The following is a 57671-nucleotide window of genomic DNA, read 5'->3' on the forward strand; positions in this document are numbered from 1 at the left end:
CCCTTGAATTAATGCACTCAAACTGCATTTACACAGAATTATTTACAGGCTCCGATTATGGGGATTTGGTATTAATCGAAATGTCTAAACGAATTAGATATTGCTTAAGACCTGATGATATTGCGGCTCGCCTTGGTGGAGATGAGTTCGTTGTACTCCTCGAACATTTGAACACAGAAACCGCTTTAATTATAGTTTCGGACATTGCTAACAAAATTTGTCTGTCATTAAGTCAACCAGTCAAAGCAAACGATATTACTATTCAAATTTCTACGAGTATTGGTGTATCACTTTTTGGTAAGAATACTGATACTTTGCAAGAGCAATTTAAGCAAGCAGACATTGCGGTATACAAGGCGAAAGCAGAAGGTCGTAATAGAGTAGTATTTTTTAATAATGAAAGTTGAGTTTGTAAAAAAGGCCGCAATTGCGGCCTTTTTCCTTTGTATGTTCTAACCCAAACTACCCCAATAACACTAAGCACCACACCACAAACACTATTGATAGAGCAAAAAACACCGCCGCGCTACCAATATCTTTAGCACGCTTTGCAAGCGCATGATGCTCTGTCGAAGTATGATCTACCGCCGCTTCAATCGCTGAATTCAACAACTCCACAATCATGACCAATATCACGCTGGCAATCATCAAGGCTTTTTCAATGGAAGTTTTGCCCAAATAAAAGGCTAACGGAATTAACACAATCGCTAAAAACACCTCTTGCCGAAATGCATCCTCATGCTTAAAAGCTGCTTTAAAACCCTCGACTGAATAACCAAACGCGTTAATTAAGCGACGTAGACCAGTTTTGCCTTTAAAGGGACTTTCCATACTAGATTTCATGTTTTCTAGACTTTCTTTATTAAATAATCGCGCAATATTAGCATGCTTACTCCCAGCATTTAAAGCCTTGCGTTATCATAGTGTTTTATTCAGTACATAAGGCATTAAAAATGGCACGCACAGTCAATTGTATTAAATTAGGCAAAGAAGCAGACGGCATGGACTTTCCTCCATACCCAGGCGAACTTGGCAAACGCATTTATTTAAACGTGAGTAAAGAAGCATGGGCAGCATGGCTAAAACAACAAACCATGTTAGTGAATGAAAATCGCCTAAGCTTGGCAGATCCATCTGCCCGTAAATATTTGACCGAACAAACTGAAAAGTACTTTTTTGGTGATGGTGCAGATATGGCAACGGGATATGTGCCGCCAACAAAGTAATTTATAGATTATTAGTAATATATGAACAATAATATCAACTCTATATTCCGAATTCATGCACTTCTCACGAAGATACCTTCCGTAGCCCAAAATACTCAAGTACTAGAAGTATGGGCGCAACTGTTTGAGTTAACTGAATCCGACTCTAACAAAAAAGCTGCTGTAGTTGCGGAAAGATTAGGCTGGCTTTTAAAAGAAGTCGATCTTGCAAAGTCAGAACTCAAAAACACTGGACATCCTGCAAGTCTTTACGAAAGTGTATTAATTCACTTAGAACATGCTTTTTCACCAATGCTGCTTCCTAGTATTTGGAGCAGCGTACAGCAGTATCTTGATGCTCAAACTATCCAAACTCTAGCTATTTACAGTCAAGTTGTTCCAAACGAAGAAGAGTTAATCAAAGAGTATGACTTGAATGAACTCTATGCGCGCATTTCTGAACTAGAGGAGTTCTTAAAAAACTCTGAGTTACCTATCAGGCTTCAAACTCTTATTGAGCGACATATAAATCTGATTAGACAAGCTTTAGCTGAATATCCTATAGCCGGGGCAAAGGCATTAATTGAGGCTAGACGAAGCGCAGTTGGTGAACTACTTGAATTAAAACACCAATTCAATGACGTGCCAAAAAAATCGGTCGAACTAAACAAACTATCTGAGCTTTGGGAAAACGTTAATGCTGTTGCAGACAATGCCTTGAAAGGGTATGGACTTATTGAGATAGGGCAAAAAGTTATAGATCTATTGTCTAAATAAAACCTTACTAATTAAGCGCATTTCGTCGCATTATAGCAAAGTAAAAAAGCCCGCAATGCGGGCTTTTTAACACACTGATACTTAACTACTTATTTCTTAAAAGTCTTCACACCTTCCGCAGTTGCTAACAACAACACATTGGCTGGACGCGCGGCAAACAAGCCATTGGTCACTACGCCAACGATTTGGTTGATTTTAGTTTCCATCTCGACTGGATCTGCAATTGTTAGATTATGTACATCTAAAATCATGTTTCCGTTGTCTGTTGTGAAATCACGCAATTTTGGTTGACCGCCCAATTTAACTAGCTCACGCGCCACATAGCTTTTTGCCATCGGCAGCACTTCTACTGGAAGTGGAAATTTGCCTAAAGTTGGTACGTATTTAGTTTCATCGCAGATACAAATGAAAGTTTTTGCTACAGCTGCCACGATTTTTTCACGTGTTAATGCACCGCCGCCGCCTTTTAGCATGTGTAGGTGCTCGGTAATTTCATCGGCGCCATCCACATAAATATCTAAACTTTTAACATTATTTAAGTCGAACACTTCAATGCCGTGGGCACGTAAACGCTCAGCTGTTGCTTCACTGCTTGCCACTGCGCCATCAATTTTATGTTTTACTTTTGCTAGCTCTTCAATAAAGAAGTTTGCGGTTGAGCCTGTACCCACGCCAATGATGCCTTCTTTTACATATTCAACCGCAGCTTTTGCGACTTGTTGTTTTAATTCGTCTTGGGTGTATGCCATTTTTCGTAAATCCCTAATAAATTCTTTATAATGTAAGCCAATTCAACATAATACACCGCAAGGGTGTTTTTAAAAATACGCAATGACGACCAATAATCAGCAAAATTTAGACTACAGACAAAAAATAGAAAACTCTCACGTTTACGATGTGGCTAAAAAAACGCCTTTACAGTTACAGGCCAATTTATCTGCGCGCATAGATAATCGCGTGTTGCTTAAACGTGAAGATATGCAGCCAGTATTTTCATTCAAAATTCGCGGCGCTTACAACAAAATGGCGAGCTTGCCTGCCGATGTGCTAAAACGCGGCGTAATTGCGGCCAGCGCGGGCAACCATGCACAAGGTGTGGCGATGAGTGCGAAAAAGCTGGGCTGCCGCGCGGTAATTGTGATGCCAACCACAACACCAGCTATTAAGGTAAATGCCGTTCGCAGCTATGGCGCTGAAATTGTATTATTTGGCGACAGTTATTCTGATTCATATGTTAAAGCACTTGAGTTAGAAAAAACTGAACACCTCACATTTGTGCACCCTTACGATGACCCAGATGTGATTGCAGGGCAAGGTACGATTGCGCTAGAAATTTTAGAGAAACATCCACAACCGATAGAGGCCATCTTCTGTTGCGTGGGTGGCGGCGGTTTGCTGGCGGGAGTTGCAGCCTATGTGAAAGCATTGCGCCCTGAAATCAAAGTGATAGGTGTGGAAGCAAAAGATGCTGAAGCGATGACTGAATCACTTAAAAAAGGTGAACGCGTCATGTTAGAGCAAGTCGGCTTATTTGCCGATGGCGCCGCCGTAAAACAAGTAGGCGAGCATACGTTTAAGCTTTGCCAGCAGTATGTAGACGAAATGATAGTCGTCGATAACGACGCGATTTGCGCTGCAATTAAAGATGTATTTGAAGATACACGCAGTATTCTAGAACCAGCGGGCGCATTAGCGGTAGCTGGGCTAAAAGCTTATGCAAAACGCGAGAACCTGCACGGTAAAACATTAATCGGTATTGCCTCTGGTGCTAATATGAATTTTGACAGGCTTCGCTTTGTAGCTGAGCGTGCAGAAATCGGCGAAAAGCGCGAGGCTGTATTAGCAGTCACCATTCCAGAAACACCTGGTGCTTTTAAGGCATTCTGTAAATTGCTGGGAAATCGTAATATTACCGAGTTTAATTACCGTTATGCCGATGCTAAAGCTGCACATATCTTTGTTGGTGTGGCGATTGCCGACCCGGCAGAATCTGCCCAACTTGTTGCAGATTTGCAAGCACAAGGCTTACCAGCGCTAGATCTCACGGATAATGAAGTAGCCAAATTACACTTGCGCCATTTGGTTGGTGGGCACGCGCCACAAGCTGAAAATGAGGTGGTGTTTAGATTTGAGTTTCCTGAAAAACCTGGCGCACTTATGAAGTTTTTAGAGACAATGGGGCATGACTGGAACATAAGTTTATTCCATTACCGTAATCACGGTGCAGACTTTGGTCGTGTACTGGTTGGTATGCAAGTACCCCCTTCAGATATTAGTGAATTCAATACGTTTTTGAATAATTTAGGTTATCCCCATTGGGATGAAACGCAAAATCCAGCTTACAAATTATTTTTAGGCTAGGTTAAGTAAAGTTCAGTTTAAATGGTTGTATACAGCCGCAATGGTGGTTATATACAACCATAAATTTTTGAGTCATACCGTAAGCAATTGTTTCTAAGTATATAAATTTCAAGCGCGTTTCTTGCTTGATATCAAAAGGCAGATATTAGTATCCATTTTTAAACTTACATGCATGTTAAGTGAACCTAAAGCCATTTAACATGCCCAAATAGCAGAATAAATAGTTTTCTCAGGAGAAATAAACAATGAAATTAACACACGTAGTAATTGCGGCAGCTGTTAGCCTAAGTTTTGGAGCCAACGTCAACGCTGCGGACCGCGGTAAAGCTTATGTTTCGAATCAAGATGGTGGCGTTTCCGTGATTGATTTGAACACGTTGACCTCAACAACTACCATTGACGTAAAAGGTGAAGGTCCGCGAGGTATAGCCGTGAGTGATGACGGAAAACTGCTGGTAGTTGCCACGCGTGAGAATGGTAGCGTTTCTTTGATTGACACAGCTACTAATAAAGTCCTAAGCCAAATTAAAGTTGGCCAGAATCCCGAGTTTGTTCGAGTAAGAGGTAACCTCGCGTTTGTATCATATGAGCCTAGTGCAAAAGGTGGCCCCCCACCAAAACCAGGTTCTGCAGAAGCAATTGCAGCTGCGAAAGAAGACGATGATGACGACAAAGAACCAGCACGCATCGGTATTATTGATTTGAAATTAGGCAAAAAAATCCGTGAAATTACAGGTGGACCAGAAACAGAAGGTGTTGAGTTTAGTAAAGATGGCAAACAATTAGTCATTACTAATGAAGCAGACAACACGGTTACTGTGCATAGCATGAAGAGTGGCAAATTGCTCAAAACCATTAAAACGCATGAATACGGAGATAGGCCACGTGGCGTTAAAGTGTCACCAGATGGTAAAACCTACTTAGTCACGCTTGAATACGGCAATAAGTTTATGGTGATGGATAAAAAATTTAAAGTGTTAAGAACGGTAGAGACTGGTGCCACACCTTATGGCATTTCATACGACCGTAAAGGCGAACGCATTTTTGTAGCAGCGAATAAAGCCAAAACACTAGAGGTTTATGATGCTAAAACATATGCAAAAATTAAAGATATTCCTACTGGAAATCGTTGCTGGCACTTTACATTCACCCCAGATGACAAAGAGATTTTGCTTGCGTGTGGTAAATCAGACGAAGTGCTTGTCATTGACGCTGAAAAACTTGAAGTGACACAAAAAATTGAAGATAAGAAAATGCCTTGGGGCGTAGTAACTTACCCTAAAAGCATGGGTAGCTTAGATACCGCAATTAAATAACGTTAATTGTTTCATTTTTAAAGCCCCGATTTTCGGGGCTTTTTTATTTGAGCTGATTATTAATAAATTCCCATTCTTTAGGGTCAACTGGCGTAATTGATAGGCGATTACCACGCTGCAAAATCCGCATATTAGTTAACTCTGGAAACTCGCGTAATTCTTTTAAGCTTAGCAAGCGTGTTTTACGCACTAGTTTTACATCTACATTAAGCCAGCGTGGATTTTCAGGCGTGGCTTTTTCGTCGTAATATTTATGGCCTTTAATAAACTGTAAGCGATCTGGATACGCTAGCTTGCTCACTTCTGCAATGCCTGCAATACCTGGCACATCGCAATTAGAATGATAGAAAAATACCCCATCGCCCACCTTCATTTGGTCGCGCATGAAATTACGTGCTTGATAGTTACGAATACCGTACCAATCTACCGATTGATTTGGAAAACCAGCTAAATCATCAATCGATACATCAGAAGGTTCAGATTTCATTAACCAATAACGCATATTTTTACCTTAATAAATTCTAAATTTAGCGATATGATAATCGATAACTAAATTCATTTATAAAATTAAACAGAGATAATCGATGGCAAAAATACAAGATAAAAATGTACTTGGTACAGCATTACAAGTTTGTGGTTTGAATCCCCTGACAGGATTTACCAGATCAGGCTGTTGCGAAACGGGTTTGGATGATAGCGGCAGTCATACAGTATGCGCACAAATGACCGATGAGTTTTTAGCGTTCTCATTCTCTCAGGGCAATGATTTAAGCACGCCCCGCCCAGAATATGGCTTTGAAGGATTAAAAGCGGGCGACCGTTGGTGCGTATGCGCCGCACGCTGGTTAGAAGCATCAGAAGCTGGTTTTGCACCGCCAGTCATCTTAGAAGCATGTCATATACGATGCCTAGAAATTGTAAGTTTGGCGGATTTGAAGTATCACGAACTGCGATAAATAATGAGGAGTTCTCCACGGATTAGCCTAAGCCAGCATCCTGAACCAAAAAGGCTCAAGTGGTAACGGCCTAGAGCGCATTAGGTACACCCACCAAGAGGCTCTTAAAAGAACACTCAACTTAAGGCGCGCACACAACACTCGAATGACCAAAACCGATGCTATAAACTAGTTCAAGGAATTATTAGCTTAAACCGCACCGCAGAGAACAAACTTTAAAACTGGGATTTTTATTTTTTGAAACTTATAATCTAATGACTAAGTATTAAATCGACTGAAGTAATTTTACTATTGTTAAGTAGTAATTTTATGACATCTGGAATATTTATTTTGTAGCGCAGACTTTATCAATTTGATCTTGCATATTCGTGATTCTGCGTTTGAAATCGCCTACATCCACAGTGCCACTTTTACTACTGAGCAACTCATGTGCTAAATTGAGCGCTGCCATCATCGCAATTCGTTCTACACCAATTATTTTACCGCTATCGCGTATATCACGCATTTTTTTATCTAAAAAATTAACCGCGTTAATCAGACCTGGACGTTCTTCATCGGTACACGATACCGTGAAATCACGCCCCATGATATTAACATCAATGCCTTTTATATCGCTCATTTTACTTACTCATACCTGCGTTAAGGCAGGCGCTCCATCAAAGCTTCAATGCGTTCACTGGCTTGCGCCATATTTGCTTTTAACAAGGTTGCATCATTTTGTGTTGCATTTAAATCTAGGCGCAACTGCGCGTTTTCACTGCGTAAATCACTACACAATGAAATTAAGCCTGATAATTTTTCTTCTAACGCTTTTAAGTCCGCATCCATATGACCACTATAATTGAAAAAAATCATTATAGTCAATAGTTAACGAGTAATTTTCAAAGTATTACAGCATGTGTAAATAATTGTTAATGAATTTTTTTAGCGTCAGCGAAGAAATTAGCGATATAATTCGCACTTGTTGTTAGGTGCCAAGTTTGTTTTCTACAAACAAGGTGAAACTGGGAAATAGGTGCATTACCGCTTAATCGCGTTAATTATTCCTATGCTGCCCCCGCAACGGTAAGTAAGTTTTTGATTCATTCAAATGATTGTGCAGTATGCCACTGAGTTAGCCCTTAGAAAAAGGTCAGACTTGGGAAGGCGCAAATCAGTTGGTTAAAAGAACTAATTTTTAGTTTTTAACACCAGCGCTTATAAGCCCGGAGACCGGCCTAAAAACACCGCCTTATGTTAAGGCACGCTAGGCAATACCGCGGGGTGACGGTAAACAAAGGCTGCGCTATTTGTGTCGTTATTTCGTCCGCGCTCTCTTTTTTATGACCCTCCTCAGTATTCCCTAGTTTTTAAAATCTGCATGCGGGGCCGCATGTAATTTAGGGAAAAATAATGAAAAAATCTACCATTGCCAGCCTTGTTGCGCTAGCATTCTCACCTTCTGCTTTTGCAGCGGAAACTGCTATTCAAACTGAAGATGTAATTGTGACTGCTAGTCGCGTTGCACAACCTCGCGAAAGCGTAATTGCGGACGTTACGGTGATTAACCGCGAAGAAATCGAACGTGCTGGGCAATCTACTTTTATTGAGCTTCTACAAACTCAACCTGGGGTCGAGATAGCTTCTAGCGGCGGAGCAGGAAAAATATCTAGTGTATTCTTACGTGGCACTAGTGCTACTCAGGTAATTGTACTAATAGATGGTATTCGTGTAGGTGCTGCTACCACAGGACAAACCACATTTGAAAATATTCCCCTTGCACAAATAGAAAAAATCGAAATTTTACGTGGCCCAGCTTCTAGCTTATATGGTCAAGATGCAATTGGTGGTGTGATACAAATATTCACCAAAAAAGGTGAGGGTAAGCCACACTTTTATGCGGCTGTAGGTTATGGCAGCTATGACACAAAAACAGCTGAAGCTGGGGTTAATGGCAAATTAAATGACACACGATTTGCGTTAAATTTATCTAGCTCCGATAGCGATGGTTTTTCTGCAAAGCATATTAAAACAGGTGCTCAGGCTGATGATGATGGATACCGTAACTTAGCTGTTTCAGGCTCACTCTCGCATCAAATTGCCGAGGGCCATGAAATTGGCGTGCAACTCTTAAGCAGCGAAGGCCACAGTGCTTACGATAGCAGCAATACATTTAAGAACACTATAGATTTATCTCAGTTAAGTTATAGTTTATTTAGTAAAAATCAATTCACCTCAAATTGGAAATCTACTCTTAGACTTGGTGAAGGCATTGATGGCCAAGACAACCAATTTAGCCCGACATCTCACGGGGCATTTAAAACCAAACAACGTCAATATTCTTGGCAAAATGATATTGGACTACCCTTAGGTACTTTAACTTTGTTATACGACCGATTAGAGCAACGTATTATTTCTGCTACCAACCCTTACAAAAAAACAGATCGTGATACCGATGGCTTTTTAGTAGGTTATTTGGCCGACATTGGCGACCATTCTGTGCAAGCGACTTTACGTAGCGACCATAGTTCACAATATGGCACCAATAACACTGGTGGTATTGGCTATGGCTACAAAATAAACCCTAATTGGCGCACAACGGCTAGCTATGGCAAGGCGTTTAAAGCACCAACGTTTAACGATTTATACTTTGCTTTTAGTGGGGGCTTTCCATTTAACAACCCTAATCTAAAAGCTGAAAAGTCTGAAAACTTTGAAGCAAGTTTGCGTTATGAAGATAACCAACGTGACGCTTCTGTGACCTTATTCCAAAATAAAATAAATAACTTCATTGCGCTAGCTCCATCTTTTTTACCCATTAACGTCGATGCTAAGATTCAAGGTATCACCTTGGCGGGCGCTCAACGCTGGGATAGCTGGGAGTTAAAAGGCAGCGCAGATATTCAATCACCGCATGATGAAACTAACGATACAACATTAGCACGTCGTGCTAACCGCCATGGCAGTCTTAATCTTAACTACCAATGGAATGATTGGAGATTTGGCTCAGAGTTGGTTGCTTCATCATTACGTTATAACGATGCAGCGAATCAATTCAAGCTCGGCGGGTACGCTGTGTTAAATTTAATCGCTAACTACAAAATCAATAGTGATTTGAGTCTACAAGGTCGATTAAATAACGCACTAGATAAAAACTATGCCCTAACTTCTAGTGCTTCTATATTTGGGGTAAACGACCCAGCATACAACACACCAGGTGCAAACTTGTTCGTAAGCGTGCGCTGGGAACCTTCAGCCAAATAAATAGTATTCGTCATATCAGCAACAGCTATATGACGAAACTAAGTCATACCCCAAGCTTTGGTGAGACATAAACCACAAAAAAGTTTACAATTCAGCCATTCAATTTATAAGTTGTAGGAGCAAGTAATGCAGAAAAAAATCAATCAATCACTGGCAATAGCGCTAGGTCTACTTTTCGCTATAGCACTCACTCGCACCAATCACTTTGGGAGTAATGTCGATCTACCAGATGCAACTTTAGCCGTGTTATTTTTAGGTGGCTTATTAATTGCGCGCAAAGCTTGGTTAGCTTTAGCAATCGCTGTCGCTTTCGGTATGGACTTTTATGCATTAGGTTTTAAGGGCGTTTCCGATTACTGCATGTCACTAGGCTACTGGGGTTTGATTCCTACTTACGCCGCAGTATGGGGCGCGGGACGTTGGTTAGCTAAACGTGAACAACCATTTGCAGCATTACCTTATGCGACTGTTGCTTGGGCTGCTGCAAGCGTGGCTTTTGCGCTATCGAATGCATTTTGGTATAGCTTTTCAGACAAAGTAGATACACTAACCGTAGTTGAATTTACGCAACGTATAGCAAAATACTACACGCCTTATGTAGGATTTGCATTGATGTATTTAGGCGCGGCTTGGCTAGTAATGAAAGCTTTACCGAAACTGAATTTAGGTACAAACACAACTTCTGCATAAACATTGCAATACCAATCAAACCGCGTTAGAACCTAATTCTAGCGCGGTTTTTTTATGAAAATTAGTCATGACAACACCTGAAAATAAGCTTGATTTAGCAAAAGAACGTCATTTAGCGCGCATGCAGCGTAAAAAGGCCGTAGTAGATGCCAGTATTGATGCGGCACAAACTTCTCGCGGCTTGCTATTGATTAATACGGGGAATGGCAAAGGTAAATCTACCGCTGCCTTTGGTTTGTTGGCTCGCTCACTTGGGCATGGCATGAAGGCTGTGGTGATTCAATTTATTAAAGGTCGCTCTGACACTGGCGAAGAAGCCTTTTTTCGCAATGCAGCCAACCTGACTTGGCATGTAATGGGCGATGGCTTTACTTGGGAAACGCAAGATGCAGAGCGCGATAAGCAATCAGCACGCGCCGCTTGGCAGATGGTATGTGATTATTTGCAAGATGAGACGATAGATTTAATTATTTTAGATGAGTTTACTTATGCACTTAAATATCAATGGTTAACTATTGAAGAAGTCACCGAGGCTTTAGAGTCACGTCCTCTCATGCAACATGTTGTCATCACAGGCCGCGCCGCACCTGATGCTTTAATTGCTATTGCGGATACGGTAAGTGAGATTAACTTAGTTAAACATGCGTTTAAGGATGGCGTGCAGGCCATGCCTGGCATTGAGTGGTAATAAGCATGCAAATTTCGCACCACAGGCACTCCGATTTTCTAAGCACTAAAAAGTGCCTGAAAAGTCGTATGTCACAATACTGCGTTACTCAACAAATTTTTTCGCTTACATATATATTATATGCCGCTCTCAAAAATTTGTTTCGCGCCTTGTCTTGTTTATCGCACCAAATCTTGCAGCTTCAGCTGCTTAGATTGGTGGAGATGCCATTAACGGGTAGAACTTTATATGCTTATTAAATATTGATGAATCAAATAAGCTGCCCTGCCATTTTAGTTTCCGCGCCCGCTTCTGGGCAAGGCAAAACTTTATCTACCGCAGCCCTAGCGCGCGCTTGGAAAAAACGTGGTTTAAACGTGCGTGCTTTTAAATGCGGGCCTGACTTTCTCGACCCTATGGTGTTAGAAACCGCAACGGGGCAGCCTGTCTATAACTTAGATCTCGGCATGTGTGGCGAGCAAGATGGTTTGGCACGCTTATATCAAACAGCACAAACTGCTGATGTGATTATTGTTGAAGGCGTCATGGGTTTGTTCGATGGCACACCATCATCCGCAGACCTCGCTATGCGCTACAATCTGCCTGTCATGCTCACCATCGACGCCAGCGGTATGGCACAAACCTTTGGCGCGTTAGCTTCTGGTTTACTGGGCTTTCAAACCGCATTAATTCCAGCTGGCGTACTCGCAAATAAAGTGGGTAGCACTGGGCATGCAGATATGCTAAAAGACAGTTTGCCAAGCCACTTAAATTGGTTAGGCGCATTGCCGCAAGATGAAGCCTATGCCTTGCCTGAACGGCATTTGGGCTTATTTAGAGCGCAGGAAATTGTAGATTTAGAAGCCAGAATAGAAGCGGCCGCCATTGCCTTAGCCGCCAGCAGCGCATTAGCCTTGCCGCCGAAGGTGACTTTTATTGCACCTAAAACAATTACTTCAGCTATAACACCTAAACTATTAGCAGGAAAAACCATTGCCATCGCGCACGATGCCGCCTTTTGTTTTATTTATCCAGCGAATATCGATTGCTTGCAGGAAATGGGCGCCACCATAACATTCTTTTCGCCCCTGCATGACAAAGCTTTACCAGAAGCTAATGCTTATTGGTTGCCAGGCGGTTATCCAGAGTTGCATTTAAAAGAAATTAGCGAAAATACAGCCATGCGTGATTCCCTATTGGCGGCGTTTAATGCTGACAAACCGATATTAGCTGAATGCGGCGGCATGATGGCGTTATCTGAATCCATTAACGGTGGACCTACTTATGGCTTACTGGCTGGCAACAGTCATATTGAAACTCGCTTGCAAGGCTTAGGCACGCAACATACTGAGTTGCTAGAAGATCTAGGCAGCATTGGGGCGCATACATTCCATTATGGCAAGTTCGAAACAAAGCTCATGCCTATAACTCAGGCAAATAGCCGATATGGTGCGGGAGAAAATATTTATCAGCATGGCAGCCTTACAGCGACTTTTTTACATTTTTACTTTTCATCTAACCCAGCACTTACGGCGCGATTGTTTTCTTATGCAAGACCATAAGTTTTCAGAGGTTGAAATTGCCGCTGTATATCGTGCCATTGCTGAGCGCCGTGATATGCGGCACTTTCTACCTACGCCTGTCGCGCCTGAAATACTCACTAAAATTCTGCACGCTGCGCACCATGCCCCCAGTGTTGGTCTAATGCAGCCTTGGCGCTTCATTAGAATCACTGATGCGAACATGCGCAAAGCCATTCATCAACTGGTGGATAAAGAGCGTATTAGAACCTCCCAAGCCATTGGAGAATATGAAAATACAGCGCGCATGGCTGAGTTTTTGCGCTTAAAAGTAGAAGGTATTTTAGAATGTGGTGAATTACTAGTAGTGTCACTGTGTGATAAACGCGATGGTCACGTATTTGGCCGCAGAACCTTGCCAGAAATGGACATTGCTTCAGTGAGTTGTGCCATACAAAACATGTGGCTGGCCGCCCGTGCTGAAGGCCTAGGGATGGGTTGGGTGTCTATTTTTGACCCTATTGAATTGGGCACATTGCTCAATATGCCTACGGATGCCAAACCCATAGCCGTGCTGTGTTTAGGTCATGTGAATAGTTTTTACAAAGAACCCATGCTGGTAGAAACTGGCTGGGCAACCGCTAAACCGCTTGATGATATGGTGATGGAAAACACTTGGGATTCATCAAAATAAACGTAAAAACAAATTTTTTACTAAACACATAACAAACTGTCATTCCGTGCTTGACACGGAATCTAGTGACTTAAAGACTCTGGATACCGACTCTCGTCGGTATGACAATTTAAGAATTTTTAGCCTTAGAGCTTTATTTTACACAACATGCATCTAACCATTAAAAAGTACATTTAGCGCCTTATGAGATACCCTAAACGCATCGTTTGCTTAACGACAGAACCTACCGAAGTGCTTTATTTGCTCGGGGAGCAAGATCGTATTGTCGGCATTTCTGGCTACACCACGCACCCTGCAATTGCCAGAAAAGAAAAACCGAAAGTGTCGGCTTTCACTAGCGCTAAGATAGATAAAATCTTAGATCTAAAGCCTGACTTAGTGATTGGCTTCTCAAATTTGCAGGCAGACATTGCCGCATCGCTTATCCGTGCGGGTGTTGAAGTGCATATTTTTAACCAACGCAGCGTTGCGCAAGTGTTGAATATGATTGCCGTGACTGGCGCGTTGGTCGGCGCAACGGAAAAGGCGGCTGAGCTTATTGCCACCTTAGATAAAGTCTTAGATGAAGCGCGACAAACTGCCAGCAAATTTACGATTAAACCAAAAGTTTATTTTGAAGAGTGGGATGAGCCCATGATGTGCAGCATCCGCTGGGCGATGGAGTTGATTGAACTTGCGGGCGGCATCGATTGCTTTCCTGAACTATCACATTTTCACAGTGCCAAAGACCGTATAGTCAACCCGCAACAAGTGGCAGAACGCCAACCTGACATTATCATCGGCTCATGGTGCGGCAAAAAATTCCAAACTGAACAAGTGAAAACACGTGAAGGTTGGGCTTATTTGCCTGCTGTAAAAAATGGCTTTGTGCGCGAAATAAAATCTGCGGATATTTTGCAACCTGGACCATCCTTGATTACGCATGGTTTGAAACAGATTCAAGCCATTATTCATGAGTGGCAAGCATTTCATGGCAACACAGTTTAAATTACGAGGAGTCAGACTATGTCAGTACATTTAATTTTAGGTGGCGCACGCTCCGGCAAAAGTGCCTATGCAGAAAAGCTGGCGCAAACAAGCGGCCTTGCCGTGACCTACATCGCCACCGCACAAATCTACGATGATGAATTTAAAGCCCGTGTGCAGCATCACAAAAACCGTCGTCCAGCAGAATGGGCATTGGTAGAAGAGCCGCACTACCTCGCACAAACATTACGCAATTTAGACGCGCCAAATCAATGCATTATTGTTGATTGTTTAACGCTATGGTTAGCGCAATGGATTTGTGCAGATTGCAATCCACCCGAAGATTCAAGCTGGCAAGCCGAGCGTGCAGCCTTGCTAACTACTCTGCCCACCTTGCAGGGCACGATTATTTTAGTTAGTAATGAAGTCGGCATGGGCATTGTGCCGCTAGGGGAAATCAACCGACAATTTCAAGATGAACAAGGTCGATTGAATCAAGCAGTGGCAAGTGTTGCAGACGCAGTGACATTTGTGGCGGCAGGATTGCCTTTAAAACTGAAATAATTTTAAGTTTAAACAACTGCTGTTTTATAGGTTACTTAACTTATCCCAATCCAAATGCTGCTCCAAACAATCGGCAAGCCTCTCCAACCCTGTCTCGCGCACTTGCTCATAATCAAATTGTGCGTTTAGTTCTTTTAATCCCGCCCAAGTTAACCATGCTGCGCAAGATTCTGCATGGTCAAACAAACCATGCAGGTATGTGCCAGCGATTTGATTATCTTGTGAAATTGCTCCTTCTGGCTGTCCATTCAATATTAGCGCAGGCTGATTAAGCGCTATGCCAGTGCTAACGCCCATATGAATTTCATAGCCTGTAACCTTGGCATCGGCAAAGCTTAATTCACCGCTGACTAGTACTAGGCGCTTTTCTTGCGTGAGCGTGGTTTCCATCTCCAACCAGCCAAAACCTATACTGCTACCGGCTAAACCTTCTATGGCATTTGGGTCGTGCATTTGCGTGCCTAACATCTGAAAGCCACCACAAATTCCGAGCACTTTACCGCCATAGCGTAAATGCTTAGTGAGCGCTTGCTCCCAACCATTGGCGCGTAGATGCTCAAGATCGCCACGCACATTTTTACTGCCAGGCAATATGATTAAATCCGCCGCTGGAATGATTTCATTTATTTTAACGAATTGAAAATCGACTTGTGGATGTAAGCGTAGCGCATCAAAATCGGTGTGATTGGAAATATGCGGCAGAATTGGCACAATAATTCGCAACTTGTTTTCTGCACTTTCACCTTGCGACGACGCTGTATTTGGCACGGCATCTTCGGCTTCAATATGTAAATCATGCAGATACGGAATCACGCCAATAATTGGTTTACCAGTTTCCGCCTCCAGCCAATCTAGCCCAGATTGCAACAACGCAATATCGCCTCTAAAACGATTAATGACAAAACCAACCACGCGCGCACGTTCGCTCTCCGAAAGCAGTGCCAGTGTGCCAACGATATGCGCAAACACGCCGCCCCTATCGATATCGGCAATTAAAATCACAGGGCAATCTACCGCTTCGGCAAAGCCCATATTGGCAATATCGCCTTCACGCAGATTAATTTCCGCAGGGCTGCCAGCGCCTTCTACTACGATCACATCATATTGCAAAACTAAGCGCGCGTAAGAGTCCAGCACCGCGCGCATAGCAGTCGGTTTGTAGGCGTGGTAGCCCGTGGCTTCTAGATTGCACACGACTTTGCCTTGAATCACCACTTGGCAACCTGTGTCAGAATTTGGTTTAAGTAACACAGGGTTCATATCGGTATGCGGGCTTAAGCCGCACGCCTGCGCTTGTACCGCTTGTGCGCGACCAATTTCGCCGCCGTCGCTAGTCACCGCAGAATTGAGTGCCATATTCTGTGGCTTAAACGGCGCGACTTTAACGCCCTTGCGATACAATACGCGACACAGCCCTGCCACCAGCGTACTTTTGCCAGCATCCGAGGTAGTGCCTTGAACCATTAATGTTTTCATTCTCTAATTATCTCATAATGCCTGTAGTTGCTATACCAATGGTAGCTATGCCAATGGTGGCTGTAGTAGCCGTGGTGTTAGATTTTATTTTCGGCGAACCGCATCGATATCATCCGTTGGTAGGTTTTGGCTTTTTAGCGAGTCAAATAGAAGCTTCGCTTAATGTACCCATGAAACAAAATTTAGCTACCCAGCGTTTTGTTGGTGCACTCGCATTAGCATTTTTACTCGCTACATTTACTTTATTGGCATACTGGCTATGCCAACTTTCAGCCTCTGGTCATGCTGTCAGCAGCTTTATAGCAAACACATTGTTACTTTACTTTGCCATTGGTCACAAAAGTTTACATCAGCATGCGCGCGCAGTAAGCACTGCACTTAATAGTGGTGACGAAGACTTAGCGAAAACCGCGGCATCCTATATGGTGAGCCGCGACTCTTCAGCCATTGAACCGATTCCAGCCACTATTGAATCTGTATTAGAAAATGGTAATGACGGCATATTTGGTGCGTTATTTTGGTTTTTTATTGCGGGTGGCGCTGGTGCGCTTTTGTTTAGATTAGCCAATACCCTGGATGCCATGTGGGGCTATAAAACACCACGTTTTTACTATTTTGGCTGGGCCGCCGCGCGTTTTGACGATGTTTTAAATTACATTCCAGCGCGATTAACCGCCATCACTTACGCGCTGTTAGGCAACACAAAAATAGCTTTAACTTGCTGGAAAACCCAAGCCCCGACTTGGGATAGCCCAAACGCAGGTCCAGTCATGTCGGCTGGCGCTGGCGCACTAAATGTAAAACTAGGCGGTGCAGCGCGTTACTTTGGCGAGTGGCATGATCGCCCTGTATTAGGCGCTGGCAACCCTCCAGTATTAAATGACATAGAACGCGCCTTGGCACTCATTCGGCATGGCGTTATTATGTGGTTGGTCATATTCTTAATCATCTCATTATTGATAGCGAGTCTTGCACATGCTTGAACATGGTGGAAATTTAGCGGCAGCGGCCAAGCGATTTAACATTCCGCTTGAACATTGGTTGGATTTATCAACAGGTATTAATCCTGATGGCTATCCGATAACTGAGATACCCGCCGCAGTTTGGCAAAAGCTACCACTAGAAGATGATGGTTTAATTGAAGCAGCTTGCGAATATTATGGCTGTCAACTTGCATTACCCACCGCAGGCTCACAAGCCGCTTTGCAATTATTGCCGCAATTACGAGCCGCTTCTAAAGTGGCTATGCCAAAATTCATGTATCAAGAGCATGCTAACGCTTGGCAAGCCAATGGACATGAAGTCATTAAGTTTGATTTTTTCCCTGATGAAAATATTATTCAGCAGGCGGACGTGCTATTGCTATGCAACCCCAATAACCCAACTGCCACCAGATTCTCAGTGGCTGAATTACTGAGCTGGCATGCCACGCTTGCTGCACGCGGCGGCTGGTTGGTTGTAGATGAAGCATTTATGGATGTTACGCCTGAACACGGCATTGCCAAACATTCCCACTTAAAAGGGCTGTTAGTGTTGCGCTCTCTTGGCAAGTTTTTTGGCTTAGCGGGGGCTAGGGTTGGCTTCTTATTGGCAGAAGAGCAAATGCTCAGGCAAATGCAAGAGTTCATAGGCCCGTGGTCAATCACAGGGCCAAGCCGCTTGATTGCTAAACAAGCTTTATTGGATAAAGCATGGCAAGAAAAGATGCGTGTTAAGCTAACTGGAGATAGCCAGAAACTCGCAGTACTACTGACAAAATATAAATTAACACCTATGTCTGGCACGGCATTATTTCAATTTGTGCCAACTAAAGATGCACTTGCTTTGCAACAACATCTCGCACAGCAAGGCATTTGGATACGGCTTTTTTCTGATGCACCAGGGCTTTCAGCACGAGCTGCGTTGAGGTTTGGTTTGCCGCCAACAGATGGTTGGGCAAGGCTGGAATCTGCGCTCAAACTTTGGCAGAATTAGTTATTTTCTAAATTGAGCAACAACTAAAGATTCATTAAAAGCACTTTAGGCACTTCGCCATTAAACTCCAATTGCGTCACACTTGCATGATCGATAGTGAGTCGGAATAAGCGTTTTAGTGGCATTTGCAACACCTCCGCAATTAGCGCACGAATGAACCCTCCATGCGTCACCACTAAAATATTTTTGCCTTGTGAGTGACTACTCACATCCTCAATAAAGCTTTTAGCGCGGGCATGTAACTCTGAGAATGTTTCGCCGTTTGGCGGTGCTAAATTAGCATAATCATCTGCCCACACATCAAATTTATCACGTGGAATTTTATCCCAAGGACTCATTTCCCAATCGCCAAAATGCAATTCTTTTAAGCGTGCATCGAGTTTAATATTTTCACTGGTATGCCCAAAAAACTCATCCGCACATAAGGCTTGCGCAAGTTCGTGGCAACGCTTTAATGGGCTGGCGTAAATTGCATCAAACTCAAAAGCGGCTAGTTTCTTTTGCAATGCGATACGCTCGTTCTCAAAATTAGCAGACACAGAAACATCGCTTTGCCCGTAGCAAATACTAGGAGCAATATCTAATGAGGTATGGCGAACGAGAGTCAGTTTCATCTGTAACTATGTTGGTAATTAAGGTTGAGTAATTATGGCGCGGGAAATAAAGTGGTACTAGCTAACACGCCAACATAAAAAGCAAGCTCTGTCAGTTGCTGCATAGCGCCTAAACAATCTCCAGTATAGCCTCCTATGCGAGATTTAATTTTTGCACTAAACCACAGCCAAACAATGGCCACTGGCACTAGCGCCATAAGAAATTTCATTTCTAAAAAGGCCAACGGCACTAAACCAAAAAAAGTAGCGATAGTCAGCTCGGTAATCGTCGGTTGCGTTCCAAGTGGCTTGGCTTTACCTTCGGCCTTGACGTAACTTTGTGTATACATTACTAGCACCGCACATAGCCGACTTAACGCGTGACCCGTAATTAATGTCGCAGGAATTAATGCTACCCATTGATAAGTAAGCGTTTGATACTTGGTCAGTAAAACTAAAAATAAACCGATGGCGCCATAACTACCTATGCGTGAATCTATCATAATAGCGAGCACTTGCTCTCGGCTCCAGCCACCACCTAAGCCATCTACTGCATCAGCCAATCCATCCTCATGAAACGCGCCAGTGAGTAAAATTGTAGATGCCATGCTTAACAATAGCGCGATTTCTAAAGGTAATAAAATATCACTTAGCCAAAAAACTAAAGCGCCTATAGCACCGACTAAAATGCCGATTAGTGGGAAGTATCGTGTGGCTTTATTTAAGTCAGCATTATCAAAAGTACTAAAACGTACAGGCACTCGCGTGAAAAACATCACGGCAGTTAAAAAATAGTGCCATTGTTTTTGTAATGTAGATATCATATTTTTTGCGAAACACTTGCCGACTCAAACGAAGCCATTTGATTTAAAAAGTTAACCGAAGCCAGCACCAAAGGATAAGCCAATGCAGCGCCCGTACCTTCACCTAAGCGTAAATCGATATTGAGTAACGGCTTAACTTTTAGATAGTCCAACATTTTTTTATGGCCAGATTCATCAGAGCAATGCGTAAACACACAGTAATGCAAAATGTCAGGCTGTAATTTAGCCGCTACCAGCAAAGCCGCCGTGGTAATAAAACCATCAATTAATAAAGTGCATTGCTTAGCCGCAGCCTGCAACATAGCTCCAACCATCATCGCAATTTCAAAACCGCCGAAAGTCGCCAACACCTTCATGGCATCACTACTACTTAAATGATGATGCGCAATCGCTTGCGCTAGAATATTTGTTTTATGTGCCAAACCCGCATCATCCAGACCCGTACCGCGACCCACGCATTGCTCAATAGGCAAACCGCACAGTACGCTCATCAAACAACTTGCAGATGAAGTGTTACCAATACCCATTTCGCCAAAGCCAAATACATTGCAACCTTCAGCCACTTTAGCATCCACTATCTCTGCGGCACGAGTAAGCGCTTGCTCACATTGCGTTAGCGTCATGGCAGACTCAATCAAAAAGTTACGTGTACCCATTGCCACTTTTGCATGAATCAAATCTAAGTTTGCGGCAAACTCATAGTTCACTCCGCTATCCACCACACTCAAATGCATATTGTTTTGCGATGTAAATACATTAATCGCCGCGCCACCTTGCAAAAAATTCAGCACCATTTGCGCAGTAACAGCTTGCGGATAAGGGCTTACGCCAGCTTCAACAATGCCATGATCGCCCGCAAAAACCAGCATAGTGGCTTGACTAAGCTGTGGCGTAAGCGTTTGCTGAATCAATCCAATCTGCAACGCGACAGTTTCCAGCATGCCTAAAGCCCCCAAAGGCTTAGTTTTATGGTTAATTCTATGTTCTAGCTGACTTCTGAGCGCCTGATTAGGCTGGGTGATATTGAATTTCATGTGAGATATATCAAGTTTCTTAGTGAATATTTTCTATACTATGATTTTACATGACTACATAGCCTTAAACTTGAATCAGAATTATGCTTTTAAAGATTAAGTTAAAAAATGTTTGAATTATCTTTTCCAACTCTTTGGAAGTTTGCTATAATGCGCGACTTGCAAACATTTACATGTAAGCAAATGCGTTAAGAAGTAAGGCCGGGTAGCTCAGTTGGTAGAGCAGCGGATTGAAAATCCGCGTGTCACAGGTTCGATTCCCGTCCCGGCCACCAAAAATTAAGCTCACAAATATGTGGGCTTTTTCTTTTCTTGCTCACCTAGCCAATTCGTAACTTAAGAGCTTCGCCATTTAAACTGTTTGCTTATTCCGAAGACGCAAACGAATTTGCTTTTCAGTTTCGATGATGGTGAACAGCGAAGCACCAATACTTACCACCAGCACACCATCCCAAAAAGGGATAGACTCGGTGGCAAAAATTTCTTGTAGCGGCGGTAGGTAGGTAATGGCCATTTGCGCTACAGCAACAATCATGACGGTCAACCAAACCACTTTAGTGCCACGCACTGCTTTCCATGTCAGCGAAGTGCCATAGATATTGCGTATGAAAAAGAGGTGAAATATCTCCATCACCACCAGCGTGTTTAGCGCCAGTGTGCGTGCCAATTCCACGCTGTAGCCACGATCAACGGCGTATGAGAAAATACCATACACGCCGCATAAAAATAAAATGGCCACCAGCCCAATATGCCAGACTAGTTCCCCGCTGAGTAGCGGCTCGTCTCGTGAACGTGGAGGTCGTCGCATGGTGTTTTCTTCGGTAGGTTCGAAAGCTAGCGCAATGCCGAGCGTCATAGCGGTAATCAGGTTGATCCACAGAATCTGAATCGGTGTGACCGGTAAAGTTGCTCCTAGAAGCAGCGCCACAATGATACACATGGCTTCACCAGCGTTGGTAGGCAGAGTCCAGCTAATCACTTTTTTGATATTATCATACACAGTGCGGCCTTCGCGCACAGCGGCGACGATGGAGGTGAAGTTATCGTCTACCAGCACTAGATCCGCAGACTCCTTAGCAGCTTCACTACCCTTTCTACCCATGGCAATACCTGCATCAGCGCGCTTCAAAGCAGGAGCATCGTTTACACCATCACCTGTCATTGCGACTGTCATACCCTGCGATTGCAGAGCCATGACAAGTCGTAGTTTATGCTCAGGGCTGGTGCGAGCAAAAATATCGCATTCAAGAATGGCCGACTTGAGCGTAAAATCATCCATGCTGTCGAGGTCGACTCCCGTCAGCACCTTGTCGGGATTTTGCAACCCTATCTGCTTGCCGATGGCGACTGCTGTTTTGGCATGATCGCCGGTAATCATCTTCACGCGAATACCCGCGCCGTGGCATTCTGCCACCGCTGCAATCGCTTCGGAACGGGGCGGGTCGATCATCCCCACCATACCAAGCAACGTCAGTGTGTCTACTATCTCACCCTGTTGTAGCACGGTATGTTTGGGCTGCACAGACTGAGCCGCGAAAGCCAGCACGCGCTGTCCGAGCGCAGCGATGGACTCTGCTTTTTCATTCCAGTAAGCCGTGTCGAGCAATTCCGTTTCCCCATCCACGCCCCGTTGGTCTTTGCACATGGAAATAATCTGCTCTGGTGCGCCTTTGACAAACACGAAGGCATGGTGCTCGTGATCGTGGTTTAACGTAGCCATGAAGCGGTGCTTGGCATCAAAGGGAATGGCGTCGGTGCGTGTCCATGCCGCCTGCTCTTTGCGAGCATCCACCTTCATTTTTCCAGAGAACGCGAGAAGCGCGCCCTCCATCGGATCACCTTCCACCGCCCATACGTCCGCTTGCTCACGCAAGGCGGCATCATTGCACAGCGCAGCAGCGCGGGCGAGTTCCTCCAATACCGCATATGCAGAAGGTGGTACATCTGCATCTTTCAGTTTAAGTAAGCCTTTTGGCTCATAACCGATGCCATCCAGTGTAAACAGATGTTGATGCGTCAGCACCGAAGCCACCATCATCTCATTGCGCGTCAGCGTGCCTGTTTTATCGGTACAAATTACAGAAACGGAACCAAGCGTTTCAATGGCAGGAAGCCGCCGAACAATAGCGTTCTGTTTGGCCATTGCTTGCACGCCGATGGCGAGGGTAATGGTGAGTACGGCAGGTAAACCTTCTGGTATTGCCGCAACCGAAAGTCCAACGACCACCATAAATAGTTCGGTAAAAGCATGATGACCGACGAAATAGCCATGCGCCAGGAGCAGTCCTGCAATTAACAGGATAAAAATTGTTAACCATTTCGCAAACACACCCATTTGCTGTACGAGGGGGGTAGTCAGCGTCTCTACTTCTGAAAGAAGTCCACTAATGCGCCCGATTTCTGTATGGCTACCTGTCGCTACCACCACGCCTGTGCATTGGCCAGATGTAAGCAGCGTGCCTGAGAAAACCATACAGGAACGGTCTCCCAACGAGGCATTTTCGGCAACGGCCTGAATACTTTTTTCGACAGGTACAGATTCGCCTGTCAGTATTGCTTCATGCACAGATATGCTATGCGCAGTCATTAGGCGAAGGTCGGCAGGCACTTTATCACCAGCTTCCAATAAAACAATGTCACCCGGAACCAGACATTTGCCTTCGACGCTAATTCGCTCACCGCCGCGCATCACATTGGCATGAGGCGCAAGCATCTGACGAATAGATTCCATCGCTTTTTCCGCTTTACCTTCTTGAATAAAGCCAATGATGGCATTAGCCACAACCACAGCTAAAATCACAGCCGTATCAATCCAATGATCTAAAAATGCCGTAATAATGGCGGAACTAATTAACACATAGATGAGGATGTTATGAAAGTGCAGTGCAAAACGTATCAAAGCGTTTCGTTTAGGTGGCTCAGGCAAACAATTTGCGCCGTGTGTTTCAATTCGCGCCTTTGCCTCGTCTTCACTCAACCCAGAGGCCAAGGTATTCAGCACTTGAAGCACCTCCTCGACCGCTTGGCTGTGCCACATTGACAATGCTTTTTTAGCTTCAGCTTCTGGCATAGTTATTTCCTGTTGAGTATGTACTAAGTCATTTAAGGTTTCTATCAGCTTCAATCTAAAAAGCCTGAGGTATGTATAGATCATGAGGTTAGACATGTTGATTTAATATAGAGATACATAAAATACACTCAACATCTAATAATTCAGCAAAGTATATCCTTACCAGCAGCTTTGATTCTATGCATTATTACACCCACTATTTTGTTACACTTTAGTTAGTATTGATGTTAAATTTACAAGCAAGTTTGAAAGCTCTTTAATAATGAACTGCTTTAAAGCTTAACCTAACTTAGCTGGGGTATTGCAGCCCCAACAACTCGGTTGCGCCCAGCATGCTTAGCTTGGTATAGCGCAGCGTCGGCTCGAGGTAATACGGCATCAAACGCTTCACCAGCAATACGCTCACTGACCCCTGCACTAAACGTGATTAACACCCGTTCACTATTATGCATAAAAAAGTTTTTAGTTAACTCTCTTTGCACGCCAGTAATCACGTTAATAGCATCTTCTTGCTTAGAGCCTGGGAGTAAGATAACGAACTCCTCTCCGCCATATCGCGCTAACACATCTGTACTCCGTAATATGCCTTTTACCACTTTCGCTAAATGTGTTAATGCCTCATCGCCTGTGGAGTGACCCATAGTGTCGTTAATCTTTTTGAAGTGATCAATGTCTATCATTGCCAATGATATTGCCGTGCTGTGTCTATCTGCACGTTCAAACTCTCGTTCTATTGCTTCATTCATACCACGCCTGTTTAGAGCACCTGTTAAAAAGTCCTCATGGGCAACTTCGCTTATGTAATCTAGCTTTGATGTTAGCTCGTTGATTCTCATTTCAGCCTCTTCTACCTTTTTTTGTGTTTCTAGAAAGGCTGATTGTGAGTGCCGAGCGTCTGCATTCATGGAATGAATATCGCCTGCCAAACTTTTCATTATGTCATTAAGTTTTGTAATATCTTCAGTTTCAAAAATCTGCTTTTGATATTCAGCAATCTTTGTTTTGTAATTATCCGTACTCTCAGCAATGTCTGCCAACCCACTTATAAAAGCACTCATCATGCCTTTAAGTGTTTCTTTTGCCGCGATAAGCCCTGGCTTGAGGCTAGATTGCTTGAATATCAGTTCTTTTAGACTATATTCAGCGCTATACACACTGTCTAAATTAAGCGGTTTAGACATAATTTCGTGAACAATAGCAATTTGCCCATTTAGCCATTTATCTTCAAAAGTCAACTCACCCATACTGGAAATCAGTAGACGCATCATTCGCATTAACGCCTCCTGCATACGATGCTGTGAATCCGCTTGCATTTCCGCTCTCAGCAAGGTGGATTTTAAAGATTCGCTGACGTTACTCACATCTTCTAACGTAGTTGATTGCTGCGCACGTACTATTAGCCCTTCAATTCTGCTTAGCGCAGCTGGAGTATCAGCAAACTGTGGAAGTACAGCAAGTGAAATAGTTCTAATCAAAGCATCACGCCAGGCTAAAGCCATTTTAAGTTGAACTTCACCCACCATTGGCTGTACTGACTTTTCGTGGGCGACTTCGTTAAATGCATGGGCAGCAACTTCAGCACTCACTGGTTCAATACTTTCATTAGCGATCATGCCAGTCTGACCATCGCCCCATGAAGTCGCTAGCGCCTGAATTTTTTGCCCAAGCTGATTGGGGTCATGGGCGAAATTAATCAGGACGCGACTTAGCCCTTCTTTTTTTCGGCTCAGAGTAATACCGTTATGATTTAAATCTAACTGCTTTAGCAGATAACGTAAAAGCGTAGACCAATTCACGCTATCAACGTCGCTTATAGCTAGCAGGCTGCGTATTTGACTTTCTAAATTGGTAGAATCGCGTTTTTTGACTAAAGTGGAAATTTTCTCCGCTGCTACTAAATACTTTGGCTTATCTTTGCCTACATCATGCAAAACTTTATCTAGCGCCTTACTGAGAGCCGTGCCCTTGTCTTCCGCCTCTAAACCTGCAATCTCATTATAAACAAGACGATAGTTATCCGGAGTGGGCGGAGTCTGGTTTTTCGAAAGCTGCATTAGTGTTTGGCGAGCCAACTCTAAGGGCGTCATTTAGGTTCCATTCGGTTAAAAGCAATGCACTTCAGTCATACGCGCAAATATTAACTCAACATAGCAATTTTATATATTTAATTTGCCATAAAAACCCCATGCGATTCATAGAATTGCCAATTTAAGATTCATTGTGTGAATGATTTATACCGTAGTGATTGCAAACCTTTGTACTACATAGTTAGTGCGGTCATCCCTCAAAATTGTTATCATTTGTATTGATTAATTTAGGTGTAGTTTAATGAGCACATATAGTGAAATTCAAGCAAACGACTTATTCAATAGCATGGCGACTGAACCCATGTTATTAGTTGATGTGCGTAATGATGATGAAGTTGCGCGTGGCGTGATTGAAGGCGCCATACATATCCCACTATCATTGTTACCGCTAAAATATGAATCGCTGCCTAAGTCAGAAAACATCGTTTTTTATTGCCACAGCGGTATACGCTCGGCGCATGCCGCAGCTTTTGCTTCTAGCAAAGGTAGCAAAAATGTATTCAACCTAGCAGGGGGTGTATTAGCTTGGGCTAAGGCTGGTTATCCATTTGTAGCAAAAAATGAAGGGAATAAGAAATAATGGAATTCAATAAAGAAATAGATGCCACAGGCTTAAATTGCCCTTTGCCAATTTTGCGCTGCAAAAAAGGTCTAAGCGAAGTTCTGCCGTCCCAAGTATTAAAAGTTATTTCAACAGATCCTGGTTCGGTTAAAGACTTTAATGCATTCTGTGTTCAAACTGGCCACGAGCTTTTACAGCTTGATCAAGATGACAGCACCTTTACTTTTTATATCAAAAAACGCAGTGACTAATTGTTAACTAAAAAGGCGCTTTTCAGCGCCTTTTTTAGTACTTCACTAGCTTTATATTTAACCCAACTTTGCGAACTGACTTTGCAGTTTTTCTAAATTAGCACCAAATTCGGCAACCCGTGCCTTTTCTTGCTCGACTACAGCGGCTGGTGCACGTGCGACAAAGCTTTCGTTATTCAGCTTGCCATTAGCTTTGGCTATCTCACCTTCCAGCCTTGCAATTTCTTTGCCTAAACGCTCTTTTTCAACAGCAACGTCAATTTCAACTTTTAACATTAATTTAAAGTCATCTACCAACATCACAGGCGCATCGGCTTCTGGCAAGTCAGCTACAATCGCCACATCCTCTAACTTAGCTAATGCTTTTAAATACGGCGCATATAAAGCCAGTTTTTCAGCATCGCCAGTAGCAATTAAAGGCACACGAGCTGCAGGAGAAATGCTCATTTCGCCACGTAAGCTACGGCAAGCATCTACCATTTGTTTAAGTTTCGCTACCCACGCTTCTGAAACCTCATCTAACTTATCTTGCTGAGCTTCCGGATAGGCTTCTAGCATAATGCTTGCGCCATGCTTTTCAGTCATAGGCGCAATGGTTTGCCAAATTTCTTCCGTGATAAACGGCATGATTGGGTGCGCTAAACGTAGAATTGTTTCGAGCACACGTAATAGCGTGCGACGTGTTGCGACTTTTTCTGCTTCGTCGCCATGTTGAATTTGCACTTTCGCCAGCTCTAAATACCAGTCACAGTATTCATCCCACACAAACTCATAAATCGCTTTTGCGGCCAAGTCAAAACGGTAATCTTCAAAAGCCTTTTCAACCTCAGCTTCTGTGCGTTGCAAGATGCTCACAATCCAACGGTCAGCTTGGCTAAACTTACGTCCGCCCGCGTGGCAACTGGCTGAGTCAAAACCGTTAGCTTTATCGCTGCCATCTTCATTTTGTGTATTCATCAACACAAATCGTGTGGCATTCCACAACTTATTGCAGAAATTGCGATAACCATCACAACGTTGCAAATCAAACTTAATATCACGCCCTGGGCTGGCAAGCGCTGCAAAGGTAAAGCGCAAAGCATCAGTACCATAAGCAGCAATGCCTTCTGGGAATTCCTTGCGCGTGCGCTTCTCAATTTTTTCAGCATCTCTCGGGTTCATTAACCCCGTGGTGCGTTTTTTGATTAAATCATCTAAGCCAATGCCGTCAATCAAATCAATTGGGTCAAGCACGTTGCCCTTTGATTTAGACATTTTTTGGCCTTCAGCATCACGAATTAAACCGTGCACATACACATGCTTAAATGGAATTTTGCCAGTGATGTGCTTGGTCATGATGACCATACGCGCCACCCAGAAGAAAATAATATCAAAGCCAGTCACCAACACGCTTGAAGGCAAGTATTGTTGCAAAGCTTGGTTTTGTGCATCAATGGCTTCGTCGCCAGTCCAATCAAGTGTAGAGAATGGCCAAAGCGCTGATGAATACCAAGTATCTAGCACATCATTATCGCGTACCAAACCACCTATGTAGCCATCTTTGGCAGCTAAAGTTTTTGCTGAGGCTTCATCCGTTGCCACATAAACTTTACCATCTTCTGAGTACCAAGCAGGGATTTGATGACCCCACCATAATTGGCGCGAAATACACCAATCTTGAATGTTATTGAGCCATTGATTGTAAGTATTGACCCAGTTTTCAGGGTAAAACTTGATTTCGCCGCTAGCTACAACATCTAATGCTTTTTGTGTAATGCTTTTACCATCTTCTGTTGGTTTGCTCATCGCCACAAACCATTGGTCTGTAAGCATAGGCTCAATAATCACGCCAGTACGGTCTCCGCGCGGCACTTTAAGTTTGTGCTTATCGGTTTTAACTAAATAGCCATTTTCTTCTAAATCAGCCACTACTAATTTACGTGCAGCAATAGTCGTTAATCCGCGATATTTTTCTGGTGCATTTTCGTTCACCAAACCTGCCAATGACAAAATTTCTATCATCGGCAATTGATGGCGCTGACCCACCGCATAGTCATTAAAGTCATGTGCAGGCGTCACTTTAACCACGCCTGTACCAAATTCTTTATCTACATAATCATCGGCAATAATTGGGATTTCGCGGTCGCATAATGGTAATTTTACGTTTTTACCAATCAGGTGTGCATAGCGCTCGTCTTCAGGGTGCACCATCACCGCTACGTCGCCCAACATAGTTTCAGGACGTGTTGTTGCAACGGTTAAGTTGCCTGAACCATCAGCCAGCGGATAGTTGATGTGCCACATAAAGCCATCTTCTTCTTCCTGCACTACTTCTAAATCTGAAACGGCTGTGCCGAGCTTTACATCCCAATTCACCAAACGTTTGCCGCGATAAATCAGGCCTTCGTTATACAAACGCACAAAGGTTTCAGTGACGGTTTTATTCAAACCTTCATCCATGGTGAAGCGCTCACGCGACCAATCTGGCGAAGTGCCGAGGCGGCGCATTTGTTTAGTAATCGTGCCGCCTGAGTATTCTTTCCACTCCCACACTTTTTCTAGGAATTTTTCACGGCCTAAATCATGACGACTCACGCCCTGCGCGTCCAATTGACGCTCTACCACAATCTGCGTGGCGATACCTGCATGGTCAGTACCCGGTTGCCAAAGCGTGTTATCACCTTTCATACGGTGATAACGCGTTAACGCATCCATTAGGGTTTGATTAAAACCGTGACCCATGTGCAAGGTGCCAGTGACGTTTGGTGGGGGTAGTAAGATACAGAAATTATCTTTAACTTCAGGGTTTAAGCCTGCCGCGTAATAACCTTTGCTCTCCCAAAATTCATACCATTTGCTTTCGATGGTTTTAGGGTCAAAGGATTTCGCTAATTCTTGGTTGGGGGTTGGAATATTCATAGCCGATATTTTAACATAGGCAAGGGCTTATTGACTCCCCCACCATACCAACCGTGTGGCGTAATAGTTAGGAATAATTGCAGCTAAAACGACTTAAATATCATGCCAGCTTGATAAAAGCTAAAAGTAATATTGTAAATATCAGCAAATGTGCAATTGCCCACATTCTGTAACTTGCTGTTAGCTCATGCGGGGCTTGAGCTGAGATTAAAAACAAATGTTCATCATTAGGCTTAACTAAAGTAAAACTACCTGTATGTGCTTTCATGGCGTATTTGGCATGCGCCTGCTTGATAGCGTCCTGGCGCGCCAGCTCCCACTCATCCATGTCAATTTCGCCACTTCGGTTATAGTCGTAACGATTTAACAACTGTTGCGGACGTGTTTTTAAATCTGCCAGAATATTGCGTACTTCTTTGTTAATGACTTCACTATCAACTTGATCATGCCTCGTATCTAGCTGACCCAACACGTATAAACGCTTACCCGCAGGTAAAAACTCTTCTACATAGCGATGTTCATTTCTAACAAATGTACGCTTTTCAAAATAAATAATTTCTGCCCCTTTTGGATTGACCATACAAGTGCCAGATTCATCTTTTAATTGGAATAACGTATCGCTTTCCGAATACTCCAGAAGCCTATTATCAACTACTTTTTTTGAATAGGGATTTTCAACGCGATTGGCATATACCGAGGCTTGATACCATACGCAAGGAATACCATGATAAGGCGTTTTGAAAGGTTTTAGCGTTGTCGCAACACCATGCAACTCAATGTAACCTTGTGCTGCAGCGGCGATTGTGGATATTGGCGCCTCTGTAATTTTAAGTAATCGCCAATAATTAAAAATAGCAGCAAATAGGCTAAATGTGAGCGCGATTGATAACAATACAAACCATGTATGGCTATCTATTAGCCTGACATGCAATTTATACGCAGCAAATAAAACTCCACCAATTACCGCCAGCGTAACAAAGTTAACGCTGGCGCCATTTAATTTTCTAAACATAAATACTAACTAGATTTTAAAGCGCGCGCTTACATCAACATCCTCTAATTCAGCATGTGAAAATTTCAACATTTCTGCTCGCTCAAATCCAAACAAACCCGCCACAATGACATCGGGAAACTGCTTAATTCTGACGTTATTATTATTCACTGAGTCATTATAAAACTCGCGCCTATCCGCAATTTGATTTTCTAAGCCGGTAATACGTTGCTGCAAATTAATAAATGTTTGATCAGCTTTTAAATCGGGATAATTTTCTGCCACTGCAAATAACCCACCCAAACTGCTGCTAAGGGCTGATTCCGCTTTACTTAACCCTGCAACATCGTGCATTTGACGCGCTACATCTAAGCCCATGCGCGCTTGTATAACTCTCTCTAGCGTTTGCGCCTCGTGAGTCATATAAGCTTTACATGTATCAATTAGCTTAGGTAGCTCCTCATTACGCTGTATAAGCAACACGTCAATATTCGCCCAAGCTTTTTCTACATTATTTTTAATGCTGACTAAACTGTTATATGTCATCGCAAAATACACAGCAACTACCGCTACAATTACCCAAACTATCATCAAGCTCCCCTTAAGTTTTATGAATATGACTTTATTGTTATGAATGCTTATCGCTTACAACACCGCTTAATACCAAAGGCCCTACTTTTTCCCAATATCGAGAAAAACGTTTTAAGCGCTTTTCGCTGATTTCAACATTAACTAACTTAGCTACTGGCTGCCAGTCTGGCACAAATGGTGATAATAACTCTTTCACTTTAAGATTTGGCGTATCTTGCGTAATCAACTGACCTACACCTTTTTGCATCAGAATTTCATAAGTATGGCCAAGCCAAACCTCGACACTATCCATCTCACTTAAACAGTCTGCCACAAACTGCAAACGATTAAGCGACCATGCACCATGTAGCTGTGGATCAAACACAAAAATCTTAGGAAAAGGTTTTTGCAGCAAAGCATGCGCTGACGATAACATTTCATCATGCACAAATATTGCTTTGGCTGGATAATGTGAAACTGTGTTTCTAGGCGTAGGTGGCAGTGCGTATTTTTTTGCAGTAGGCACTAGCGTTTGATTAAACAGCTTATCGCTCAAAGCCTCATAACTGCCGTCAAATGGGCATTGCACATGACAGTTGGCGCAATATTTTCCGCCAGTGTATCGGCTGAGAATTTCTTTATTAAAAAAGTAAGGTTTAGAGCTAAAGGTTGAGGCAACCCATTGCCATGAAAGATGGTTGCTCGCAATATCGCCGTCAATCAAATGCGCTTCAAACCAATCAGCCGCAGCGCGCCAATCTACTTTTCGGTGATGCACAATATAACTAGCAAGCCACATGCGAGGATGGTTATGCACATATCCCGTAGCCAATAAATCTTCATTGATAAAGCCATCCATACATGGCAAACCTGTTTTACCATCGCGAATATCATCGCTCAATGGCGTATGACCAATAGCCACTTTGGCTGGCTCCATATCGCTATAGATGGCATTGCCTTCGCTAAACCACACTTGTCGCCAGTAGTCGCGCCACGCCAGTTCATATACCAGTTTATCGGCGCTTGCACCGAACTTTTTTTTGATGAATTCATAAGCTTCATTCAACGTGATACAGCCATGCCTTAAATATGGCGATAAATGCGTCACGGAGCCGTTTAAAAAATTACGGTTTCTATCGTAAGCCACCGCATCAATACTATTGAGTTTATTAAGCGCAGCAAAACGACCTCCAGCCCAATTGGCTTCTAAGTCAGCACCTTTAGCCTCCGAAAATATTCGCTTAATATAATGTAAGCGTTCGTTTCGATCTTGAGGAATAATCAATTTTTGTGCGGGTTTCATTGAATAATTTTCATCTAATTTATGGTAGTGTACTGTTTATTAGTGATACTGACATAGGCTATATTTTAATAGCTAAGCCGTTAAAAAAACGCCATTTATTTTTATCAAAAATGCAACAAATTGCTCTATAGAGTCATTAACTATTTACTGTAAACTCACTAAGGAAGATCATTATGGACCCAATGTGGATGTGGGCTGCGATAGGAATCATACTACTTGCAGTTGAAATGGCAACAGGCACTTTTTATGTGTTATGGTTTGGCGTTGCCGCCTTATGTGTCGCATTGATCATGTGGCTTTTTCCCAATACATCTGAGGCTATACAATATGCCGCTTTTGCAGTTTTATCGTTAAGCTCACTAGCCATTTGGCGGATTAATTACAAAAAAACATCTACAAACTCCCGTGTGGGGCAATCACAGGGTGACGAGATTGGTCGAGTGGGCACGGTGATAGTAACTGTTAGCTTAAAACAAAACGGTAAGATTCGCTTTGCTCAAGGATTAATGGGTAGCCGCGAATGGACAGCAATTGCCGATGAAACCATTGAGTCTGGCAGTGATGCAAGCGTAGTGGCGGTTGTTGGAAATGCATTAAAAATCTCAAAATTGTAATTCAGCTTAATCTTAAATAGATTCATTTTAAAACCCCGTGTTAGGAAAACACCATGACCACCTTTAGTTTAGTACTGATATTTTTAGTAATTGTCGCCATTATTAAGGGCGTACGCATTGTTCCTCAAGGTGAAGAATGGGTTGTAGAGCGCCTTGGTAAATTTGCAGGCGTGCTCAGCCCAGGCTTGCATGTGATTAACCCTGTGTTCACTAAAGTAAGCTATAAAGTCACCACCAAAGACATTATTTTAGATGTGCCTGAGCAAGAGGTAATTACGCGCGACAACGCTGTAATTCTGGCAAATGCCATTGCTTTTATTCGTGTGTCTGACGTAGAACGTGCGGTTTATGGCATTGAAAACTTTAGAGAAGCCATGCGCAATATGGTGCAAACCAGCTTGCGCTCAATCATAGGCGGCATGGATTTAAACCAAGCACTCACCTCACGTGACCGCATTAAAGCAGAGCTAAAAGAAGCGATTGCCGATGAAGCACAAGATTGGGGCTTAACTGTTAAATCTGTAGAAATTCAAGACATTAAACCGTCAACAAATATGCAAGATGCCATGGAAAGACAAGCCGCCGCAGAACGTGAACGTGTGGCAGTGGTAACAGAAGCCGAAGGCGCAAAACAATCACTTATCTTAAATGCCGAAGCGCGTTTAGAAGCGGCGCGTAAAGATGCCGAAGCGCAAATGGTGGCAGCAAAAGCCTCAGCAGAATCGATCAAGTTCATTACTGAAGCCGTTAAAGAAAACAATGCATCTGCGATGTTCTTGCTAGGCGACCGTTATATTCACGCTTTAGAAAAAATGTCGACTTCTGGAAACAGTAAAATTGTAGTCATGCCAGGTGATTTAGTAAGTGCAGTTAAAAGTTTAGTGGGCGGTAAGTAAACTCGCAATTCCCTCCCTTTTGAGGAGGATTTGGCAGCGTTATAAAATGCGGCACTTTCCATTCTCAGTCCCCTCCCACTTTAAGGGGGAGGGTTAGGGTGGGGGTAGCACGTTTCCAGAATCACACTCGTGTATCGATTGCAAAATCACTTGCAAAACCCCCTCTATGTTTTGCAACACCTCATTATTCCAAAATCTCAATACTTTCCAGCCATGATCTTTAAGCCACTCACTGCGTAAGTTATCTTCAATTTGCATTTCATTATGTTGACCGCCATCAATTTCAATTGCTAATGCTGCGTCAACGCACGCAAAATCTAAAATATATCTACCTGCTGGATGTTGACGTCTAAATTTTACGCCCAACTGCTTCATTCTGAGGCGTTGCCATAAATGCTTTTCAGCATCAGTCATCTCGGCACGGAGTTGACGAGAAAAATCTTTGGTGTGTTGCGGCAGTCTTTGCATGAATAAACAGTGTTAACTTAGTATAAGCTAACTGTTGTGATGTTTTTTGGTGGATTTCTCTACCCCCACCCTAACCCTCCCCCTTAAAGTGGGAGGGAATTAAGCGCCGCAGACAATACAAGCGGGGTCTTTACTCAGCTTGATTGTTCGCCATTCCATGGCAAGTGCATCAAGCAGTAATAAGCGCCCTTGCAAACTCTCACCAATGCCCATCAAAAGTTTTAAAGCCTCTGCCGCTTGCGTGGTGCCTATCATACCCACTAGCGGCGCAAATACACCATTCGTTGCACAGCGCAAATCTGTATCTTCACCATTATCAGGGAATAAACAGTGGTAGCACGGGCTACTCGCTGAGCGCATATCGTACACTGTGATTTGCCCCTCAAAACCAAGCGCAGCGCCTGAAACCAGCGGCTTCTTCAACTTCACGCAAAGTCTGTTTAAGGTATAGCGTGTGGCAAAATTATCACTACAATCAATCACCACATCCGCTTGCGCCACCAAAGCTGCAAAATCATTTTCAGTAGATTTTTGCTGTATGGTTTTAACCATGACTTCAGGGTTAATCTCATAAATAGATTGCTGCGCAGAAACAGCTTTATTAATGCCCACGCTGGGCGTGGTATGAATAATCTGACGCTGCAAATTAGTTAAATCCACCACATCAAAATCACAAATAGTCAGCGTGCCAACACCACTAGCAGCCAAATACAAAGCCACAGGCGAACCCAAACCTCCCGCACCGACGATCAGCGCATGGCTATTAACAAGTTTATCTTGGCCTTCATAATTGATTTGCGACAGAAGGATGTGACGGCTGTAACGTAAAAGTTGGTTATCGTTCATAAGTATTAATGTAACTGACCTGCTTCAATCATGGCGTTATAGAGGACATAGGGGGAAATCCAAATGACCATATCGTCAAACTCATTTGATGGTGCGGCTGTAGCAGCTGTGGGACTACGACTATAAAACAACTTAGTTGTAGCGATTAAATTTGATGTTTCATCTACGCCTATACTTTGCCCAAAGTTCTTGCCTGTTGAAAAAATCACAGCAACTGCATTATTTGTTAGGTTCGTACCCGCGGTGCATTCTGTTGTAGTAATAGTGCCACAAATTACATTTAAATCTGGGGCAAGTGTAGTGATACCAACTGTGTTCATATCATTCACGGTAGTAAAGTCTGGTGTAGCAGACCCACCAACTCCAACTTGAGTTATAGCATATCTAATTCGATTATTCCAAGCATCTAAAGCGAAACCATTTGAGTCTGTTGGCTGTATGCCAAGCGTGGCTGCAGGTAAAAATCCAGCCGCTACAGTACACGTGCCAGTAATAGGAATTGGAGCTTCTAACCCTTTGCTACCCGCATCTGTATTACTCGATGCTGTTGCTGGGCATGGCAATCTTCCTTGAGATTGTGCATAACCTAACAATGCTTTTTTTGCCACTTCCAGTGTGTTTTCCGTTTGGGACTGGAACAACTGTTGACGCTGTACTTGTAATGGCATAAGTAAAGCACCAAGAACAAAGCCAAGAATAATTAACACTATGGCCATTTCTACCAAAGAAAAGCCTTGGGTTACTTTAATTAATTTGAGATTTCTGGTCACGGCATCACCACAAAAGTTTGGTCATTATAATTGCTTAGTCTTGGCTTAGTGTTCGCTTCAAACTTTGTATCTAAATTCGTATTTTCAAGACTGTCTAAATATTCTTTTACATCACAACCACTATGAGTCTGTGCTGCACCTTTTACTGCAAAAGGTGCACTAATAATTGGGGCTCCCGTTGCCGCAATCATGGCAGGCGAAGCTAGTTTATTTCCTACTGAAACATCAGGGCTATCACATGATTGTCCATAGGTGCAATTACTTGAAACTTGATAATAAAGATAGTCTTGCCATTTGTTCACGGTAAACCATGATGGTAGAGTCGAATTAGTAGCAACAGAATTAAAATCATCTGGTAGCGTTGCATATTGGTTAGAAAAATCTCCTACTGCAGCACTCGATGATGAGCATATTACTGAGTTGGCACCACATCTACAAATGCCATTGAAGGTATTAGCTTGCACTATAGCGGGTGTACCCATGGGATATTTAAAAGCTCCATTAAACACATAACTACCTGGCAAAGATCCCGTTGTCGAGCACCCGCTTAATGTACAAGTAAACTGATTTGTTCCAGTTGTATCACTACAACCACCAGAACTTGACGTTATTGCACAACTACAGGTTCCATCTGAGTTAGTTATCTGACATCCACTACCAGTTATTGTTGTAAATGTTCCACTTGTTCGTGTGAACTCTATACTTACAAAAGAGGACGCAGCACAAGTAGCACTGCTTGCGTTTGCGTTTGTATAAGTCACCGAACATGATGTAGTAGGCTGTGTAGCTGTTAGTATTGGTAAAAATCCATCATATTGGTTATTTTTTTGGTAATGTTCTATAAGACCCAGCAATGAAGCATAAGGGTAATAACCTGGCGGTGAAGTGATAGCCGTAGATTTTTTGTAATTTAGCAATTTTGTCTTTGCCTCTGCCGCAGCCCGACTAGACAACCCTGCCATTAATTCATCTATCGTGATGTATGCCAATTTATCATTAAAATAATAAGGCTTTACAAACCGCGTATCATTAACACCTACCATACGCTCGTCTAGCCCCATGACAAAGGCTTGGTCTGGTACAAGATAACTTGAGTTGCTATAAGTTGTACCACCTAATATAAAACTATCTAAGTATTGATTTGGACTTGGTGCAGCAGCGGACCTAGCCTGCTCGCCTATTGCATTTCCTGGTGCAATAATTACTGCGGCAACCCGATCTGAGATGACTTTACCCTCGCTATCCAATACCTTAAGCCAAGCATAAGAAGGAGAGTTAATAATATTCGGATTTATTACTGGGTCATTTGTTGGAGTCACTGGCAATGACTCATACTTATGCATTAGATTCCGGGAAACTGCATACCATAGTCTTTTACCTTGCGCGTCTATAAAGTCTTCACCTATTCCCACTTGTGGACTTACACATGGATTAGTTTGTCCAAACACAGGCATTTGCCCGATTAAAAAACTATAACTAAAAGTTGAAGCTGGGGAATTACAGTCACTATACCCATCATAATTTCCATCGCCATTCCTATCAGGAAACGGCATTTGACCAGGTCTTTTGCTATTTGAAACGGACCACGCAATTAAAGCTTTTTTAGCCTGACTAAGCGTTTGATACGTTTTTTCATCTTGCCTAGCCCTAGTTGCGTCTGCGTTGTATGTTTTCAATACAAATACAGCTACCCCTAGACCTAAAATAAATGCCATTAAAATTAGGGCTGCGCCTTTTTGCAAAGTCCACGCTTGGTTCAAACGAAACCTGTGCAATTTTGACAATGAATTGGATTGTTGTGCCATAGCAATTAAGCACTATTCTGCATTGTTACCTGATGTGCTTCGGCTAGAAGTTTCTGCGTCGTCTATAGTACCGCTTTGCTCTAGATTCAATCTCTTCGCCTTCTCTACAACTTGCATTTCATAAATTTTATTATTTTCTGGCTCGTACATTTGCCCTGCTTTTAGGCGTATTTGTTTGCCATTCGCTGGTATTTTTACATCAACGCCTTCAGTACTTGCGCCTTTTTTTGAGTACCCTTTTTGATTAAGCTTACCAATTTCTACACGGTCTACACTGCTATTTTCTTGCACGGCTTGGCCGTTAATCCATAGTGTATTGGCTGCGCCATCATTGCGTTTAACATAGCCTTGTAGCGTAATTGGATCTGGCAACTCTAGCGGTATTGTTTCAACCATCGCGGCTGTTTGTGGTGATTCTGCTGTGGTAGTGGTTTTTAATTTTTGATTTTGTCTAATCACATTCAGGTTACTTCGTTCATTGGGTTTGCTAAATAATCTGCCGAGTTGTTGATTGCTTTCAGTTGCTGTTTCCGCATGTAATTGTAACGACAACAAAGTGATATACATGCCTAGCAATAAGCTTGTGAATATTCTGCGTGATAATTGATGAGTAAGCATTAAGGTGGCGTTACTGAAAGTGCTGTTGTTTGAATTGGTGCTGGCTCGCGCAGCGTGAGCCAATCTAGTTCGCATTTTGCATGCAAGTTGGCAATGAGTTGGTTACTGAGCGCGCCGCCTGAATTTAATCGGGTAATTTCGCAATCGCGTAGCATAAAAACCTCTTCATTTTTCTTACCTAATGCTTCGGTTAATTGCAGTATATCTTCCTCATGCAGCATATCAAGGTCTAGCGTCATGATAGATCGATTCAATACAAATCCGCCAAGATTACTGGCAAAGCTTGGTTTATAGGGCTCTTGCAAGCCTATGCTATATTTAATACTAAACAATTTATTTAGCTGATGCTGCTTGCGTAGCTCGTCCACCCATTCTAATCTGCGTTCTTCGCCAACCAAGCCCTTATTAATCAGCGCCTGATATTGCGGCAAATATTCGGTCATCATTTGTTTTTCCACACCCGATGACTGGTAGCGTTGTCGTGCAGAGTTGAGCAGATTCTGCTGTTGTTGCAGGGCGTTTTCTTGCTCGCTAGTAAACTGTTGCGCTAATGCAAATAACGCGATAACCGCTATCACCACCACCACTAGCAATACAATAGGAACTTGCAATCTTTGCCAATCTTGCTTGTTAAGTTTCATGGCTATCTCGCTCCAGCCACATCTGTATTTAAAGATACATCAGGCGCTTTTAGTATCACTTTTAGCTTGAATAAAGCGGGTTGTGTTTGTGCAGTTTGCTCATCGGTAGTACTGCCTTGCAGGTTAACAAAAGAACTCACATTCACGGGCTCTTGTAGCACTTCTACCGCCGCAACGTTTTGATTAAGATTGAGCTTTTCTACAAATTTATGCACGCTATTTAACGCACTACGATAATCTCCCGTAAACCCTGAGATTTCTGCTGTGACATAGGCAAGTTCATATAGTTTGCTAGCATCGGCCGTAAACACAGGGTTAGTTGGCGTATTTGAAGTCGGCAAACTAATGAGTTTGTCGTCGTCTTTACTATTCATATCGTTAGTTAGCGCCCAGTGCAATCGGTCTAATTGCACTTCTGGCACTTGCTCTAGCGCATTGCTGACTACTTGCATCATGCGTCTTGGTGATTTGGGGTAAATCGAAATGGTTTTATCTAACTCCACTGCGGCTTTTAAGTCTTCTGCACTAATAGTAGTGGCTGGGAAATTTTTGGCAGCTTCGTCATAACGACGTTGCTGCAACACCGTATCTTGCGTCGCTTCTTTTAACGCAGTTTGATAGCTCATGCCCTGCATCAACATTGCACTAGTAGCAAATATGCCCAACATGCCCAGCAGCAATGCGGCTAGCTTGATATTGTGTTTTAATTTAGCAAAGTCATACTCTTTAGTCAGTGCTTCGACTGCAAGATTATCGACCACGTGACCACTAGCCAGCAAATGCATATGCAATAACTCAGGCATTTGCTCTATGAGTTTTGTGGGTAAATTTAAGCTTTTGGTGAGTTGGCTTAAATTAATATCTGAGCATTCAATACCTTGCTCTTGGCTAATCCCTTGACTGATATTTTGCGTAGAACCATCTATACTGGCTAACACTAAATTTAGCGGTGTTTCACGGGTAATAAAGCGCTGGCTAATTAAGTAAAGTCGCGTTTTTTCTGTTTCTACCAGATAAAAATAGCCTAATTGATTTGCCGCCGCTGGTACATTAGGCACCAGCCGACTCATACGGAGTCGGCCATTATGAAAATATGTTTGGCGTAAACCTGAAGATAACTTTTCGCATAATAAAATATGCGGTGCCATTAATTTTAACTGCCGCACCAATACTTGGCTAAGCATTGGTAGTAAATAAATACCTACCAATTGCACTTTTGCGGCTTGTATCAGATTGACCCATGTTTGCAAGAAGTCAGCATTGTTAAGCGCGACGAATAGGTACTTATCGTCCTTACGTTTAATCGTTTCACGATTCACAAAATGTGCGGTGCGGTAGTCTAAGCCGCGATAAAACTGGTTAAGTTTACGATTCACCAGTTCTTTTTTTGCTGCCCCAGTGGTATGCGGCACGCTCTCTAAACGGTAATCTTCTTCTACTGCATCTGCCATTAAGTAAATGGGAATGCTGCTATTTTGTTTCAGAAATTCAGCAAAGGCATCATGCCCAGCGTCATCATTATTAAAGACTTGGCTACCCTGCAGCTTTCCCGCACGCCAAAGGCCAGCTAGCAGGCTGTTGGAGGTAGCACATAATACTAATTTATTGGGGCGGCTAGTCATGACTTGAAAGGCCTTTTTTAAAACCATGACCATAAATGCAAATTTCTAAACCATGCAAGGCACATACAAAAAATTGCGACGCCGCATATGCCTGATATGTAAGGAGTAATTTTTTTTGTGTAACGCAGTGTGGTGACAAAAGTTGCATTTATATTTTGAGCTTACTAAATGAGTCGTAAACTGGCCCCAATACTGAATACATAATAAAGCCTAAGATTAAGCCCAGAAATACTGTGAGTGCTGGCTCTATCATTTTGAGTAGCTTATCCATAGAGTCATTCACATCGCGATCATAAAAATAGCTGATGTTAAGCAATGATTTATCTAATGCGCCAGTATTTTCACCCACTTTAATCATACGTACCACCAACTGCGGAAATAGCCCCGCATTGCGAAAGCTTTCAGACATAGATTCGCCTGAACTGATTTGCGCATGCACACGGCTAAGTGCGTCTGCTACCACACGATTGCCTACAATTTTTTCACTAATTTTAATTGCGTCTAAAATTGGAATGCCTGTTTGATACATCAACGCAAAATAGCGCGCAAATCGCGCCATAATAATTTTGTTTAAAATTGGCCCTGTATACGGCAGTTGTAGTTTTATCATATCAAACCGATAACGCGCTACGGGGTTGGTTTTAATAATGCTTGTAAGGACAATCACGACCAACACGGGCAGCCCAATCATCAGCCACCAATAGTTAACAAAAGCATCTGATAACGCAATTAAAAACCTAGTATTCATGGGCAGCTCTTGCCCCATATTTTTAAGAAATGACGCCATTTGTGGCACTAAGTAGCTCATTAAAAAGGCTACCGCGCCAAATACAACAACTGCAACAAAAGCTGGGTAAGCTAATAGTTTTTTGGTTTGCGACATTAACTCATCTTGCCAGCGCAGCGTATTGAACAAGTTATTAAATACCACTGGTAACTGACCAGTTTGCTCACCCGCACTCACCAAGTTAACGAACACTTCGCTAAAAACATTCGGGTGCTCAGCCAAGGCTTGCGAAAGCATTTTTCCGCCTTCAACCTCTGCGCTAATTGCACCTAATACTTTTTGAAAGTACGGATTATTACTGCTTTCTCGTAAATCAGTTAAACACTCTAACAGCGGCACACCTGCGCTGCTTAACTGCTCAATTTGAAAGCAAAACATTACTAAATCTTGATTGCTAACTTTGCTGCTATTCAACAAACTTGTCGATTTAGCGACCACGCGATAGGTGATCAAATCTAAACCCATACGCTCAAGGCGAATCTCTAAATCCACCTCGTTAAGCGCGTCTATCTGCCCCATCGCGGGGCGACCTAACTGATCAATCGCTTTGTAATTGAATGAAGGCATCAGCGTTATGAATTTAAACGGTTGGTTAAATCAATCACGCGCATCACTTCAGCCAAGCTGGTGTAGCCTTCTATAATGCGACGCACACCATCTTCTGCCAAGGTTACAAAGCCTTTATCCATCGCCATTTTTTGCAACTCATCCAAATGCGCGCGGCGTGAAATTAACGAGTCCATATCACTATCAATACGCAATAATTCCATAATCGCCATACGTCCGCGATAGCCCGTTTGATTACATTGCTTGCAGCCTTTGGGCTTGAATATTTTAGGTTTTTCGCTTGGTTTTAATCGCATAATTTTGCGCTGAAGGTCGTCCAGCTCATGCGGCTCTTTGCAATGTGGGCAAAGTATGCGCACCAAACGCTGAGCCACTACGCCGATAATATTGCCGGCCATGATGTCTGGCAAAATACCAATATCTGAAAGCCGTGGAAAAACGCCTAATGCGGAATTGGTATGCAAGGTGGTAAATACTTGGTGACCCGTCATGGCGGCACGAAAAGCCATGGTTGCGGTATCTTCATCGCGCACCTCACCCACCAGAATAATGTCTGGATCTTGACGCATAATCGAGCGAATACCATTCGCAAAATCGACTTTATTCACTTCAGCCACCGAGGTTTGGCGCATCATAGAAACGGGATATTCTACGGGGTCTTCCAACGTCATGATATTCACCGCTTCGGTATTGCGATATGACAACAGTGAATAGAGCGTAGTCGTTTTACCACTACCCGTAGGCCCTGTGACAATCACAATGCCCTCAGGGCGTGTCATCATCAGTCGCAATTCGTCTAGTGTATTGGGGCGCAAACCCATGCGTTCCATCGGAATGATTGATTTTTCTCTGTCCAGCACACGCAGTACGATATTCTCACCGTTAATTGTCGGGTGACTTGATACCCGAAAATCAATTGGACGACCACATAAATTCATGCTCAAACGACCATCTTGTGGCGCACGTGTTTCTGCAATATCTAAGCCACTGAGCACTTTTAGCCTAACGACCACGCCACCCCAATAGCTTTTATGCAAACTACGCACCTGGTGTAACACGCCGTCTATCCTGTAACGAATGCGTAAAAATGCATATTCTGGTTCAAAGTGAATATCCGATGCGCCACGCTTAACTGCATCCATCAACAATGCACCCACTAAACGTACTACGGGTTGCGTGTACTCATCGCCACCTGCGCTGAGGCTGTTGTAATCAATCTCGCCCGTTTCAATTTCATGCAAAATGCCATCAACAGAGAGTTCATAACCATAAAAATGGTCAATATATTCTTCAAGTTGCGCTTCGGCTGCGAGTAATGGGCGAATTTGAATGCGACCGCCAAGCATGGCGCGGAGCTGATCCAACGCCACCACGTTGAACATATCGGCCATAGCCACCACCAAAGTTTTAGTGGCGGCTTCATAAGCAATCGGTAGCAAATGATAGCGGCGGGAGAAATCTTGCGGCACTAAGTTAAGCGCATCGACATCCGCCACTATGGTAGCCAAATCGATACTCTCGAAACCGATGGTGTCAGCCACCACATCACGCACCATAATCTCTGTGACAAAACCCAATAGCACCAACTGCCGACCTAGTGGCAAATCGCTGTGTTCTTGCTCAGTAAGTGCGATACGCAGCTGATCAGGACTGATCAAGCCTTGTTGTACCATTAACTCACCTAAGCGAGGTTTGCGTCTTTGTTCAGCCATCTAGTAAGCCTGATTTACCATTTTTTGAAAACGCTCATACATAAAATTTACCATTACATTTCTACTTTTTCTAAGCATTCTTAGTTATAAATATTGTTAAATATTTAGCTCCCTCACCCTTAAAGAGAGAGGGCTGGGGAGAGAGTAAATTATTCAAAGTACTTAACACCTTACCCCCATCCTAACCTCCCCCTTAAAGTGGGAAGGAATATTTGCATATTATTGAAGCTCGCGAATTCTCGCCTCTAACTGCGCTCTATCTGGGCTTGTACCACCAGACTTATTCAACAAATCTAAAGCGCGCTGATACTGTTTTAAAGCCAAACTAGACTTACCCATTTGGTCTAAACTAATCGCCAAATTAAAGGCATAGTCGGCATTATTGGGCGCTAATCGACTGGCATTAAAATAAGCTTCTTGTGCAGAAGGCCACTGGTTTTGCTCTGCGTATAAATTGCCTAAAGCTGCATGTAAATTTGCGCCTTCAGGCTGTTGTGCAATCATGCTCTTAATACGGCTTTCTGTGCCAACCGAGTCTGTGTTAACTTGTCGGCTACTTACAACAGCCGTTTGTGCAATGCTGTTTCTAGGCTCTATTTCCAATACTTTTTGATACCAGCCTTGCGCATCCGCATCACGCCCTTGTCGCTGAGCAATTGCCGCCATGCCAAGTAAAGCATCCACATTACGGACATCGCGTTGTAATACTTGTCGATACTGCTTCTGTGCGTTGGCATCTTCACCACGTGTGTAAGCTTGGTAAGCAGCAAGCAGTGCCGGATCCACTCCCTGTGATTGCACCTTACTAATCAGCTTGAGTGGCCTTTGTTTATTATTGCTATCTGGCTCAGCATCGCTTGTATCTGCCGCATCATCATTTTTATTCGTTTTTTTAACCGATGACTTTTTCGGCTCGGCTTCAATCACATTTTCAACAACATTAGACTTTTCTGAAGGTTTACTTCTAAATGCTGCGGTTGCAGTTTTATTATCAAGATTAGCAACATCACTCACTTGATTTACGGTTTGACTCTCCTGAAGGGAAGCTACTGGAGCGGGTTGAGTGATTTCAGTGGGTGTTGGAGTAGTCATTGGTGACTGTGGTGCTACTTCTGCAACTTGTGGTTGCCTCGGCATGCTAGGTTTCAGCACTACAACATCAGGCGTAGTTAAGCGCTTAATGTAGTCATAGCCCTGTATACCTAGCAAAATCAACAATGCACCCACCACGCCTAAACTAATTAAGGCTAATTTTGAGCTGGGTGCTTTGACTTCTTTATTCGCAACAAATACCTTTGCAGCGGCCTTTTGATTCAACTCATCATTCACCATTTGCATGGTGGGGGTTGAGCTAGCAACAGCCGCCTTACTTTTAACACCCGAGGAGTGTAAAGTTTCTAGTGGAGTGCTTTGCAATGGTTTTGTTTCTACCGCAGACTTATTGGAAGTTTTTGCCGCAGATTTAGGCTTAGTATATTGCTTAGCCCCGAATGCTGCCCCCGTTAAGCCCGCCTCCTCCTCCAAAGAAAGATTCTGGTCTAGCGACACATTGACTGTTTTCACACTGGCCTCTAAAGCCTCAACTACTGGAACCTGTTCAGCAAGCTCGGTTTCCTGCACTTTGGAATCGATAGCCACTAGCTCAAGCGATAAAGCTTCATCAGCCACGTACGCACCCGTTTGCTTTTTGTCTTTATCCGCCTGCTTATTTTTTTCTAAATGATCTAATGCTTTAATGAGTAAACTCATATAAAAGTTTACCTTTCATTTTCGGCTTCGACTTCTGAAGCTCTTTCAATCGCTTGAATCGGCAGATATTGTTTGTAGCTAGCGAGTTCGTCACTTTCTAGGCTTGCATTTTGAATCACAGTAGGGCGTAAAAAAATTACTAATTCAGTTTTAAGATTAGAATCGTTTTTACCTTGAAAAAGTTTACCTACCACTGGCACTTTACTTAATCCAGGGACAGCATCTGTGTTGTTTTTGATTTCATCTTGCATGAGTCCACCAAGCACGGCGATATTTCCACTACTAATTTGAAGTAAAGACTCCATCTCTCGAGTCCTTATTTCCGGAATCCCTTGATTGGCTGGAATTTGAGGATTGGGATCTGGAACATATCTAATAAGACTTGTAATTGTAGGTCTTACATTAATGTTCACATTGCCCGTGTCGTTTATCTGCGGGGTAACGCTCATTACAACACCTACAGGCACTGTGTTAGGTGTAGTAGTAACAGATTGCAGATTGGTGCCTGCGACCCCACTTGCTGACTGTGATATCTGCGATTGAACAGTAAAGTAAACCAAATTATCAACCACCTTAAGCACTGCTGTTTGGTTATTTAAGACCATCAGTTTTGGACTAGATAAGACCTTAGTGTTTCCAAACTGCTCTAATAATTGAACTGAGCTTAATATGCCCCGTTTGCCATTGGTGTAGCCCGCAATAATGCCTGGACTACTCGAATCGCGCGTAATACTAGCTGCACTTACAACGGTTCCCACTTGAGGACCTAAGACTTGTGAAAATACAAATCCAGCGCTACCCAATTCACCAAGGCGACTCCAGTCTATGCCAGCCTTATAGCCATCACTTAAAGTAACCTCAACAATAGTGGCCTCAATAAGCACTTGTTTTTTAGCACTTCTCATTACCTTGTCAATAAATTCTTGGACTTTCTCGTGTTGTTTGTTCGTTGCTCTTACGTTAATAATTCCCGCCTCACGATTCACAATTACAGTACCGGCAAATAGCGTTTTGTATTCGTTCCGATCATCTTCTTTTTCACGCTTTGCCTCAGCAGTATTAGCTACATCGGTAGCTGAAATGTTACTAGAAACCCCTGCCCTTGATTTCTCGTTTGATTTACCTGTATTGTCAGTTCGGGCAATTAACACTTCTTTATCAGTTTCAGCCAATATATCTTTTAGATTTTTCTCTAAGGTTTCCCAGAAATGGCTCTTAGACTCACTAGTCACTGAAGTTCGAGAGCTATTATTTGCACCGTTGCCTGCGCTACTGCTTGCTGTCCCACTAGCGCCTGAAATTTGTGAAGTACTTGAAATTTGACCATCTGCTCCAATAAAGCCAGTCGTATCACGCGACATATTCACGTAATCAATTTTATAAGAGCGCAAAACGGGTTGATCTGGCGTAATTGTCAATACATCATGCTGAATTCTATAAGTCAAATCCACCTGCTTAGATAAGCGCTCTAGAATAGCGGGTAAGGTTTGATCTACCGCGTTCAGAGTGACGCGACCTTGAATTGATGGGTGAATATCGATATTGAGCTTGCTATCCCGCGCTATAGCGAACAGCACTTCTTTAACAGGTGTATCGTATACAACAATGCTATAAAGCTGTGCTTTTGCCCTTGGTTTTGGCGGGGGTAGATAGATGTTATTGGTGACAGGTTTCGGAATATTGCCTGTTGTGCCATTACCTGCATTATTATCACCCGCTTGCGCACCTGATTTTTGCGTGCTGGGATTTTGCCCATCAATATGACCATTTGAGGGCGTAATTTTAGATTGGTGCGCGCATGCAGACATGCCTAAAACAAGCATCATGCATAAATGCCCTAATATTTGTTTATTGTGTAGCACAGTCCCACCCCCAGCTTATTGCTTAAATTTTACTCTTTGTTACATTTTGCATAATAACTCAAAAAAAGCAAGATATATGAACAGAATATCAAATGTTTACAATAAGTTACGTACTGTATTTATTGCGTTTGATCAATATCCCGAATAATCCCTGCAAAAGTACGTAAGTAAGGCTTGTTATTTTTAATGGGTGAAGGCAGATTTTTCAGTGCCGCTAGCGCTTCGTCGCGCTCAGCAAACTCCCCATATAAAATCACAGTGTAGGTTTCACCATTTTGAGTTTTTCGGTATAAATATATATTATCTATTTCTAATTGCTGACTAATTCTTTGCAGCTCAGCTTTTAACAGGTCATCTTTCTTTTGTTCGCCGCCAAGCTTTGCGTCGGTTAATAGCGACTTAATTTGTAATGTGATGGTGTTGGGCGAAGCACTTAATAAATGGTTTCTAGTCATATTTAAACGCCTGTCTACCAGAGTTTTAATTTCTGTCATATTCACAGGCATGGCTAGCACGGGTGCGGAGGCAATAGTCGTGGCAGCTAAGGGCTCGACAATCACAATATCTGAGCTTGGGGCTGTGATGCTACTCACCACTGGCGTGGAAACAGTAGCAACTGGTGCTGCTATTTTGGACTGAGTGGCAACAACTAAATGATCAGCCGCTGAAAATTTTTGCTGAAGTTGATATTGCCACCATGCATAGCCCGTAGCTATTACCAAAATACCGATCAATAAACTCGCACCAATAAAGTATTGCTTGTAATCAGTTGCTCTACGACCAAACTCACTGTCTTGAATTGCTGCTTTCACATGTTTTGGAGTGACCTGATACACATTATCGGCATAAGCGGCTAACAGTGATTTATCCGCCAAGATATTTACACGCCGGACCAAACCTTCTGCTGAGCAAGACAGCTTTTTAATCGCAGCCTCTGTAAATAAATGTGGTCCATGATACCCAGCGGCACGTAGGCGCGAAATCAAATATTCGCCTATCTCTTTTGTACCTAACGGTTCTAAATGAAAGCTGTGCGTAATGCGTTCGCGCAACTGGCGAATATGCGTTTTACTCAAGTTAACTTCAAGCTCGGGCTGCCCAAACAACACTATTTGCAGTAGCTTATCTTGCTTGGTTTCTAAGTTGGATAGCAGTCGAATCTCCTCCAGCGTTGCCAGCGGCATACCTTGGGCTTCTTCAACGAAAATCACCACTTGCCGATCTTCTGCATGGCGATTGAGCAAATGTGCTTGCAGAAGTTGCATCACTTTTAGGCGATCAGCATTTTTAGGCACTTTGAGCTGCAGCTCAAAAGCAATCGCGTGCAACACGTCCTCAGGTGCTACGCTTGGGTTTGCTAGATAAATGCTTTCGATTTTCTCGGGCAATTTGGTTTGCAACATGCGGCAAAGCATCGTTTTGCCACTGCCGACTTCACCAACCACTTTAATGATGCCTTCACCGTTGGTGATGGCATAAACAAGCGCATCTAACACGGCGCCACGATTGCCGCCCGAAAAGAAAAAATCCGTATTCGGGGTGATTTTGAATGGCGGCTCTTTTAAGCCAAAGTGCGGGTAATACAAATGGTTTCCGTTGGTCTATTCTAGTTTTCGTCAGTGGTGCTCATGCGGCTATATAGCGTTGTGCGATTCACATTGAGCAACTTCGCCGCTTGGCTTAAATTGCCATGTGTCATTTGCATTGCCGCTTCTATGTAAGCCCGCTCCCAGCTTTTAAGTACCGAGTCTAAGCTAACATTGGCTTGACTCTGCAAATGACGTTGCGCTTGCGTGGTCATGCCAGCGGAATCGTTAATATTTAACACTTCTGAGCCTGACGCTGATGACTCGGGCTCAGATAAATCAAATTCGGCAACCAATTGAGTGGCATTGAGCGTTTTACCAGAGTATTTTGCAATTAAGCGAATCACAATGTTTCGAAGTTCGCGCACGTTGCCTGGGAATTTATAATCCAGCCAACGTGCTTTTGCAGCTTCATCTAACACAAATGGCGCTTGGCCAATTTGTTGTGCATAAAATTGGGTAAAATGTTCACGCAGCAAATGCTTATCATCCCCCAAATCTCTGACAGGCGGCACATGAACCGCAAACACACTTAAACGATGATATAAATCAGACCTGAATTTACCTGCGCGCACTTCAGCCCGTAAGTCACGGTTAGTAGCTGCAACAATGCGCGCCTGACTCTTACGTGTTTGTGTTTCACCTATACGCTGATATTCGCCATTTTCAAGTACACGCAGTAGTTTAGCCTGCAACTCTAGTGGCAATTCGCCAATTTCATCTAAGAAAAGCGTCCCTTCACTAGCATCTTCAAAATAGCCAGCATGTGCCGCAATAGCACCAGTAAATGCGCCTTTGGTATGCCCAAATAATATAGATTCAGCTAATAGTGGTGAGATTGCAGCGCAATTGACTGACAAATAAGGATGCAGCACACGTTTGCTTGCGTGATGAAAGCTACCTGCAACCAGCTCTTTACCACTGCCAGATTCACCTTCAATCAAAACTGGGAAAGGCGAGTCAGCAAATTGTGTAATTTGTGTGCGCAATGCTTGCATAGGCAAACTATTGCCTAATAGGCCATCGAACTCAAGCTCCGCCTTAACTTCATTGAGCTCAACGTCTTGCACCTTGAGCGATTGAAGCAGCATATCTTTAAGCTTTTCAACATCGCAAGGTTTAGCAATAAAATCTACTGCACCTAAAGTTAAGGCACGTTTGACATTAGCATCGTCACTTTGACCAGAGAGCACATGGATTTTAATCGTAGGTGAATGCGCTAACAGTGCGCTTATGACTTTAAAACCTTCTTCAGGTGTATGTGGTGAAGGTGGCAATCCCAAATCAACTAATGCCAAGGCTGGCATATCATCTTGCTGCTGAAGTAAACTTTTTAATTGTGCATAAGACTCTGCCACACACACTTCAAAGTGCTTACTCAAGACGAAATGCAGCGTATCCGTAATTAAAGGATCATCATCAATAATCATTAACACTGGACGAAGTGCCACCATCAATTTAAACCTTTATATAAATTTAACAACTTCAATAACCAATACCACTATAGCCTGAAAGGCCATATGTATCAATTATTTTGCCATATGAATATTAATATATTAGTGGAGGTGGAGCGTTAAAGGCAAAGCGTATAAGCCAGTTTGTGTTGGATTAAAAGAGCTCTATATCAGTCTCTTTTGTATTTTCTTGTAAAGAACCATCGGCTATTAGCTGTTCGTAAAAACAGATTTTGTTTCGCCCATTATTCTTAGCAAAATATAATGCCAAATCAGCGTGGTCGATTAAGAGGCTCGAAAGATCATATGCATAAATCTCTGTATACCCTATACTGACAGTCATTTTTCCAACTTGAGGGAAGTTAAATTGACCCACTTTTTCTCTAAATCGATTCAGGATATGGGATATATCCTCATAGCTTGAGCATTCAAATATACCGACGAACTCCTCACCCCCAAAGCGAAAAATTAAATCAGTATTTCTGAAGGTTTGTGTCATTAATTGAGAAAATAAAAGCAATACCTCATCACCAATCAAGTGACCAAACTCATCATTCACTCTTTTAAAATGATCAATATCAAAAATCGCCAAAAAATACACTTGATTAGCTTTTTCATTATTGAGTCTTGCTAGCTCTTGTATCTGTAGCAAAATCTTATTTATTTTGTAATCAAAAGTTTTACGGTTAAGCAAGCCAGTTAAAGTATCACGCTCATTATCATTAATAAGCCTCGAGAAGTTTTGATATATTTTTAACAATGAGGTGATAACCTCATGTAATTGAGATTCACACACCATTGCCTCAATCGCAATAATTGCTATCGTATGTTCTTTTGCATTCTTAATCGGATATAGACTGACATGAGATTCACTATCTTGCTCATATGTGCTATATCTTCCCGATTTAAAACAATCAATTAGCAATTGTTTAAATGGTAATGAGAAATTACACTGCTCCGCACTTTTTCCAATAATAATGGATGGGGAAAGCTGCTTTCTAGTATCGTCGGGATGAAAAATAATAACGTATTTAGCGTGACTGTCAGCAGAAGCATTCACCAATTCAAACAGCGCTTCCGCCAAGGATTGCTCAAGCGCCAAAACATCACGCTCGCTTGTAAGAGTAATAAGCTTATTTAAAACTGAAGGCGTATCGACTGTATTCAAAATGAACGGTTAATTCGATTTAGATTCCTTATACTAATTCTAAATTGAACTCTTGGGTTATTAATGGATTTTGAATATTACAGCAAATTTAGCTAATGCAATTAAATAGAGACGTTGCGAATTACCGCTTAATTCTGCACTTCAATCAGAATAGCTAACTAAATAATCTTTAAATGATGTGATTTAAAATTACCAGAATATGCATTATATGCAATGCAATAACAATAACAATGACAATGACAAAGCTGTGGATTAGTTTAAAAAGATGGGGTGGCTGATGGGGCTCGAACCCACGACAACAGGAATCACAATCCTGGACTCTACCAACTGAGCTACAGCCACCATAGAGACTTTAAGTACTGGTCTGCCCGACAGGAATCGAACCTGTAACCCCCAGCTTAGAAGGCTGGTGCTCTATCCGGTTGAGCTACGGGCAGATTTTGGTTACAAGGCTTTATATTTGCATATAAAGCTTCGGGCTGACTTTTATTTTGACTTGCCGAGTCTGATTAAAAAATTCAACAAGTTAAAATTTGGTCGGCGTGGAGAGATTCGAACTCCCGACATCCTGCTCCCAAAGCAGGCGCGCTACCAGGCTACGCTACACGCCGAAGGGCAGAAATATACTGCAAACTAGGCTGTAGGTCAAATCTATTATGATAAAATGTTACTTTATTTTTAATGCCGCTTAAAAAGTAAGCAAAATAAACTCTAATGACCGCTCAAATAATTGATGGCAAAGCCATTGCTGAAAATCTTTTAAACTCGATTAAAGAACGCATCAATAATCGCCTACAAGCTAACAAACGAGCGCCTGGTTTGGCTGTGATCGTTTTAGGTGCAGACCCAGCATCTAGCATCTATGTACGCAACAAACGTTTGGCTTGTGAAAAGGTCGGCATTCGCTCAATTGCTTACGACCTACCAGACTCAACCTCTGAAGCTGAGCTACTTACGTTGATTGAGCAATTGAATCAAGACGATAGCATTGACGGCATTCTTGTACAGGCGCCATTGCCGCCTCAAATTAAAGATGAACATGTTATTGAATGCATTAGCCCCAATAAAGATGTAGACGGATTTCACCCATACAACATTGGCAGATTGGCTGTTCGCCAGCCTACATTACGCTCTTGTACGCCTTTTGGCGTAATTAAAATGCTACAGGCTAGCAATATTGAGTTGATGGGTTTGGATGCGCTCGTTATAGGCGTATCAAACCATGTGGGTCGACCAATGGCATTAGAGTTGTTACTTGCTGGTTGCACAGTGACGAGCTGCCATCGACACACTAAAGATTTGGCTAAAATGGTTCAGCAAGCTGATTTAATCGTGGCTGCCGCTGGAAAGCCTGGATTGATACAAGGTGAATGGATCAAACCCGGCGCCATTGTTATTGATATTGGCATTAACAGACTTGCTGATGGCAGCATTTCTGGTGACGTTGACTTTAAAGCGGCGAAAGAGCGTGCTGGCTATATTTCACCTGTACCGGGTGGCGTTGGTCCAATGACGGTTGCTACTTTGATGGAAAATACATTACTAGCGCTAGAGTTAAATGAAGCAAAACTTTGAATGCCTTGTTTTAAAGTTATTTTGCCAATAATTCAATGAATTAGACTAATTTTGCATGAAAGCTAGTTTCAGTGTACACTCACGCGCTTAATTTTATAAATAATTCTTAGGTAGTTTTCTTAAGCAACTCTTTTTAAGTTTTTTGAGGCACACCATGGCAGAAGTTATTACCAAACCTTTTACCCCTTACCAGCCAAAGGCTGACGAACAGTATATGAGCAAAGCACAGCTCAATCACTTTCGTAAGATTTTGAATGACTGGAAAGCAGAGCTAAGCCAAGAACTTGATCGCACCGTGCATACCATGCAAGATGAAGTCACGATGTTTGCGGATCCTAACGACCGCGCAAGTCAAGAGTCAGACATGACTTTAGAACTGCGCAACCGAGACCGTGAACGTAAGCTTATCAAGAAAATTGACGAGACTTTACGCAATATTGATAGCGATGAATATGGTTACTGCGAAGGCTGCGGCATTGAAATCGGTCTGAAACGTCTTGAGGCACGCCCTACGGCTACACTTTGCATTGACTGCAAAACGCTAGATGAAATGCGTGAGAAACAAGTAGCCAAGTAATTAATTTGCGAAAGTTTATTTTCATAACAAAAGCCCGATTAATCGGGCTTTTGTTATTTTAAATGTACACACTTCATTGAAAGCACTTTCCTCATGTCAATATTCTTAAGGTTCGCAGTGCATGTGTTTTATGGTTTATAAAGTTTAGCCACACAGCAAAAAGCCCGCTTCCGCGGGCTTTTTGTTAGACATTAACTGACTTATTCGTCTGCTTCTGACTCAGATTTTGCTTCTGTAGCTGGTGCTTCAATCAAGGCTTTCATACTTAAACGCACGCGACCTTTTTCATCTGCCTCAACTACTTTAACTTTAACAACATCACCCTCTTTTAAGAAGTCACTAACCGCATTCACACGTTGATGTGCAATTTGTGAAATATGCAATAAGCCATCTTTACCTGGAATTAGTGACACAATCGCACCGAAATCAAGTAATTTAAGCACAGTGCCTTCGTACACATTGCCAATTTCAACTTCTGCAGTAATCTCAGCAATGCGACGTTGCGCTTCAGCACCTTGCTCTGAACTTGTACATGCAATTTTCACTGTACCGTCTTCAGTAATATCAATGCTTGTGCCAGTTTCTTCAGTTAGCGCACGAATCACAGCGCCGCCTTTACCAATCACATCACGGATTTTTTCAGGATTAATTTTCATCACGATAATGCGTGGTGCAAACGCTGACATTTCAGTGTTTGCACTGCTCATTGCAGTTTTCATGATACCTAAAATATGTGCACGGCCTTCTTTAGCTTGCGCTAGAGCTACTTGCATAATTTGTGAAGTGATACCTGTGATTTTGATGTCCATTTGTAGCGCAGTAATACCATCTTCTGTACCTGCTACTTTAAAGTCCATATCACCAAGATGATCTTCGTCACCTAAAATATCGGTTAACACCGCAACGCGGTTGCCTTCTTTAATCAAGCCCATGGCAATACCAGCCACCAATGATTTCATTGGTACGCCAGCATCCATTAACGCTAAACAGCCGCCACAAACAGACGCCATTGAGCTAGAACCGTTTGATTCTGTAATTTCAGACACTACACGCATGGTGTAATCAAAATCCGCTTGATCTGGCAATGCTGCGATTAATGAACGTTTTGCTAAACGACCATGACCAATTTCACGACGTTTTGGCGTACCTACACGGCCTGTTTCACCAGTTGCGTACGGAGGCATGTTGTAATGCAACATAAAGCGATCTTTAAATTCGCCTTGTAGCGCATCAATCACTTGCTCATCACGGCCGGTACCAAGCGTTGCAACCACCAAAGCTTGCGTTTCACCACGAGTGAATAGCGCAGAACCATGTGTACGTGGCAATACGCCTGTACGGATGCTGATTGGACGCACTGTGCGTGTATCACGACCATCAATACGTGGCTCGCCATTTAAGATTTGGCTACGTACTGTTTTTGCTTCTAAATTAAAGATTTCATTCTTAATTTTGTTAGCTTCTGTTGTTGAAGTTTCTTCAGTAATCAACTCACCCAATACGCGGCTAGTAATTTCTGATAATTTAGCTGAACGCGCACCTTTTGCTTTGATTTGGAATGCAGCATTAATATCTGCAGCAGCTAAATCAGCCACTTTTGCGATTAACGCTGTATCTGGTTCTGGAGCAACCCAGTCCCAAGCATCTTTACCAGCTTCAGCAGCTAGTTCAGCAATCATTTTGATTACCGCTTGCATTTGCTCGTGACCGAACACCACAGCGCCCAACATCACTTCTTCTGAAAGTTCTTTAGCTTCAGATTCAACCATCATTACGGCTGTTTCAGTTGCAGCAACCACTAAATCAAGCTCTGTTTCTTCTAACTGAGCTTTAGTTGGGTTTAACACATATTCTTCATTAATATAACCAACACGTGCCGCACCTAGTGGTCCAAAGAATGGAATACCTGATAATGACATAGCCGCAGAAGCACCGATAATTGCAGGAATATCTGCATCGATTTCTGGATCTGATGACATTACAGTCGCCACCACTTGCACTTCGTTGTAGAACGCTTCTGGGAATAATGGGCGTAATGGGCGATCGATTAAACGGCTTGTCAGTGTTTCTTTTTCTGAAGGACGGCCTTCGCGTTTGAAAAAGCCACCTGGGATTTTACCTGCAGCATAAGTTTTTTCCATGTAATCCACTGTTAATGGGAAAAAATCTTGGCCGGCTTTTACTTCTGATTTACTAGTAACGGCTACCAATACCACTGTATCGCCGTAGCTCACCAACACAGCTGCGTCGGCTTGACGTGAGATTTCACCTGTTTCAAGAGTGAGCGTATGCGCACCGTATTGAATACTTTTAGTTACTTTATTAAACATTATTTTTCCTTTGTCTTTTCAATAAGCGCTTATTCACTACCCAATAAACGCTGGTTTTTCTTACACAATTTAAAATTTACAGTGATATTTCTCAGCCTACAACTTACAGCCATTAAAAAAGCCGACGCATATCACCATGCAATCGGCTTTCTACAATTATAAAAGCGAGTTCAATATTAACAAGAAGTCACTTTTATAAAAATTACTTACGTAAGCTTAAACGCGCAATCAAATCTTGATAACGAGCTACATCTTTACGTTTTAGGTAATCTAATAAACTACGGCGTTGACTTACTAAAGCTAACAAACCACGACGTGAGTGGTTATCTTTTTTGTTAGATTTAAAATGCTCTGTTAAATAAGTAATACGGTTAGTTAAAAGTGCAACTTGCACTTCTGGGCTAGCGGTATCATTTGGAGCGCGTTGATATTCTTTAACGATTTTTGCAGTATCTAAAGCTGTAGTAGCCATTTTTTTTCCTAATAATTAGCGTCAATGCAAAAGTAGAAAACCCACTAAAGCATTCATTTACAAAATGAACTGAGCATTCTAAAGATAAATCTATGATTTATCAAGTAGTTTTGTATATTTAAGCAAACTGCCCGCTTAACTTTCCATTTGCCGAATGAGGCGTTTTGGTGCAATTTTGCCGTCAGCTGCTAACTCACCTAAGCCTAAGAAAACTTGCTGTTCGGTATAGAGCCGCATCAACCCTTGAGGAATCACACCACTTTTCCAAACTGGCTGCCCTTGTTGCAAATAAAAGCTACTGTCATCATCCATAACCATCGCTGGCAAGTGCAGGACAGCACTATCTTCTGGCATCAGCGCCGCTTCTCTTTGCTCTGGCGTCATGGCTTCTAGCTGTTCTAGCGTAATGGTTTGGGCGATTTGATAGTTTGCAGTTGCTGTTCTGCGCAAGCCAATGAGATGTGCACCACAGTTAAGCACCTTGCCTATATCTTCGGCCAGTGTGCGAATATAAGTGCCTTTTGAACAAGTGACAGTAATCGTTGCAACATCTTGTTCCAATGAGTTAACAGCAAGTTGATAAATGGTAATCTGGCGTGATTTACGCTCAATTTCAATGCCAGCACGCGCATATTCATACATCGCTTTGCCTTCATGCTTTAAGGCGGAATACATGGGAGGTACTTGAGTGATTTCACCGATGAATTGCAAACAGGCCGCTTCGAATTGCTCGCGGCTAACATTCACCTCGCGCCGCTCTAGCACTTCACCTTCAGCATCGCCGGTATTGGTTGTTTCACCCAATTTCATTGTGGCTACATAGGTTTTATCTGCATCAGTCAGATAATGGGCGAATTTTGTGGCTTCACCAAAACAAAGTGGTAACAAGCCGGTCGCTAACGGGTCTAGCGTGCCAGTGTGCCCCGCTTTTGCGGCTTGATAGAGCCATTTCGCTTTTTG

Annotated in this window: 53 protein-coding genes, 4 tRNA genes and 1 riboswitch (1 of these 58 running past the window's edge); of the genes, 22 read left to right on the plus strand and 35 right to left on the minus strand. The window is 42.8% G+C overall.

Annotated features, from left to right (window positions below):
* Positions 1-407 (plus strand): GGDEF domain-containing protein (locus PSV17_RS01870; RefSeq protein ID WP_300479069.1); only part of this gene is annotated, 407 nt, incomplete at its 5' end.
* 55 nt (positions 408-462) lie between these two features.
* Here the strand turns inward: PSV17_RS01870 and PSV17_RS01875 are convergent.
* Positions 463-831, minus strand: a complete 369-nt coding sequence (locus tag PSV17_RS01875) for a diacylglycerol kinase (protein ID WP_300479071.1) — start codon at positions 829-831, stop codon at positions 463-465.
* Between the two features lie 122 nt (positions 832-953).
* Between PSV17_RS01875 and PSV17_RS01880 the strand changes: the two genes are divergently transcribed.
* Positions 954-1226 carry an oxidative damage protection protein gene (locus PSV17_RS01880; RefSeq protein ID WP_300479073.1) on the plus strand — a complete coding sequence of 91 codons (273 nt, stop codon included), beginning with the start codon at positions 954-956 and terminating at the stop codon, positions 1224-1226.
* 21 nt (positions 1227-1247) lie between these two features.
* Positions 1248-1982 carry a hypothetical protein gene (locus PSV17_RS01885; protein ID WP_300479075.1) on the plus strand — a complete coding sequence of 245 codons (735 nt, stop codon included), beginning with the start codon at positions 1248-1250 and terminating at the stop codon, positions 1980-1982.
* An 89-nt stretch (positions 1983-2071) separates the two neighbouring features.
* Here PSV17_RS01885 and rpiA read toward each other — a convergent pair whose 3' ends face one another.
* Positions 2072-2731, minus strand: a complete 660-nt coding sequence (rpiA, locus tag PSV17_RS01890; protein ID WP_300479077.1) for a ribose-5-phosphate isomerase RpiA — start codon at positions 2729-2731, stop codon at positions 2072-2074.
* A gap of 82 nt (positions 2732-2813) precedes the next feature.
* On the opposite strand from rpiA, the gene ilvA reads away from it, so the two are divergent.
* The gene (gene ilvA / locus PSV17_RS01895) at positions 2814-4343 is read left to right on the plus strand and encodes a threonine ammonia-lyase, biosynthetic (RefSeq protein WP_300479079.1); all 1530 of its coding nucleotides are present in this window, start codon (positions 2814-2816) and stop codon (positions 4341-4343) included.
* 245 nt (positions 4344-4588) lie between these two features.
* Complete coding sequence (locus tag PSV17_RS01900) at positions 4589-5659, plus strand: cytochrome D1 domain-containing protein (RefSeq protein ID WP_300479081.1); 1071 nt, start codon at positions 4589-4591, stop codon at positions 5657-5659.
* 43 nt (positions 5660-5702) lie between these two features.
* On the opposite strand, the gene PSV17_RS01905 is transcribed toward PSV17_RS01900, so the two are convergent.
* Positions 5703-6161, minus strand: a complete 459-nt coding sequence (locus tag PSV17_RS01905) for an EVE domain-containing protein (protein ID WP_300479084.1) — start codon at positions 6159-6161, stop codon at positions 5703-5705.
* A gap of 82 nt (positions 6162-6243) precedes the next feature.
* Here PSV17_RS01905 and PSV17_RS01910 point away from each other — a divergent pair, with 82 nt between their 5' ends.
* Positions 6244-6615: a DUF2237 domain-containing protein gene (locus tag PSV17_RS01910; RefSeq protein WP_300479086.1), complete on the plus strand. Its 372-nt coding sequence runs from the start codon at positions 6244-6246 to the stop codon at positions 6613-6615.
* Positions 6616-6940: 325 nt separating this feature from the next.
* On the opposite strand, the gene PSV17_RS01915 is transcribed toward PSV17_RS01910, so the two are convergent.
* Both PSV17_RS01915 and PSV17_RS01920 read right to left on the minus strand, forming a co-directional pair.
* Positions 6941-7234, minus strand: coding sequence for a cell division protein ZapA (locus tag PSV17_RS01915; protein ID WP_300479088.1), 294 nt, complete (start codon positions 7232-7234; stop codon positions 6941-6943).
* Between the two features lie 20 nt (positions 7235-7254).
* Complete coding sequence (locus tag PSV17_RS01920; protein WP_300479090.1) at positions 7255-7470, minus strand: hypothetical protein; 216 nt, start codon at positions 7468-7470, stop codon at positions 7255-7257.
* Positions 7471-7567: 97 nt separating this feature from the next.
* Positions 7568-7851, plus strand: a riboswitch (cobalamin riboswitch).
* Between the two features lie 156 nt (positions 7852-8007).
* Between PSV17_RS01920 and PSV17_RS01925 the strand changes: the two genes are divergently transcribed.
* The 7 genes from PSV17_RS01925 to cobU all read left to right on the plus strand — a co-directional run bounded on the left by PSV17_RS01925 (position 8008) and on the right by cobU (position 14959).
* Positions 8008-9858 carry a TonB-dependent receptor gene (locus tag PSV17_RS01925; RefSeq protein ID WP_300479092.1) on the plus strand — a complete coding sequence of 617 codons (1851 nt, stop codon included), beginning with the start codon at positions 8008-8010 and terminating at the stop codon, positions 9856-9858.
* A gap of 126 nt (positions 9859-9984) precedes the next feature.
* Positions 9985-10548: a hypothetical protein gene (locus tag PSV17_RS01930; protein WP_300479095.1), complete on the plus strand. Its 564-nt coding sequence runs from the start codon at positions 9985-9987 to the stop codon at positions 10546-10548.
* 67 nt (positions 10549-10615) lie between these two features.
* A complete protein-coding gene (gene cobO / locus PSV17_RS01935; RefSeq protein WP_300479098.1) occupies positions 10616-11236 on the plus strand; it encodes a cob(I)yrinic acid a,c-diamide adenosyltransferase in 621 nt (206 codons plus the stop codon).
* Positions 11237-11481: 245 nt separating this feature from the next.
* Positions 11482-12777 (plus strand): cobyrinate a,c-diamide synthase, encoded by a 1296-nt coding sequence (locus tag PSV17_RS01940; RefSeq protein WP_300479100.1) that lies wholly within the window; start codon positions 11482-11484, stop codon positions 12775-12777.
* The gene (gene bluB, locus PSV17_RS01945; protein WP_300479103.1) at positions 12764-13429 is read left to right on the plus strand and encodes a 5,6-dimethylbenzimidazole synthase; all 666 of its coding nucleotides are present in this window, start codon (positions 12764-12766) and stop codon (positions 13427-13429) included. Before PSV17_RS01940 ends, bluB begins: the two co-directional genes overlap by 14 nt.
* A 183-nt stretch (positions 13430-13612) precedes the next feature.
* Positions 13613-14416, plus strand: coding sequence for a cobalamin-binding protein (locus PSV17_RS01950; protein WP_300479105.1), 804 nt, complete (start codon positions 13613-13615; stop codon positions 14414-14416).
* Positions 14417-14434: 18 nt separating this feature from the next.
* Positions 14435-14959 (plus strand): bifunctional adenosylcobinamide kinase/adenosylcobinamide-phosphate guanylyltransferase, encoded by a 525-nt coding sequence (cobU, locus tag PSV17_RS01955; protein ID WP_300479108.1) that lies wholly within the window; start codon positions 14435-14437, stop codon positions 14957-14959.
* Positions 14960-14983: 24 nt separating this feature from the next.
* Here cobU and PSV17_RS01960 read toward each other — a convergent pair whose 3' ends face one another.
* On the minus strand, positions 14984-16435 hold the full coding sequence (locus tag PSV17_RS01960) for a cobyric acid synthase (protein WP_300479111.1): 1452 nt from the start codon (positions 16433-16435) through the stop codon (positions 14984-14986).
* Between the two features lie 38 nt (positions 16436-16473).
* Between PSV17_RS01960 and cbiB the strand changes: the two genes are divergently transcribed.
* Positions 16474-17418, plus strand: a complete 945-nt coding sequence (cbiB, locus tag PSV17_RS01965) for an adenosylcobinamide-phosphate synthase CbiB (RefSeq protein WP_300479114.1) — start codon at positions 16474-16476, stop codon at positions 17416-17418.
* Positions 17411-18409 (plus strand): threonine-phosphate decarboxylase CobD, encoded by a 999-nt coding sequence (cobD, locus tag PSV17_RS01970; RefSeq protein ID WP_300479116.1) that lies wholly within the window; start codon positions 17411-17413, stop codon positions 18407-18409. Before cbiB ends, cobD begins: the two co-directional genes overlap by 8 nt.
* A 23-nt stretch (positions 18410-18432) precedes the next feature.
* Here cobD and cobC read toward each other — a convergent pair whose 3' ends face one another.
* From cobC to cobT, 3 genes are read right to left on the minus strand one after another with little or no spacing between them, the layout of a single operon-like run.
* On the minus strand, positions 18433-19023 hold the full coding sequence (cobC, locus tag PSV17_RS01975) for an alpha-ribazole phosphatase (protein WP_300479119.1): 591 nt from the start codon (positions 19021-19023) through the stop codon (positions 18433-18435).
* A gap of 32 nt (positions 19024-19055) precedes the next feature.
* Entirely contained in the window at positions 19056-19826 is a 771-nt protein-coding gene (locus tag PSV17_RS01980) for an adenosylcobinamide-GDP ribazoletransferase (RefSeq protein WP_300479121.1), read from the minus strand.
* Positions 19823-20860, minus strand: coding sequence for a nicotinate-nucleotide--dimethylbenzimidazole phosphoribosyltransferase (cobT, locus tag PSV17_RS01985; RefSeq protein WP_300479123.1), 1038 nt, complete (start codon positions 20858-20860; stop codon positions 19823-19825). The genes PSV17_RS01980 and cobT overlap by 4 nt, the downstream gene beginning before the upstream one ends.
* Positions 20861-21059: 199 nt before the next feature.
* Here cobT and PSV17_RS01990 point away from each other — a divergent pair.
* Positions 21060-21135: transfer RNA gene (locus tag PSV17_RS01990), tRNA-Phe, on the plus strand.
* 77 nt (positions 21136-21212) lie between these two features.
* On the opposite strand, the gene PSV17_RS01995 is transcribed toward PSV17_RS01990, so the two are convergent.
* Complete coding sequence (locus PSV17_RS01995) at positions 21213-23984, minus strand: cation-transporting P-type ATPase (protein WP_300479125.1); 2772 nt, start codon at positions 23982-23984, stop codon at positions 21213-21215.
* 230 nt (positions 23985-24214) lie between these two features.
* Entirely contained in the window at positions 24215-26017 is a 1803-nt protein-coding gene (locus PSV17_RS02000; protein ID WP_300479127.1) for a GGDEF domain-containing protein, read from the minus strand.
* 241 nt (positions 26018-26258) lie between these two features.
* On the opposite strand from PSV17_RS02000, the gene PSV17_RS02005 reads away from it, so the two are divergent.
* Together PSV17_RS02005 and PSV17_RS02010 are read left to right on the plus strand one after the other, a co-directional pair.
* On the plus strand, positions 26259-26597 hold the full coding sequence (locus PSV17_RS02005; RefSeq protein WP_300479129.1) for a rhodanese-like domain-containing protein: 339 nt from the start codon (positions 26259-26261) through the stop codon (positions 26595-26597).
* Entirely contained in the window at positions 26597-26830 is a 234-nt protein-coding gene (locus PSV17_RS02010; RefSeq protein ID WP_300479131.1) for a sulfurtransferase TusA family protein, read from the plus strand. The genes PSV17_RS02005 and PSV17_RS02010 overlap by 1 nt, the downstream gene beginning before the upstream one ends.
* 57 nt (positions 26831-26887) lie before the next feature.
* Here the strand turns inward: PSV17_RS02010 and PSV17_RS02015 are convergent, their stop codons facing one another.
* From PSV17_RS02015 to PSV17_RS02030, 4 genes are all read right to left on the minus strand, one after another.
* On the minus strand, positions 26888-29728 hold the full coding sequence (locus PSV17_RS02015; RefSeq protein ID WP_300479134.1) for a valine--tRNA ligase: 2841 nt from the start codon (positions 29726-29728) through the stop codon (positions 26888-26890).
* Positions 29729-29828: 100 nt separating this feature from the next.
* Positions 29829-30740 carry a hypothetical protein gene (locus tag PSV17_RS02020; RefSeq protein WP_300479136.1) on the minus strand — a complete coding sequence of 304 codons (912 nt, stop codon included), beginning with the start codon at positions 30738-30740 and terminating at the stop codon, positions 29829-29831.
* A 9-nt stretch (positions 30741-30749) separates the two neighbouring features.
* The gene (locus PSV17_RS02025) at positions 30750-31310 is read right to left on the minus strand and encodes a LemA family protein (protein WP_300479139.1); all 561 of its coding nucleotides are present in this window, start codon (positions 31308-31310) and stop codon (positions 30750-30752) included.
* A gap of 37 nt (positions 31311-31347) precedes the next feature.
* On the minus strand, positions 31348-32592 hold the full coding sequence (locus PSV17_RS02030; protein ID WP_300479141.1) for an FAD-binding domain-containing protein: 1245 nt from the start codon (positions 32590-32592) through the stop codon (positions 31348-31350).
* A 173-nt stretch (positions 32593-32765) separates the two neighbouring features.
* On the opposite strand from PSV17_RS02030, the gene PSV17_RS02035 reads away from it, so the two are divergent.
* Positions 32766-33206 (plus strand): NfeD family protein, encoded by a 441-nt coding sequence (locus PSV17_RS02035; protein ID WP_300479143.1) that lies wholly within the window; start codon positions 32766-32768, stop codon positions 33204-33206.
* Between the two features lie 53 nt (positions 33207-33259).
* Positions 33260-34102, plus strand: a complete 843-nt coding sequence (locus PSV17_RS02040; protein ID WP_300479146.1) for an SPFH domain-containing protein — start codon at positions 33260-33262, stop codon at positions 34100-34102.
* 93 nt (positions 34103-34195) lie between these two features.
* Here PSV17_RS02040 and PSV17_RS02045 read toward each other — a convergent pair whose 3' ends face one another.
* The 17 genes from PSV17_RS02045 to PSV17_RS02125 all read right to left on the minus strand — a co-directional run bounded on the left by PSV17_RS02045 (position 34196) and on the right by PSV17_RS02125 (position 52368).
* Positions 34196-34570, minus strand: coding sequence for a DUF559 domain-containing protein (locus tag PSV17_RS02045; RefSeq protein ID WP_300479148.1), 375 nt, complete (start codon positions 34568-34570; stop codon positions 34196-34198).
* Positions 34571-34669: 99 nt separating this feature from the next.
* Complete coding sequence (moeB, locus tag PSV17_RS02050; RefSeq protein WP_300479151.1) at positions 34670-35416, minus strand: molybdopterin-synthase adenylyltransferase MoeB; 747 nt, start codon at positions 35414-35416, stop codon at positions 34670-34672.
* A gap of 5 nt (positions 35417-35421) precedes the next feature.
* On the minus strand, positions 35422-36186 hold the full coding sequence (locus PSV17_RS02055) for a type II secretion system protein (RefSeq protein WP_300479154.1): 765 nt from the start codon (positions 36184-36186) through the stop codon (positions 35422-35424).
* Positions 36183-37928, minus strand: coding sequence for a hypothetical protein (locus tag PSV17_RS02060; protein WP_300479157.1), 1746 nt, complete (start codon positions 37926-37928; stop codon positions 36183-36185). The genes PSV17_RS02055 and PSV17_RS02060 overlap by 4 nt, the downstream gene beginning before the upstream one ends.
* Positions 37929-38003: 75 nt before the next feature.
* Positions 38004-38609: a hypothetical protein gene (locus tag PSV17_RS02065; RefSeq protein WP_300479160.1), complete on the minus strand. Its 606-nt coding sequence runs from the start codon at positions 38607-38609 to the stop codon at positions 38004-38006.
* A complete protein-coding gene (locus tag PSV17_RS02070) occupies positions 38609-39250 on the minus strand; it encodes a hypothetical protein (protein WP_300479162.1) in 642 nt (213 codons plus the stop codon). The genes PSV17_RS02065 and PSV17_RS02070 overlap by 1 nt, the downstream gene beginning before the upstream one ends.
* A gap of 2 nt (positions 39251-39252) precedes the next feature.
* Positions 39253-40899 (minus strand): hypothetical protein, encoded by a 1647-nt coding sequence (locus PSV17_RS02075; protein ID WP_300479164.1) that lies wholly within the window; start codon positions 40897-40899, stop codon positions 39253-39255.
* A 121-nt stretch (positions 40900-41020) separates the two neighbouring features.
* Positions 41021-42226, minus strand: coding sequence for a type II secretion system F family protein (locus PSV17_RS02080; protein ID WP_300479166.1), 1206 nt, complete (start codon positions 42224-42226; stop codon positions 41021-41023).
* Positions 42227-42231: 5 nt separating this feature from the next.
* Positions 42232-43938, minus strand: a complete 1707-nt coding sequence (locus PSV17_RS02085; RefSeq protein ID WP_300479168.1) for a GspE/PulE family protein — start codon at positions 43936-43938, stop codon at positions 42232-42234.
* Between the two features lie 219 nt (positions 43939-44157).
* Positions 44158-45687 carry a hypothetical protein gene (locus tag PSV17_RS02090; protein ID WP_300479171.1) on the minus strand — a complete coding sequence of 510 codons (1530 nt, stop codon included), beginning with the start codon at positions 45685-45687 and terminating at the stop codon, positions 44158-44160.
* Positions 45688-45695: 8 nt separating this feature from the next.
* Positions 45696-47513: a pilus (MSHA type) biogenesis protein MshL gene (gene mshL, locus PSV17_RS02095; protein WP_300479174.1), complete on the minus strand. Its 1818-nt coding sequence runs from the start codon at positions 47511-47513 to the stop codon at positions 45696-45698.
* 155 nt (positions 47514-47668) lie between these two features.
* A complete protein-coding gene (locus PSV17_RS02100) occupies positions 47669-49135 on the minus strand; it encodes an AAA family ATPase (RefSeq protein WP_300479177.1) in 1467 nt (488 codons plus the stop codon).
* 20 nt (positions 49136-49155) lie between these two features.
* A complete protein-coding gene (locus PSV17_RS02105) occupies positions 49156-50589 on the minus strand; it encodes a sigma-54 dependent transcriptional regulator (protein ID WP_300479180.1) in 1434 nt (477 codons plus the stop codon).
* A 154-nt stretch (positions 50590-50743) separates the two neighbouring features.
* The gene (locus tag PSV17_RS02110; protein WP_300479182.1) at positions 50744-51757 is read right to left on the minus strand and encodes a GGDEF domain-containing protein; all 1014 of its coding nucleotides are present in this window, start codon (positions 51755-51757) and stop codon (positions 50744-50746) included.
* Between the two features lie 266 nt (positions 51758-52023).
* Positions 52024-52099 (minus strand) — tRNA-His (locus PSV17_RS02115).
* A gap of 18 nt (positions 52100-52117) precedes the next feature.
* Positions 52118-52194, minus strand: a tRNA-Arg gene (locus tag PSV17_RS02120).
* 97 nt (positions 52195-52291) lie between these two features.
* Positions 52292-52368: transfer RNA gene (locus PSV17_RS02125), tRNA-Pro, on the minus strand.
* 103 nt (positions 52369-52471) lie between these two features.
* Here PSV17_RS02125 and folD point away from each other — a divergent pair.
* Positions 52472-53332 (plus strand): bifunctional methylenetetrahydrofolate dehydrogenase/methenyltetrahydrofolate cyclohydrolase FolD, encoded by an 861-nt coding sequence (folD, locus tag PSV17_RS02130; protein WP_300479184.1) that lies wholly within the window; start codon positions 52472-52474, stop codon positions 53330-53332.
* Positions 53333-53486: 154 nt separating this feature from the next.
* The gene (dksA, locus tag PSV17_RS02135; RefSeq protein ID WP_300479187.1) at positions 53487-53909 is read left to right on the plus strand and encodes an RNA polymerase-binding protein DksA; all 423 of its coding nucleotides are present in this window, start codon (positions 53487-53489) and stop codon (positions 53907-53909) included.
* Between the two features lie 200 nt (positions 53910-54109).
* Here dksA and pnp read toward each other — a convergent pair whose 3' ends face one another.
* The 3 genes from pnp to truB form a co-directional block, all read right to left on the minus strand.
* The gene (pnp, locus tag PSV17_RS02140) at positions 54110-56239 is read right to left on the minus strand and encodes a polyribonucleotide nucleotidyltransferase (RefSeq protein WP_300479190.1); all 2130 of its coding nucleotides are present in this window, start codon (positions 56237-56239) and stop codon (positions 54110-54112) included.
* 202 nt (positions 56240-56441) lie between these two features.
* Positions 56442-56711: a 30S ribosomal protein S15 gene (gene rpsO, locus PSV17_RS02145; RefSeq protein ID WP_300479193.1), complete on the minus strand. Its 270-nt coding sequence runs from the start codon at positions 56709-56711 to the stop codon at positions 56442-56444.
* A gap of 135 nt (positions 56712-56846) precedes the next feature.
* On the minus strand, positions 56847-57671 hold the 3' portion of the coding sequence (truB, locus tag PSV17_RS02150) for a tRNA pseudouridine(55) synthase TruB (RefSeq protein WP_300479196.1). 84 nt of this gene lie beyond the right edge of the window; 825 of the gene's 909 nt are visible here — the last part of the coding sequence; the start codon falls outside the window, past its right edge — the gene reads right to left on this strand; the stop codon is at positions 56847-56849.

This window comes from Methylotenera sp. (assembly GCF_029946165.1).
Lineage (GTDB): Bacteria > Pseudomonadota > Gammaproteobacteria > Burkholderiales > Methylophilaceae > Methylotenera.

Bases quoted from the DNA above. Each gene is read 5' to 3' on its own strand.
- PSV17_RS01905 (WP_300479084.1), bottom strand. From the start codon at position 6,161: ATGCGTTATTGGTTAATGAAATCTGAACCTTCTGATGTATCGATTGAT.
- mshL (WP_300479174.1), bottom strand. From the start codon at position 47,513: ATGATGCTTGTTTTAGGCATGTCTGCATGCGCGCACCAATCTAAAATT.
- pnp (WP_300479190.1), bottom strand. From the start codon at position 56,239: ATGTTTAATAAAGTAACTAAAAGTATTCAATACGGTGCGCATACGCTC.
- cobU (WP_300479108.1), top strand. From the start codon at position 14,435: ATGTCAGTACATTTAATTTTAGGTGGCGCACGCTCCGGCAAAAGTGCC.
- PSV17_RS01875 (WP_300479071.1), bottom strand. From the start codon at position 831: ATGGAAAGTCCCTTTAAAGGCAAAACTGGTCTACGTCGCTTAATTAAC.
- PSV17_RS01950 (WP_300479105.1), top strand. From the start codon at position 13,613: ATGAGATACCCTAAACGCATCGTTTGCTTAACGACAGAACCTACCGAA.
- cobD (WP_300479116.1), top strand. From the start codon at position 17,411: ATGCTTGAACATGGTGGAAATTTAGCGGCAGCGGCCAAGCGATTTAAC.
- PSV17_RS02005 (WP_300479129.1), top strand. From the start codon at position 26,259: ATGAGCACATATAGTGAAATTCAAGCAAACGACTTATTCAATAGCATG.
- PSV17_RS01885 (WP_300479075.1), top strand. From the start codon at position 1,248: ATGAACAATAATATCAACTCTATATTCCGAATTCATGCACTTCTCACG.
- PSV17_RS02035 (WP_300479143.1), top strand. From the start codon at position 32,766: ATGGACCCAATGTGGATGTGGGCTGCGATAGGAATCATACTACTTGCA.
- PSV17_RS02040 (WP_300479146.1), top strand. From the start codon at position 33,260: ATGACCACCTTTAGTTTAGTACTGATATTTTTAGTAATTGTCGCCATT.
- PSV17_RS01980 (WP_300479121.1), bottom strand. From the start codon at position 19,826: ATGATATCTACATTACAAAAACAATGGCACTATTTTTTAACTGCCGTG.
- moeB (WP_300479151.1), bottom strand. From the start codon at position 35,416: ATGAACGATAACCAACTTTTACGTTACAGCCGTCACATCCTTCTGTCG.
- PSV17_RS01960 (WP_300479111.1), bottom strand. From the start codon at position 16,435: ATGAAAACATTAATGGTTCAAGGCACTACCTCGGATGCTGGCAAAAGT.
- bluB (WP_300479103.1), top strand. From the start codon at position 12,764: ATGCAAGACCATAAGTTTTCAGAGGTTGAAATTGCCGCTGTATATCGT.
- PSV17_RS01925 (WP_300479092.1), top strand. From the start codon at position 8,008: ATGAAAAAATCTACCATTGCCAGCCTTGTTGCGCTAGCATTCTCACCT.
- folD (WP_300479184.1), top strand. From the start codon at position 52,472: ATGACCGCTCAAATAATTGATGGCAAAGCCATTGCTGAAAATCTTTTA.
- PSV17_RS01900 (WP_300479081.1), top strand. From the start codon at position 4,589: ATGAAATTAACACACGTAGTAATTGCGGCAGCTGTTAGCCTAAGTTTT.
- PSV17_RS02020 (WP_300479136.1), bottom strand. From the start codon at position 30,740: ATGTTTAGAAAATTAAATGGCGCCAGCGTTAACTTTGTTACGCTGGCG.
- PSV17_RS02010 (WP_300479131.1), top strand. From the start codon at position 26,597: ATGGAATTCAATAAAGAAATAGATGCCACAGGCTTAAATTGCCCTTTG.
- PSV17_RS01915 (WP_300479088.1), bottom strand. From the start codon at position 7,234: ATGAGCGATATAAAAGGCATTGATGTTAATATCATGGGGCGTGATTTC.
- cbiB (WP_300479114.1), top strand. From the start codon at position 16,474: ATGGTAGCTATGCCAATGGTGGCTGTAGTAGCCGTGGTGTTAGATTTT.
- ilvA (WP_300479079.1), top strand. From the start codon at position 2,814: ATGACGACCAATAATCAGCAAAATTTAGACTACAGACAAAAAATAGAA.
- PSV17_RS02105 (WP_300479180.1), bottom strand. From the start codon at position 50,589: ATGGTGGCACTTCGTCCAGTGTTAATGATTATTGATGATGATCCTTTA.
- PSV17_RS02075 (WP_300479164.1), bottom strand. From the start codon at position 40,899: ATGGTTTTAAAAAAGGCCTTTCAAGTCATGACTAGCCGCCCCAATAAA.
- PSV17_RS02015 (WP_300479134.1), bottom strand. From the start codon at position 29,728: ATGAATATTCCAACCCCCAACCAAGAATTAGCGAAATCCTTTGACCCT.
- PSV17_RS02000 (WP_300479127.1), bottom strand. From the start codon at position 26,017: ATGACGCCCTTAGAGTTGGCTCGCCAAACACTAATGCAGCTTTCGAAA.
- PSV17_RS02030 (WP_300479141.1), bottom strand. From the start codon at position 32,592: ATGAAACCCGCACAAAAATTGATTATTCCTCAAGATCGAAACGAACGC.
- cobC (WP_300479119.1), bottom strand. From the start codon at position 19,023: ATGAAACTGACTCTCGTTCGCCATACCTCATTAGATATTGCTCCTAGT.
- rpsO (WP_300479193.1), bottom strand. From the start codon at position 56,711: ATGGCTACTACAGCTTTAGATACTGCAAAAATCGTTAAAGAATATCAA.
- PSV17_RS02070 (WP_300479162.1), bottom strand. From the start codon at position 39,250: ATGAAACTTAACAAGCAAGATTGGCAAAGATTGCAAGTTCCTATTGTA.
- PSV17_RS01940 (WP_300479100.1), top strand. From the start codon at position 11,482: ATGAATCAAATAAGCTGCCCTGCCATTTTAGTTTCCGCGCCCGCTTCT.
- PSV17_RS02065 (WP_300479160.1), bottom strand. From the start codon at position 38,609: ATGCTTACTCATCAATTATCACGCAGAATATTCACAAGCTTATTGCTA.
- dksA (WP_300479187.1), top strand. From the start codon at position 53,487: ATGGCAGAAGTTATTACCAAACCTTTTACCCCTTACCAGCCAAAGGCT.
- PSV17_RS01910 (WP_300479086.1), top strand. From the start codon at position 6,244: ATGGCAAAAATACAAGATAAAAATGTACTTGGTACAGCATTACAAGTT.
- PSV17_RS02085 (WP_300479168.1), bottom strand. From the start codon at position 43,938: ATGGCTGAACAAAGACGCAAACCTCGCTTAGGTGAGTTAATGGTACAA.
- cobO (WP_300479098.1), top strand. From the start codon at position 10,616: ATGACAACACCTGAAAATAAGCTTGATTTAGCAAAAGAACGTCATTTA.
- PSV17_RS02080 (WP_300479166.1), bottom strand. From the start codon at position 42,226: ATGCCTTCATTCAATTACAAAGCGATTGATCAGTTAGGTCGCCCCGCG.
- PSV17_RS02025 (WP_300479139.1), bottom strand. From the start codon at position 31,310: ATGATAGTTTGGGTAATTGTAGCGGTAGTTGCTGTGTATTTTGCGATG.
- PSV17_RS01920 (WP_300479090.1), bottom strand. From the start codon at position 7,470: ATGATTTTTTTCAATTATAGTGGTCATATGGATGCGGACTTAAAAGCG.
- PSV17_RS02090 (WP_300479171.1), bottom strand. From the start codon at position 45,687: ATGAGTTTACTCATTAAAGCATTAGATCATTTAGAAAAAAATAAGCAG.
- cobT (WP_300479123.1), bottom strand. From the start codon at position 20,860: ATGAAATTCAATATCACCCAGCCTAATCAGGCGCTCAGAAGTCAGCTA.
- PSV17_RS01880 (WP_300479073.1), top strand. From the start codon at position 954: ATGGCACGCACAGTCAATTGTATTAAATTAGGCAAAGAAGCAGACGGC.
- PSV17_RS02045 (WP_300479148.1), bottom strand. From the start codon at position 34,570: ATGCAAAGACTGCCGCAACACACCAAAGATTTTTCTCGTCAACTCCGT.
- rpiA (WP_300479077.1), bottom strand. From the start codon at position 2,731: ATGGCATACACCCAAGACGAATTAAAACAACAAGTCGCAAAAGCTGCG.
- PSV17_RS01930 (WP_300479095.1), top strand. From the start codon at position 9,985: ATGCAGAAAAAAATCAATCAATCACTGGCAATAGCGCTAGGTCTACTT.